Raw genomic sequence first — 57,671 nt, forward strand, 5'->3', positions numbered from 1 at the left:
CACCGCAGGAACTCACCGACTACAGCGGCGACGTCGTCTGGTCGGCGAAATACAGCGCGTATGGAAAGGTGACTGAACTGACCCATGGCGGCGGTGAACAACTCGAACAACCGCTGAGGTTTCAGGGCCAATACTTCGATGCCGAGAGCGGCCTGCATTACAACCGGCATCGCTACTATGATCCTGAAGTTGGGCGGTATCTGACACCGGACCCGGTGAAGCTGGCGGGTGGGCTTAACCAGTATCAATACACGCCGAATCCGACGGGGTGGGTTGATCCGTTGGGGTTGAATGCCAACTGTCCGCCCCCGAATAAGCCTGGGTGTAAAGTGCCTGGTGGGGTGGGTGATTCGGTTGTAGATGAGGGTGAGCCATCTCTGCCGAAGATGACGGCGCAACAGCGCAGGGCGAGGATTGATGAATTGGCGGAGGGGAATGCCAAGCGTCGGGTGGTTGAGATGGAGGAAAAATACAATATGCACACCGTCGCCAAGCACAATCCGGAAATACCAGACGAAGCACTTAAGCAGCGATCGATAGATGGCAGTCATCCAACAATAATAGGTGAAAGGGGGCCGATAAGACCTAGCTCTCAATTCAAAACGTGGCGACTACAGCTAAATGCGCTAACTGATGCGGTGAGTAGAATGGCTAGGAAAAACCCTATGCCGACTGGGTATACGAGGGATGGCGATCCCGTTATCAGGAAAGAGATGCCTAAGGGCGGCAGAGGTTATAAGCCAAACAGAAGAGATCACGCTAACCCCAAATTCATCGAAGAACTAAATTATTCAGAGGTCAGATTTGATCAGGTCAGCGGTATGCCGTATACGGCGTTTCCAGACTAGGAGCTAAATATGTTGCGGTGGCCGAAGTTTAATACTCCATTTGAACCTACCCTGTCCTATTGGTTGGGTGGAATCTCCGTTTTCGATCGTGAGGAAACATTAGGTGCTGCATTATGGGTGTACGATCCAAACGACTCAGATGATAGGGAGAAAATCATATGTGGCTTTATCTTGAGTCGATTCAATTCTCTGAGCTATAGGCATAAATTTAAGTTAGTTGAAATATTAGAGGATGCTCTGTCGTTGCAGCATTTTGATTTCTCACTACTGTTTAAGTCTGACGACGACGCCTATGAATTTTTAGCATGGGACGAAACAGAAATTCACGATCCTCGCGGTTTTTTTCAAGATGTTTACAAGCTGGCAAGCATCACTTGGGCTTCTGATTTATATAAGGCTGGTTTGGAAGATCAATCAATATGGTAACTTTGTTGTTGGCTTTACGGTATTGCCTGGAAGGCCACTTGGTAAGTATCAAAAGTTGTGAGCTTTTGATGTTAACGGTGACCCGAGGCAAGGGCGTCGTGAGCAGGAAATACGCTCAAGCTATCAATCACGTGCACGCTGTAACCGGCAATGTTCTTGGCATGATGCTTGGCCTGTGAAGCCATTTCCGCCAGTTGGCTTGCGTCCAGTTCCGCACAAGCTTCGGGATGCAAGTGCACCACGCCGATGGACAGTGACAGCAGCGCAAACTCTTGCCGTACACCCTGGCGGTTGGGGGCGATGAAGCAACCGGCATCGAGGTGTTCGGGGCGGTAGAAGCGGCGGCATTGGTTCTGGAAGTCGTCGAGCAGTTGGTTGAGGCGTTTGCGCCAGTCGTCCGGGCCGAGGACGAGGAGGAAGTCGTCGCCACCGATGTGGCCGACGAAGTCGCGAGAGGGGTCGACGCGTTCGTTCAGGCATTGCGCGAGGCAGAGCAGCACTTCGTCGCCCCGGCCGTAGCCGTAGATGTCGTTGAAGGGTTTGAAGCTGTCGATGTCGACGTAGCAGATCACGGATTCGCGGCCCTGTTGCAGCAGGCGGGTCAGGCATTGCTGGATCGGTACGTTGCCGGGCAGCAAGGTCAGCGGGTTGGCGTAGCGGGCCTGCTGAATTTTCAGTTCGGTAATTAGTTTGAGCACGTCGATGACTCGACCGAGCCCAAGGTATCCGCCGTTGAGGGTGATGATGAAGTCTTCTTCGATGCGTTGGCGGGCGCGGCTGGTGATGAGGCGGCTGACTTGTTGCAGCGACTGGCTCATCTCCACGGCGAGGAAGTCATCGTTCATCAAGCGGCTGATCGGTTTGCGGGCGAACAGGTCGGTGGCGAAGGGTTTGAGTAGCGCGTCGGATAATGAATGGCGATGGACAATACCGCAGGGCTGGCCCTGTTCGTCGAGCACCGCCAGAGAGTTGAGGTTGGCCTGGCGGCGAAAGGCTTCCAGTACGGTGGCAGTCGGGGTGTCGCGCGGCACGGCCGGTTGTTCATTAAGCAACGCACTGAGGTCGCTGCCTTCGTCGTTCAGCGACACGGCGGTGTTGTCCGGCTTGGGCATGAGAACCCGGGCGTCGCGGGGCGGGCTTTCGTGAGGCCTCCCCAGCAGATAGCCCTGTACCAGATCAATGCCCATTTCCGTCAACACAGCCAGCTCTTCCGGCAGTTCGATGCCCTCGGCAATGACTTGTGCGCGAGAGGCTTTGGCAATTTGCAGGATCGAGCCGACAAACTCGCGTTTCAACGCGTCCTGATGGATGCCGTCGATAAAATGCCTATCAATCTTCACGTAATCCGGGCGCAGCTCCGACCATAACCGCAGGCTCGAATAGCCCGCGCCCAAGTCATCCAGCGCGATGGAAAAGCCCATGGCGCGATAGTGATGCAATGCAGTTTGTAGCAGCTGGACGTCATCGATCGGGGTTTGCTCGGTGAGTTCAATCACTACCTGGCTCGGCGGAATGCCGAAGTCCTGCAACAACTGCAACGTGCGGCCCGGCTGATGGGCCGCTTCGAGCAGAGACTCTGGCGAAACATTGAGGAAGAGCTTGCCCGGCAACTGTTGTTCGTTGAAGCGCCGGCAAGCGCTCTGACGGCAGGCGATTTCCAGCTCACTCAGGCGACCCGCCTGGCGGGCGATGGCAAACAAGGCAACGGGCGAATGCAGTGGGCTGTTTGAAGGGCCACGGGTGAGGGCTTCATAACCGAGCACCCGACGCTCGGAGAGGCAGATGATCGGCTGGAACAGGCTGTGCAATCCGCTTTGAGTCAGGATTGAGCTCAAGGCGCTCAGCTGTTCGGTCGTGGTCATGGCAATCTCTGGCGATAAAAAAAGGACTGGGCGCCTATAGCGCCCAGTCCCTTATTTCACGACAGCATGATGACTGTTTGATGACGCTCCAGCGAGTGCCACCATTAAATTGCCATCAGTGCTTCGCGACTGCCGTGTTCAACTTCAGGTAGTCCAGCAGAATCCGCCCGGTTTCGCTCAGGTAGGCATCATCTTCCGGCTTGGTCTTGTCCGGCTCGGCGGCCAGCGCGTCTTCGTCTTCTTTCTTCAGCTCTTTGAGCGGCTCTTCGCCTTTGGCTTTGCGACGGATGTTCTCCATCAACAGTTGCTTGGCGTCGATGTCGGCGTGCTGGGCACGACGGTCGGCTTCATTGAGGCTGACGGTTTTCTCTTCCATCAGTTTTTGCGCCAGGGCCAGCTTGTCGCGGATGAACACGAACTCGGCATCCTTGGAGGAGCGGGTGTCATGTTCCGACTTGAGCTGTGCAAGGTACGGTTTGAACGGGTCGGCCGCCGGTTTGATCGCCGCGCGGATGGTGTCCCACGGCATGGCTTCCGGTAGCGCGCTCTCGCCGATTTCCTTGGTGTCGATCAGCGACGGATAGTCGATGTCCGGCAGTACGCCCTGGTGCTGGGTACTCTGGCCGGAAACCCGGTAGAACTTGGCCAGGGTCAGTTTCAGTTCGCCGTGGTTCAGCGGCTGAATGGTCTGCACGGTGCCTTTGCCGAAGGTCTGGCCACCGATGATCAGCGCACGGTGATAGTCCTGCATGGCGCCAGCGAAAATTTCCGAAGCCGAAGCGGACAAGCGGTTGACCAGCAGCGCCATCGGGCCTTTGTAGAACGCACCCGGGTTTTCGTCCTCAAGCACATCGACACGGCCATCGGCATTACGCACGAGCACGGTAGGGCCTTTGTCGATGAACAGGCTGGTCAGCTCGGTCGCTTCCTGCAGGGAACCGCCGCCGTTGTTGCGCAGGTCGATAACCACGCCGTCGACTTTCTCTTTCTGCAGTTCGGTCAGCAGCTTCTTGACGTCGCGGGTGGTGCTCTTGTAATCCGGATCACCGGCACGGAATGCCTTGAAGTCGAGATAGAAGGCTGGAATCTCGATCACGCCGAGTTTGTAATCCTTGCCGTCCTGTTTCAGGCTCAGGATGGATTTCTTCACGGCCTGATCTTCAAGCTTCACCGCTTCACGGGTGATCGGCACGATCTTGGTGGTCTGGTCGTTTGGCGCATTGCTCGCCGGAATCACTTCCAGACGCACGATGGTGCCTTTCGGGCCACGGATCAGCTTGACCACTTCGTCCAGACGCCAGCCGACCACGTCGACCATCTCTTTGTTGCCCTGGGCAACGCCGATGATCTTGTCGGCCGGAGCCACCTGCTTGGTCTTGTCGGCCGGGCCAGCCGGCACCAGGCGCACGACCTTCACTTGGTCATTGTCGCTCTGCAACACGGCGCCGATGCCCTCGAGGGACAGGCTCATGTTGATGTCGAAGTTTTCCGCGTTATCCGGCGACAGATAGTTGGTGTGCGGGTCGTAGGACATTGCGAAGGTGTTGATGTACGCCTGGAAGATATCTTCGGCGCGGGTCTGATCCAGACGCGCTAACTGATTCTTGTAGCGCTTGGTGAGAGTTTCCTGGATCTGCTTCGGCTCTTTGCCGGCGATCTTCATCCGCAGCACTTCGTCCTTGACGCGTTTGCGCCACAGGTCATCCAGTTCGGCGGTGGACTTGAGCCAAGGGGCGTCCTTGCGATCGATCAGCAAGGTTTCCTTGTTGCTGAAGTCTATCTTGTCGACGCCTTTGTTCAGCTCGGCGAGGGCGAAGTCCAGGCGTGCCTTGACGCGATCCAGGTAACGCTTATAGATGGTGAAACCGGCGTTGAGGTCGCCGCTTTTGAGGAAGTCGTCGAACTGTGACTTCCACTTGTCAAATTCAGTGATGTCGCTGGCCATGAAGTAGCTGCGTGACGGATCCAGCAGCTTGATGTAGCTGTCGTAGATGATCACCGAGCGTGCGTCATCGAGCGGCGGCTTGCTGTAATGGTGGCGCTTGAGCAACTCGACGACGTTCAGGCTGGCGATTACTTCATCGCGATCCGGCTGCAACTTGTCCCAGCTATTGGCTGCGAATGTATTGCTCGACATCGGCAACAGACCGATACCGATGAAAAGAGCGAGGGCGGTGCTGGGGAGCAAATGCTTCATGCTGATTCGACGCGGGGACAATTGATAACGCATATTAGGCCGTCTTTGAAGTCGCCGGTACCGCAACGCTCTGTACGAAAACTGCCTGTGAGCTTTCGTCCAGACCCCAGGGCCGGTCGCATAATGCAAAAAGCCCGGTGCTACTGCGCCGGGCTCAGTCCAGACTCACTATGGAGGCACTGTGAAGGCATTGCAAGGCGTGGAAGGTCAAGTGGCATGGGTTGATGGGCCGAGTCTTACGTGCGATGTAGGACAAGTCCGAATTCGAGTGGCGGCAGCGGGCCTTAATCGAGCCGATTTATTACAGAAAGCCGGGTTATATCCACCACCACCCGGCGCCAGTCAGGTGCTGGGTCTTGAGTGCTCGGGGGTGATCAGCGAAGTGGGTGCCGGGTCATCGTGGCAGGTGGGAGATCGCGTCTGCGCCTTGCTGGCCGGCGGTGGGATGGCTGAAGAAGTGCTCGTCGACGGGCGGCATGTGCTGCCAGTGCCCGAAGGTGTTTCACTAATCGAAGCTGCGGCACTTCCTGAGGTGTACGCGACCGTTTGGCTGAATGTGTTTCAACTGGCTGCGCTCAAACCGGGTGAGAAAGTTCTCCTGCACGCCGGGGCAAGTGGAATCGGTTCAGCCGCCATTCAGCTGTGCAAGGCATTTGGCAACCCGTGTTGGGTGAGTGTGGGTTCAGTCGAGCGCTTGGCCTACTGCGAGGCATTGGGGGCTCAGGGCGGGGTGGTGCGCACCGGTGACCTGGAAAGCCTGCGCGATCTGGGGCCGTTTGATGTGATTCTCGATCCAGTGGGCGGCAACTATTCAGCACTGAATCTAAAGCTGATCGCTCAGGACGGGCGTTGGGTGCTGATTGGTTTGATGGGCGGTCGGGAGGCGAAACTCGATCTGGCGCAGGTGCTGGCCAAACGCGTGCAATTACTGGGTTCGACGCTGCGCAGTCGCAGCGATCAGTTCAAGGCCGATCTATTGAGCGATCTGGGCCAGCATGTGTGGCCGCTGTTTGCCGAGGGGCGCTTGAGCCCGCAATTGGCCAAGGCATTCCCGATCAAGGATGCCGAAGCGGCGTTTGCCGAGTTGGCGAGTAACACCGTGGCAGGGAAACTGGTGTTGGTGATCGACGAAAGTCTGACCTGAAAACACGGAACCCTGTGGGAGTGAGCCTGCTCGCGAAGACGGTTTTTCATTCAACGATAATGTTGACTGATACACCGCCATCGCGAGCAAGCGCTCTCCTACATTAAATCTTTGTCATTTCCAGAGATGGATCGGCCAATTGGCCTTTTCGGCGTGCTCAAGCAGCACCGGATCCGGATTCACCACGTGCGGGTAATCGACCTTCAGCAGCAGCGGCAGGTCATTACGCGAATCTGAATAGAAACTCGCGCCTTCAAGGTTTTCCTCTTCGGCATCCAGCCATTCCAGCAACCGGGTGATCTTGCCTTCGCGATAAGTCAGGGTGCCAACGGTCTTGCCGGTGTACGCGCCGTGATCCACTTCAAGTTCGATGGCGAGAATTTCGTCGATGCCCAGACGATCAGCGATCGGTCTGACCAGGTGCGTGCCTGAAGCGGATATCACCAGAATCCGGTCACCCGCCTTGCGGTGAGCAGCGATGGTTTTGGTGGCGTCGCTGAAGATGATCGGTTCGATGAAGTCTTCCACCCACGGCCCGACCAGATGATCGACTTCTTCCGGCGTGCGGCCGATCAGCGGTTCAAGGCTGAACGCCATGTACTCTTCCATCAGCAATTTGCCGTGGCTGTAGGCATCCATCAGCGAATTGTTCTTGAGCATGAACGACTCGGGATCGACCCAGCCCAGCCGCCCCATCTGTTCGCTCCAAAGCGTGGCGCAGTCGCCGTGGATGAGGGTTTCGTCCAGATCAAAAATAGCCAAGGCCATTGGTACGGTTCTCTGCGAGAACAGCTTCGAGCGATGAGCTTCAAGCTGCAAGAGTGAATTTATGGTCGGCAGTCTACAACTTGAAGCGCACAGCTTGCAGCTTGAAGCTCAAAGCTTGTAGCTGCTCCTATGCCACCTCACACAGAGCCGTCGGGTCGATGGACAGTGCCAGGCGTTGCCCGTCGGGATGCAGATCCGCCGCCGAGCGGTTGAGTACGTCCACTACCAGTTCAACACCGCGCGCTTCGATCCGGTAACGGATGACGTTGCCCAGCAGACTGTGGCTGCGCACCTGGGCATCGAGTTCGCCGTTCAGGCTCAGCTCGATGGCTTCCGGGCGGATGGCGATGCGGTGGCTGATCGGTCGTTGCAACAGTTTCGAGGCGTTCTGCGCATCGAGCAGGTTGTAGTTGCCAATAAAACCGGCTGCGAATACATCGACGGGCGCGGTGTAGAGGGTTTCCGCGTCGCCGCTTTGTACGATTTTTCCCTGATTCATCAGGAAAATCCGGTCAGACATGGTCAGGGCTTCTTCCTGATCGTGTGTGACGAAAATCGTGGTCAGGCCGAGTTCGCGCTGGATCTGACGGATCTGTTCGCGCAGGTGCTTGCGGATCCGGGCATCAAGGGCCGACAGCGGTTCGTCGAGCAGCAACAGGCGCGGTCGTGTGACCAATGAGCGGGCGAGGGCAACCCGCTGGCATTGGCCACCGGAAAGTTGATGCGGATAACGGCTGGCGAAATCGTTCAGCTCGACCAATTTCAATACTTCGCCAACACGCTTGTGGCTCTCATCGGCGTTGACCTTCTGCATGCGCAAGCCAAACGCGACGTTCTGCTCCACGGTCATGTTCGGGAACAGCGCGTAGCTCTGGAACACCATGCCGATTCCGCGCTTTTGCGGACTGACGGGCACAATATCGACGCCATCGAGCAGGATTTTGCCGCCATCCACCGGTGTCAGGCCGGCGATGCAGCGCAGCAGGGTGGATTTGCCGCAACCGGACGGGCCGAGCAGGGTGACGAACTCGCCTTTCTGGATTTCGCAGTCGATGTCGCTGAACACCGTGGTGCCTGCGTAGCTTTTCTGAAGGTGTTGGACGCTGACATAGCTCATTCGCTTTTGTCCTTGTTCAAGATGTTGGCGACCCAGGTCAGGACCAGCACGAAGAGGAAATAGGAAATCACCAGTGCACTGGTGAAGTGGCCGCTGCTGTTACGCATGTTGTTCAGATACACCTGCAAGGTTTCATAGCGCGTGCCCACGAGGATGTTGGCGAACACGAACTCGCCGAACAGAAACGAGAACGACAGCAGCAACGCCACCATCAGGCCTTTGCGCAGATTCGGCAGCACGACCAGAATCGCCGCCTGGAAGGTGCTGGCGCCGAGCAATTGAGCGGCGTCCATCAGGTCGCGCAGGTTGATCGCTTGCAGGTTGTTGGTGATCGCCCGGTACATGAACGGCAGCGCCACGGTGAAGTAGCAACCGATCAGGATCCACGGCGTGCCGACCATCGCCATCGGCCCTGAACCATAGAGCTGCAACAGCCCAACCGACGACACCACCGGCGGCACCGCGAAGGGCAGCAGGATCAGGATGTTCATCAGCGCATCGAGTTTCGGGAAGTGGTAATGCACCACGAACAGCAGCGGCAGAATCAGCACCACCGAAAGGATCAAAGCACCGACGCACACCAGCAGCGACTGGCCGAAGGCGTGCAGAAAGCGCGGATCGCTCCACAGCTGGATGTACCACTTGAACGTGAAACCGCTGGGCAGAATGGTCGCCGACCAACTGCTGGCAATCGAATAGACCAGCGTGCCGGCCAGTGGCAGCAAGAGGATGGTGAAGAGCAGGTAGACCACGACGCGGTGGTAGACACCGGCCGGGCCGGATTCAGCGCGAGACATGGTAGCTCCTCTTCAATAGCAACTGATGCACGACGGTGACGATGGTCATCAACGCCACCAGCACCACGGCAAGGGCACTGGCCATGTTCGGATCGAGGGAAATGTCACCAGAGACCATCGCCGCGATGCGAATCGGCAGCACGTTGAAATTTCCGGTGGTCAGCGCGTAGACCGTGGCATAGGCGCCGAGGGCGTTGGCCAGCAGGATCACGAAGGTGCCGAGCAGCGCCGGGGTCAGCACCGGCAAGCCGATGTGCCGCCAAAACTGCCAGCCGTTGGCGCCGAGCAACGCGGCGGACTCGCGCCAGTCCTCGCGCAGTGCGTCAAAGGCTGGATAAAGCAGCAGCACGCCGAGCGGAATCTGGAAGTAGGTGTAGAGAATGATCAGGCCGGTTTTCGAGTACAGGTTGAAGTCCTGAATGATCCCGGCCTGCTTGAGCATGATGGTGAAGCTGCCGTTGAACCCCAGCAAAATGATGAACGCGAAGGCAAGGGGCACGCCGGCAAAGTTGCTGGTCATGTTGGCGAAGGCATTGACGAAATTGCGCAGTTTCGAATCGACCCGGCGCAGGGAATAGGCACCGAGTACGGCGATGATGATGCCGAACACGCTGGACCAGAAACTGATCTCAAGGCTGTACTGGATCGCCTGCAAATAGAACTTCGAACTGAAGATTTTGCTGAAATTGGCAATGCCCCATCCGAATTCTTCTGATTCAAGGCTATTGATCATCACCCAAAGCAGCGGGGCGATTTCGAACACGATGAAGAACAGCGTGAAGGGCACCAGGCACAGGGCCGCCAGCCATTTGCCGCGAGTCATTGAGTTCACTTGAGCAGCTCCCGGCATACAGCTTTGTCGTGGGGCACGCCGAGCAACTCGCACACGGTGCCGCAGATTTCCGTCTGCCTGGGCGCAGCGTCGGCGCTCAGGCTGAAGGCGTCGCCAAGGACAAACAGCGGCACCTGACGTTCTTCCGGGAGCAGGCCGTTGTGCGAGCGGTCGTTGTTCATGCCATGGTCGGCGGTCACCAGCACTTGGTAGCCAGCGTCGAGCCAGGTTTGCAGGTAGTCGGCGAGGATAATATCCGCCGAACGCGCGCTGTTGCGGTATTGCGGGGTGTCGAGGCCGTGCTTGTGCCCGGCGTCGTCGATGTTCATCGGATGGATCAGCAGGAAGTTCGGTCCGTGGCGCAGACGCAGGCTTTCGGCATCGGCGAACAGGTGCGAGTCCGGGTAGTGATCGTTCCAGTAGAAGTGGCCGTGCTGAATCGGCAGATCCGGATCATCGGTATGGCGATCCCTGGCCGACACGAACGGTGAGCGGTTATACAGCTCGCTGACCCAGTGATAGGCCGCCGCTGCGGTTTTCAGGCCGGCATCGCGGGCGTAGTGATAGATGCTGCGCTGGTTGGACAGGCGCGAAACGTTGTTATGAACGATGCCACTGTCGATGGGCGGCACGCCGGTGAGGATGCATTCGTAAAGCGGTCGGGACAGGGCGGGCAGTTCGCACTCCAGTTGGTAGAGTGCGGCGCGTCCTGCGCCGACATAAGCCTGCAGATGCCCCATGGCGTGACGCGCGACCTCGTGGTTGAGGCCGTCGAGCACGACAAGGATGACGTTGTGCTTCATAGGGCAAGAACTCCGCAAAATTCAAATATTGCGAATCAACTCAGATCCTGTGGGAGCGGGCTTGCTCGCGAATGCGTTAGATCATTCAACAATGTTGTTGGCTGACCTGGTGCCTTCGCGAGCAAGCCCGCTCCCACATTTGGATCTCCAGCGAATTCCAAAGTGGGGTTACGCCGTTATTTCATCTCTACGATGACTTCTTCGTTCCACTTCTGCGGCAGGGCCTTGGAGGTTTTTTCCCAGGCGTCGGCGTCCTTGATCGGCGTGACATTTTTGTACTGCTCGTTCGGCAGCAGCTTGGCTTGCACGTCGGCCGGCAGTTGCAGGTGGTCGGCGCGGATCGGACGGGCGTTGCCGCGAGCGAGGTTGGTCTGGCCGGCGTCGCTGAAGATGTATTCGCGGGTCAGCTTGGCGGCGTTCGGGTTCTTCGCGTATTTGTTGATGATGGTGGTGTAGCCGGAAATCACCGAGCCGTCGGACGGAATCAGCACCACGTAGTCATCGGGGTTGGCCATCTTGGCCTTGTAGCTCAAGCCGTTGAAGTCCCAGACGACGCCGACTTCGATCTCGCCTTTTTCCATGGTGGCGATAGTCGGGTTGGCCATCGAGAGGCGACCTTGCTTGGCGATGTCAGCAAACAGCAGCAGGGCCGGTTGCAGGTTTTTCTCGTCGCCACCGTTGGCCAGTGCAGCCGCCAGTACGCCGTTGGCGGCTTGCGCGGCGGTGCTCACGTCACCGATTGACACCTTGTATTTGCCGCCCTTGAGGTCAGCCCATTTGGTCGGTACGTCGGAGCCGTGCAGCAACTTTTTGTTGACGATGAAAGCGATGGTGCCGGTATACGCCAGCGCCCAGTTGCCGTCCTTGTCCTTGGCCCAGTCCGGGATCTGATCCCACGTGGTGGGTTTGTAGGGTTGCACCACGCCTTGCTTGACCGCAATCGGGCCGAAGGCTGCGCCGACGTCGCCGATGTCGGCACTGGCGTTGTCCTTTTCAGCAGCGAACTTGGCGATTTCCTGTGCCGAGCTCATGTCGGTGTCGATGTGTTTCAGGCCATAGTTTTTGGCCAGGTCTTCCCAAGTGCCTTTCCAGTTGGCCCAGTCATCGGGCATGCCGACGCTGTTAACTGCGCCTTCCGCTTTCGCAGCGGCTTCGAGGGTTTTCAAATCATCAGCAGCCATGGCGACGGTGCACATGGCGATGGTCGAGCCTAACAGTGATGCCAGGAAAAACTGTTTCATTCCGAAGCTCCTTGGGTCGTGTTCAACGCTGCGATTGCGGTGGTGTTGGTCTAGGTCAGCAATACCCGAGCCAATTTAAGGGGGCTGGATGACACTTTGATGTCGGTGTGCGTCCGGCAGACGTTTTATGTGCCCGCAACAGGCGGTTGCTCGCTAAGCGTAGACCATGGTTCAAGCACCGAAGAACAAGGCACTTGGCCGATGTATTGCAAGATTTTCAATAGAAGAGGGCGTGACCGTTCGGCAGCTTTGTCATCTCTCAGTCATCTACGCTGCCTAGGCTTGTAACCGTCCAGGAAGCGACATGGACAGTGTGGTTTTGCCCCGAAACAGTGCTGGTCTAGTCCAGATAGGTAACGTTGATGCGTGATGAAGCAACCAAAGCGGTGACGGCGATTGGTCAGGTGTTGCAGGAGCAACTGGATCATGGCCTGTTGGCGGCGGGCAGCAAGTTGCCGGCCGAGCGCAAGCTCAGTGAGTTGTTTGGCACGACGCGAATCACGGTGCGTGAGGCTTTATTGCAGCTTGAGGCCCAAGGCCAGATTTATCGCGAGGAGCGCCGGGGCTGGTTCGTTTCGCCGCCGCGTCTGGCTTATAACCTGATGCAGCGCAGTCACTTTCACGCGATGGTCAGTGCGCAGGGGCGAGTGCCGTCGACCGAGATGATCTCGGCGCGCTTGCAGCCGGCCTCGGCGGCGGTGTGCGCCTGGTTGCAGCTGCCGGCGTTGTCGAGCGTGATTCAGATCTGTCGGTCGCGGCGGATCGATGGGCGGTTGGTGTTGTATGTGGAGCACTATTTGAATCCACAGTTCTTCCCGGGGATTCTTGAGTTTGATTTGAATCAGTCGATTACCGAGTTGTATGCGCGGCATTACGATTTGCACTATGGGCGGGTGCGGTTTGAGATTGTGCCGACGTCGCTGTCGGCGGATGCGGCCGCGGCTTTACGGGTATCGGTGGGGAGCCCGGGGTTGCGGATTGCTCGGGTCAATTATGACCAGCTTGGCCGGTTGATTGATTGCGATCTGGAGTTTTGGCGGCATGATGCGATTCATGTGGGGGTCGATGTTGTTTGAGTTAACGCTCATCCTGTTGAGTGGTTAGAAGCAAAAGCGCGTGGGTTGCTGTGCTTTTCTGTAGGAGCGAGCCTGCTCGCGAAGGCGGCCTGACAGCCGACCCGTTTCTTCCGGTCGTACGGGCCCGTGCAGGCGCAGCCTCGTTGCACTCGTCAGCTCCTAAAGGCTAGTCATCGTCTATTTGGCTGCGGCATACAGATAATCCGTCGCCAGCGAAGCCAATGTCCGCACTCCGACCACCAGCGCCGATTCATCCACGAAGAATCCCGGATTGTGATTCGGCGCAGCTTTGCTCATCTCCTGATCCTTCGGCGTCACGCCCAGAAACACAAACAGCCCCGGCGTCTCTTTGGCAAAAAACGAAAAGTCTTCCGCGCCGCCCACCAATGGCCCTTGCACAACATCATCCTTGGCTGCCCAGCGCAGGGTCGGCAGCATTTTCTCTGTCAGGGCCGGGTTGTTGATGGTCGGGTCGTATTTTTCAATGATGGTCACGTCAGCCTTCGCGCCACCGCTTTCGGCGATTTTCTCGACGGTCTGGCGCACGTCCGCGTGGAGTTTCTGGCGGATGCCGTAGTCGTAGGAGCGGATGGTGCCGGTCATGTCCACGGATTCGGGGATGATGTTGTAGCGGGTGCCGCCGTTGATGGTGCCGATGCTGACGACCGATGGATAGGACGAAATGTCGGTGCGGCGACTGACCACGGTTTGCAGGCCGACAATGGTTTGGGCGCCAACGGTGATCGGGTCGATACCGTCCCACGGGCGGCCGGCGTGGGTTTGTTTGCCGAGGATTTTGATGCGCAGGTCGTCGGAGCTGGCAAGAGTCGGACCGGGACGGTAGGCGATCTGGCCAGCGGGGACGCCCGCCCAGACGTGCAGGCCGAAGACGGCATCGGGTTTGGGTGATTTCATCACGCCTTCCTGCACCATCATTTTCGCGCCCCAAGTGTTTTTGCCGTCGGGGATGAAGTCGCTCGGACCTTCTTCGGCGGGCTGGAAGTAAAACACTACGGTGCCGGGCAGGGTATCGCGCATGCCTGTCAGAATTTTCGCCGTGCTGAGCAGGATGGCGGTGTGGGCGTCATGGCCGCAGGCATGCATTACATCGACTTCTTTGTCGAGGTAGGTGCCTTTGGCTTTCGAGGCGAAGGGCAGGTCAGAGACTTCTTTCACCGGCAGCGCGTCCATGTCGGCGCGAAGAGCAACAGTCGGGCCGGGCAGGCCGCCCTTGAGCACAGCCACCACGCCGGTGCGGGCGACGCCGGTTTTGACGTCCAGGCCCAAGGCTTTGAGCTGTTTGGCGACGAGCTCGGCGGTGCGTTTTTCGGTGTTGCCCAACTCCGGGTGCGCGTGGATGTCGCGGCGGGTTTCCAGCAGTTCCGGTTCGAGTGCCTTGGCTTGGTCGGCGATTTGCGTGCGGGTGCTTTCCATCGTCGCAGCGCCGGCCTGGCCAGCGAGGAAGGTGAGCAAAACAGTCTGGGCAATGCGTGTCAGCTGCATCGGTTTTCTCCTTGTTTATTGTTGTCGGGCTTCCTTGCCTGTGACCGGTGCGTCGCGCCTAAGTGCTATTCCTTCGGCTGGCCACCGCCGGCGGTGATCACTTGCACGCTCATGCGCGGCGTCGCCAGATCCAGGCCCGCTTCGTCGAGATGTCGTTTCAGGGAAAGGTTAAAGGCCCGGGAAACCTCCCACTGCTTGATCGGCGCGGTCTTGAAGCGCGCGCGAAGAATCGCACTGCCGGATTCGAAACTCTCTACACCCTGAATCTCCAGCGGCGACCAGATGTTGCGGCGTTGCAGCGGATCGGTGCGAATCTTCTGGCCGACGTCGCGCATCAGTTTGATCGCGTCGTCGATTTCCATGTTGTACGGCACTGCCACCCGGAAGATCGCATAGCCGAATTCCCGCGAGTAGTTCTTGATGCTTTTGATTTCGCTGAACGGGATGGTGTGGACGATGCCGTCGATGTCGCGCAGGCGAACAGTACGAATCGTCAGGCCTTCGACCGTGCCGAGGTGGCCGCCGACGTCCACATAGTCGTCGATGGCCAGGGAGTCTTCGATGATGATGAACAGGCCGGTGATCAAGTCCGCCACCAATGACTGTGCACCGAAACCGATCGCCAGACCGATCACGCCGGCACCGGCCAGCAGTGGCGTGACGTTCATGCCCATGTTCGCCAGCGCGACAATCAGCGCGACGATGAAGATCGCCACAAACAGCACGTTGCGGATCAGCGGCATCATCGTTTGCGCACGGGCGTTGGCCAAGCCTTTGCGCGAGCGGGTGAGCGCGTGGTGCACGGCGGTATCGGAGAGAATCCAGATCAGCCAGGCGAAAATCAGCGTGCCGCCGAGGCTGAACAGTTTGACGCTGACTTCGTGGCCTTCGCCTTCGGTGAAGCGGATCAGCGACATGCCCCAGACCCGCAGGCCCAGTTCAATGAAGACCAGCCACACCAGCATATGCGCGAGGGTATAAAAGAAGCTTTTCAGACGTTCGGAATACAGCGCATGTCGCTTCGGCCCACGTTGCGGTTTGAGTGAGTGACGACGCACGAGGCCGTTGATCACCATGCACAACACCAACAGCACGGTGCAGATCAGCGACTGGCGTAACGCGGTGCTGGTGTCGCCGGCGGAAACGAACGTGGCGAAAAGCGAGATCATGACCAGCACCAGTGCTGGCACATACCAGAAGGTGCCGAGGATATCGATGGTGTCGCTGAGGGCGCGGCGGGTCAGGCGGCGCGACAATGGCTGGTTGCGGATCAAATGCGCGATGGGCCGCCGGAAGCGCAGGATGAACAGTCCGGTGGACAGCGCGGCCATCACATTGGCGACGGTGGCGGCGCTGTGGGCGAGATGCGCGCCGAGGCTTTGCACCAGTCGCGGATCGCTCAGCGCTTCGCCAAACGCAGCGAAGCTGCCGATCAGCCACAGCGGCCGGAAAGCCTGATGACGCAGAATGTACAGCGCGCGGTGACGGTGCGGGCCATCGAGCACTGAGAACGCAATCACGCAGATCGCCGAGAAACAGGTGCCGACCACCAGCGCATAGGCCAGCACCATCGCCAGGCTTTTGCCCAGCGACGACGGCAGCGCATAGCTCATGTAAACCGTCATGGCCAACGCGATCATCCACGGCCCCAGCTTGCGCAAGGCGAAACGCAGCATGTCGAGGGCGCTGGGGTGTTGTGGCAGTTCTTCAGTGAGGCCGAACCGCATGCGTACGCGGTGGCCGAGCCAGATCAGCGCGGCGGCGAGCAGGCTCCAGATCATCAGGATCATGGCGAAGCCGAAAATGATCGGCAGCCATTCGCTGGCCGGCAGCATCAAAGCCGACAGCTCATCGCTGGCCAGTTCAAATTCGTTGATCCAACGGTTGATCGGGCTGTCGGCGCCGGTGAACTGCTTTTCAAACGTCGTCAGCGTGCCGCCGATCAGGCCCAGTACACCTTCTTCGGGGGTAGCCTGGGCTTTTTGCGTGGCGTCGCGCAGTTTTTTCAGGTCGGTCAGCAACTGGGCGCGCTGCTGGTCGTTTTCCAGTGACTTGATGACTTCGTCGAGGGACTGGCCCAAGGGTTCCTGGGCTTCTGGCTGGGCCTTGCCTGAGCTGTTGAGAATCCCCGGCAGACCGACCGCGTGGGCAGGCGCCAGCGGTAGCAACGTCATCAGGCAGACAAGAAAAAGGCAGGGCAGGGCAAACAAACGAGCAAACACTGGGCGGTCAACCTCGAAACGGGTGGATCGAGCGAGTGTACGAGCCCGCTAAAACCAATGCGAGCCGGGCGCGGATTATTCGTTCAGTTTGGTGAGGATCTTGTAAAGCACGGTGCCCAGAATCAGCAGCATGCCAATCCACATGGAGAACACACCGAGGTTCTTGTCACGGAAATTGAAACCGGTGGCGAGCAGGATCATTCCGCACAGGATCGGAATGAGCATGGCATGGAAGGAGGACATCGAGATCATGGTGACTGCCTTGTCAAAGGGATATTGAAAGTGTAGGAGCTGCCGCAGGCTGCGATCCTTTGATCTTAAAAAAAACATCGAAAAATCGCAGCCTGCGGCAGCTCCTGCAATGGCCGGGGTTACGGCAATTCGCGGCAGGCGTAGAACGCGCCCAGCACTTTGACCAGATGCGCCAGGTCGTGGCTGCCGCACAGTTCGCGGATCGAGTGCATGGCGAATGTCGGCAGGCCGATATCGACGGTGCGCACACCCAAGTGGCTGGCGGTGATCGGGCCGATAGTCGAGCCGCAGCCCATGTCGCTGCGCACCACGAAGCTCTGTACCGGCACTTCTTCGGCCATGCACAAATGACGGAAGAACCCGGCGGTTTCGCTGTTGGTGGCGTAGCGCTGGTTGCTGTTGACCTTGATCACCGGGCCGGCGTTGAGTTTCGGGCCGTGGTTGGCGTCGTGCTTCTCAGCGTAGTTCGGGTGCACGCCGTGGGCGTTGTCCGCCGAGACCAGCAGGGATTTCTGGATGGTGCGGACGAATTCGTCACCTTCCGGCAGGACGCGACGCAGGGTTTGTTCAAGCATCGGGCCGTCGGCGCCGCACGCCGAGCAAGAGCCGACTTCTTCGTGGTCGTTGGCGACGAGCACGCAGGTTTCTTCGGTGTCGGCGGTGAGCAGGGCTTGCAGGCCGGCGTAGCAGGACAGCAGGTTGTCCAGGCGCGCGCCGGCGATGAAGTCGCCGTTCAAACCGATGACCGCCGCGCTTTGCGTGTCGTAGAAGCTCAGCTCGTAGTCGAGCACCACGTCGGCGTTGAGGCCGTGTTCGCGGGCCAGTTGATCGGTGAGCACGGCGCGGAAATCGACGCGCTCGTCACCGGCAAACTGCGCGAGGATCGGCGGCAGTTCGGTCTGGGCATTAATCGGCCAGCCCTGATTGGCTTCACGATTGAGGTGAATGGCCAGGTTGGGAATGATCGCGATCGGCGCCTTGAAGTCGATCAACTGGCTTTCGACCTTGCCGTCACGACGGAAGGTGACACGGCCAGCCAGTGACAAATCTCGGTCGAACCACGGCGCGAGCAGCGCCCCGCCGTAGACTTCGACGCCCAGTTGCCAGAAGCCCTGACGTTGCAGTTCCGGTTGCGGTTTGACTCGCAGGCAGGGGCTGTCGGTGTGGGCGCCAACGAGGCGGATGCCGCTGAGCAGCGGTGAGTGGCGGCCCATTTTGATGGCGACGATCGAAGAATCGTTACGGGTGACGTAATAGCGGCCGTTGGCCTCGATGTTCCACGGCTCGCGCTCGTCGAGGCGCATGAAACCGGCAGCCTCCAGACGTTGAACAAGGCTGGCGGTGGCATGAAACGGGGTAGGGGAGGCCTTGAGGAAGTCGATCAGGCCTTGGTTCAACTCTTCGCGCATAAGTAACTCCAGACAGCAATGGGCGGGAGTTTAACGCATCGGCTGACGGGATTGGACATGTCATACGCTCTGCTCTGACTGAGCGCGAAACCTGTGGGAACGAGCCTGCTCGCGATGAGGGCGCTACGCTCAACATTAATCTCGGCTGAGCTGACGCTATCGCGAGCAGGCTCGCTCCCACAGGGTATTGGGTTGCTTCAACGTCATTGCATGGATCAGCGGGCCGCGTTCACGCGTTTTTTCAGGTAATTCATGATGATTTTTTCGTCTTCGGGTTTGCCCGGGCGCGGCAGTTGCTTGGGCCAGCGGCTCTGGTCGAGGAGCTTTTTCTGACGGCTTTCGTCCCAGCGCAGAATCTCCCGTGAGGCGCATTCCCACCATTCATGGCGACAAACACTGTAGTACGGATCTTCAGGCGCAGCGCTGCCGTACAGCAGGTCTCGGCCCACCTTGCGCATCACACCGCTTTGGTTGCGCAGTTTCCATTTGATTTTCAACCGCTGCCAAGCCGAGGGAAAGGGTTTGACCCGAGGCACGTCGTGGCACAGATCGACCAGACGCTGGCTGAACGTTTCGCCGTGGCGGGAGAAGAAATAAGCTTGCATCGCGTGGAAAAAACGCTTCTCGGCAAAGAAGTGATAAACGTGCTTCCTCGCTTCGAACACCCGGCGCTCGCGCATGGCGAATGACAGGGCGATCTGTTCGATGGTGTGGATGTCGAAGCCGTCCACGGTGCATTCGTCGATCAAGCGGATCGACTCGTCAAACAACGCCGAATCCTTGTCGGTCACGCCACACAAGCCACTGTTGTAAAGCTTGAAGCCATTGGTCGGGGTCACGCCGTGAACGCTGAGGTCGCGGCCCAGTTTCAAATATTCGGGGCGCTGGTAAACATCGCTCCACTGATATTCGAAGCGATCCATCACCGACTGACCCGGGCTGATGTGCTTGAACAACGTGTCTGGATCGCTGGTGAACAGAGTGTCGGTGTCGACAAACAAGGTCTTTTCGGCCAGTTGCAGTCCGGCGGCAATCGCGCAGGCCTTGCGGCGGTGATGGTAGCCGTGGACGCCCTGCCAGCGAATCAGCGTCGCGTCATCCAGCAGCACGGTTTCCACCGGCCAGCCAGCGTAATCCTGTGGGCGATCGGTGAGGATCCGGATCACCGGCCGCTCGCCGGTTTTGGCCTGGGACAATGCCGTCAGGATGCTGAACTTGGCTTCGCGCCGGTACACATCCTGATTGCCGTAAATCAGGTAAAGCAGTTGATGACGGGCTTTTTTGACGGGGGTAGCCAGGGAATCAATACAACTCATCCGAAATCCTTCAAACGGGGCGACTGCCGCTCAGGCAGTGCTTAAAACGGTGCCGGGCATTCGAAGCGCAAGCGTTCGCCGGACTGGGGATGGGTGAAGCTGAGCATGCTTGCGTGCAGGCACAGGCGCGGCCATGCGGCGAGGGCTTGTTCGTGGGCGTAGAGACCGTCACCCAACAGCGGATGGCCGATGGAAAGCATGTGCACGCGCAATTGATGCGAACGGCCGGTGATCGGCGTCAGCTCGACGCGGCACCAGTCGCCGCAGCGTTCCAGTACGCGCCAGAAAGTCAGGGCATGCTTGCCGAATTCGTGATCGACGACGTGGCGCGGCTTGGTCGGTGGATCGTAGCGCAGCGGCAAATCGATGCTGCCGCTGTCCAGTTCCGGCTGTCCCCAGGCGAGGGCCGTGTAGGCTTTTTCGGTTTCGCGGTCGTGAAACTGTCGCGACAGTTCGCGATGGGTGTCGGGGTCGCGGGCAAGCAGAATGATGCCGGAGGTTTCCCAGTCCAGACGATGGACGATTCGCGCTTCCGGGTAGCCGTTTTCCTGCAAACGGGTAATCAGGCAATCCTTGTTGTCGTCGGCCCGACCGGGAACGGAGAGCAACAAGGTCGGTTTATCCACCACCAGTACGGCGGCGTCCTGATGAATGATGCGGATGTTGGACAACGGCATTAAAACAGCCTCATAACAAATGCCAACGGCGGCTCAAGACGGCTGACAACCCCCTGTAGGAGCTTCAGCCGTTTGAGCCGCCGTTGTGCCTGCCGGATCGACTCAGCGGTCTGGCAGGGTGATATTGAGTTCCAGAATCGAGCAACTGCCCTGGCTTTCCAGTGCAACGTGTACGTCGTCGTTGCCGATGTTGACGTACTTGCGGATCACGTCCACCAGTTCCTTCTGCAAGGCTGGCAGGTAATCCGGTGTGCTGCGCTGGCCGCGCTCATGCGCCACGATGATCTGTAGACGCTCTTTCGCTACCGAGGCGGTACTTGGCTTTTTGTTGGCACGAAAGAAGTCAAAAAGGTTCATTACCTACCTCCAAACAGGCGCTCGAAGAATCCCTTCTTCTCGACATCGAGGAAACGGTGCGCTTTGTCTTTGCCCAACAGGCGGTCGACAGTATCGCTGTAAGCCTGACCGGCATCGCTCTGGTCGTCGAGAATCACCGGGACGCCCTGGTTGGATGCCTTGAGCACCGCCTGGGATTCCGGGATCACGCCGAGCAGGGTTACCGAGAGGATTTCCTTGACGTCTTCGACACCGAGCATTTCGCCCTTTTCGACACGCTCAGGGTGGTAACGGGTAATCAGCAGGTGTTCCTTGATCGGGTCTTCGCCGCGTTCGGCGCGACGGGACTTGCTGGCCAACAGGCCGAGCATGCGATCGGAGTCACGTACCGAGGACACTTCCGGGTTGGTCACGACGATCGCTTCGTCAGCGAAGTACATGGCCAGGTGGGCGCCTTTCTCGATGCCTGCCGGGGAGTCGCAGACCACGAACTCAAAGTCTTCCTTGAGCTGCATCAGGACTTTTTCCACGCCTTCGACGGTCAGCGCGTCTTTGTCGCGGGTCTGGCTGGCGGCCAGTACGTAGAGGTTTTCCAGGCGCTTGTCTTTGATCAGCGCCTGCTGCAGGTTGGCTTCGCCGTTGACCACGTTGACGAAGTCATACACCACGCGGCGCTCGCAACCCATGATCAGATCAAGGTTACGCAAGCCCACGTCGAAGTCGACGATCACTGTTTTGTGGCCGCGCAGTGCGAGGCCGGTACCGATAGCGGCGCTGGTGGTGGTCTTACCCACACCACCCTTGCCGGATGTAACCACGAGAATCTTGGCCAAGGTGTTTCACCCCTAAGGAAGAAGGACTTTTTAGCCCTTGAAAAACATCTCTTGAAAACTACTGCAGTCGGACAGCCTTGGCTGGAATTCGGCTTTTGGCCTTTTTCCTACTTCGTTTGAGCCGTTTTCGCTACGTTTTAGAGATGCTTGGAAAATGCGGCAGTATCCGTTAAAGCCGAATGATGTTCAACACGTCGCCCGACAGGCTGACCTGTACGCCCGCGCCCCATAGCGGGTCACGGCGCAAGTCTTCGGAAACCTTGTAATGGCCGGCGATGGAGAGTAGTTCAGCGCTCAATTGCTGACAGAAAATCCGTGCCTTGGTATTACCCTTGACGCCGGCCAGCGCCCGACCACGCATCGGGCCGTATACATGGATGTTGCCATCGGCGAGAAGTTCCGCCCCCGGACTGACCGATGAGACCACGACCAGATCGCCACCCTGGGCATATATCTGTTGGCCACCACGTACTGGCGAAGTGATCACGCGGGTCGCTTTGACGGTCGGCTCGGGCGGCTTTTCCTGTTTTTTCGCGACGACCGGGTCAGGCAGATCCAGCGATCGCTCACGGGCGCCGGACGGCGGCAGCACGGGAATATCGATGGCAATGGCAGCGGCAATGTCTTCAATGCGGCTGGCGCGGATCGCCAGGGTACGCAGGCCATGCTGGCGGCACACGCGCATCAGGCCCGGCAGGTCGACCGAGCCTTCGCCCGGCGGCAGTTTGTCCAGCGCCAGAACCAGCGGCGCATTGCTGAAAAAGTTCGGCGCCTGGGCGACTTTGGCGGCCAACTGCCGATCGAGGCTGTCGAGGTCGTTGCGGGCCAATTCCAGCACGGTAATGGCGAGCATGCTGCCCTTCAACTGGAACACGGGATCTTGGTCTAGCGGTTCGGTCTGGCTCATGTCGGCATACAACGGCTTGTCACTAAAAGTGCCGAGACTTATAACGAGAACGCCCGTCAGCCGCAACCCGGGTCGAACGATGTAGAATGCGCGGCCACTGTATTTACGGAAGCTTTAATGGAACGCCCGCGTTTTCGAACAGCATTTCTTTCTCCACGCTTCTGGCCGCTTTGGTGCGGTCTGGGGCTGTTATGGCTGATCGTGCAGCTGCCGTATCCGGCGTTGTTGACCATCGGTCGAGTTTTGGGCGCGCTGATGTATCGCTTCGCCGGCGACCGACGGCGCATCGCCAAGCGCAACCTCGAATTGTGCTTTCCCGAAAAATCACCCGCTGAGCGCAAGCGTCTGCTCAAGGAAAATTTCGCGTCCACTGGCATCGCGTTCTTTGAAATGGCGATGAGCTGGTGGTGGTCGCGTCAGCGCCTGGCGAAACTGGCCCACGTCGAAGGTCTGGAGCACCTGCAAAAGGCCCGTCGCGAAAAAACTGGCGTGATCCTCATGGCGGTGCATTTCACCACCCTGGAAATCGGCGCGGCATTGCTCGGTCAGCAGCACACCATCGACGGCATGTACCGCGAACACAAGAATCCGTTGTTCGACTTCATCCAGCGTCGCGGCCGCGAGCGGCACAATCTGGATTCGCTGGCGGTGGAGCGCGACGATGTGCGCGGCATGCTCAAATTGCTGCGCAGCGGCCGGGCGATCTGGTACGCACCGGATCAGGACTACGGCGCCAAGCAAAGCATCTTCGTGCCGCTGTTCGGCATTCAAGCGGCGACAGTGACGGCCACCAGCAAATTCGCGCGACTGGGCAAGGCGTTGGTGGTGCCGTTCACCCAGGAGCGGCTGGCCGACGGCAGCGGTTACCGGTTGGTGATCCATCCGCCGCTGGAAGGTTTTCCGGGCGAGAGCGAAGAGGCCGACTGCATCCGCATCAATCAGTGGGTCGAAGGCGTGCTGCGCGAATGCCCCGAGCAATATCTATGGGCGCATCGCCGCTTCAAGAGCCGTCCACCGGGCGAGCCGAAGCTGTACGCCAAACGCGGTTGATTCACCTATCCTTCTAAGCACCCTGGAGTGTTGCGATGAGCCGAGCGGAACCGGTCACAGGTTTGATTCTTTCCGGCGGCGGGGCTCGGGCGGCGTATCAGGTGGGGGTGTTGGCGGCGATTGCCGAGTTGCTGCCGCCGGGCGCGGACAATCCGTTTCCGGTGATCGTCGGCACGTCGGCCGGGGCGATCAATGCGGTCAGCCTCGCCAGCGGCGCCACGGATTTTCGCGCCGCCATCGAACGCTTGACGTTGTTCTGGCAGGGCTTTCGCAGCCACCTCGTGTTGCGCAGCGACTGGCCGGGGGTGATTCGTCAGGCCAGCCGTTTTGTCAGCCACAGTCTGTTAGGGCTTGGTGCGCAACTGCCGGTAGCGCTGCTCAACAGTTCACCGCTGCGTGATCTGCTGAATGAAAAACTGCACATGGCCGGTATTGCCGAGTCGATTGCGCGCAAGCAATTGCACGCGGTTGCAGTGACGGCGTTTGGTTACGAGTCGGGGCAAGCCGTCACGTTCTATCAGGGCGGCGGCACCATCGACGCGTGGTTGCGTCATCGGCGGATTGGCATGCCGACGCAATTGACCGTTGAGCACTTGCTCGCCAGTTCAGCGATTCCGCTGTTGTTCGCGCCGGTGAAACTCGGTGAGGAATATTTCGGCGACGGCGCGGTGCGGCAATCGGCACCGATCAGCCCGGCGCTGCACCTTGGTGCGACTCGGGTGCTGGTGGTGGGCGTGAGCGGCAATCCGCGCGGCGTCAATCCGCAGCAGCCGCTGACGCGCGCTTACACCGGTCAACAGCCGACCTTGGCGCAGATCGGTGGACACATGCTCAACAGCACGTTCATCGACAGCCTGGAGGGCGATATCGAGTTGCTCCAGCGTCTGAACCAGTTCAGCCATCTCATGCCGACCGGTACGCCGACCCGTGCGTTGGGCGTGGCACCGGTGGACGTGCTGGTGATTGCACCGAGTCAGCCGATTGATGAAATTGCGGCGCGGCATCGGCATGAATTGCCGGCGGCGCTGCGGTTGTTCCTGCGCGGGCCGGGTGCGACGAAGACGAGCGGGGCGGGGGTGTTGAGTTATCTGCTGTTCGAGGCGGGTTATTGCAGCGAGTTGATCGAGTTGGGGCGACTTGATGCGCTGGCCAAGCGTGAAGAACTGTGCCGGTTCCTCGGGATATCCGAAGCGGTGGTTCCGGCTTGAGATTTGTGGTGCGGCAAATCGCTGGCAAGCCAGCTCCCACAGGTTGCTGGGTGAACACAATAATTGTGTGCGACACAAAACGCTGTCGGAGTTGGCTTGCCAGCGGTGGCGTCCTCGCAGACGCCACTTACACCAGGATCAGAAGTGGAACTTCACCAGGAAGCTGGTCACGTTCTGATTGGTGGTGAAGGCACGGGTGTCGTCGATGCCGTACTTGTCTTTCCAGTAGTCGTACTCAACACCTACGTACAACTGCTTCTCGCCGAAATGCAGCGCCTTACCCAGGTCGTATTTGATCTGCGGGTTGAAGTGCAGGTTGGCGTGGTAGTCGCCATGGGCGTTGGAGTCGTTATCGACGACCCAGTCCATGTAACCGTCGATCAGCACGTTCGAATTACCCAGCGGAAGGGTGTATGACCAGACTGGCGTGATCTGCCAGACGTTGTCACCGGCGCGTGGGCCTTCGGTGTGACGCTGGTAGAAGTTCAGCTGGAAGTAGTCGAAGCCCGGGATCGCCAGGTCGAAACCTGGACCGATCAGGTAGGACTCCGAATCCCCTTCGCCAAACTCGTAGGTCATCGCCAGCAGCACGTCCTTGATCGGGCCGAATTCGATCTTCTGGTCAAGCACTTTGCCCAGCGAGATGCGTGGCTGGAACTCGCCGTAGTAGGTGTTTGGGCCGTTGGTGAAGTCTTTGTCGCCGTTGTAGAAGATCTTGTCGATGAAGAAGAAGTTGTCCCCATACTTCCATCCATCGGCGTGCTCGAAGGTGACGGTCTGCTGGATGGCAGGGTTGACCTTGAAGTCCTTGCCGTAAAGGTACGTCAGGCTGTTGTCCTGCCATTGCAGAAGGCCGTCGGCCATGGCCTGGCCGCCGGCCAGCAAGGATCCTGCGAGCATCAGGCTGGTGCACGTGCGTTTCATTCGGTTGCTCCCAAAAGTAGGTTGTTCCACGTTTATTTTTTTTAATATCGGCGCTCTGGTGTGGCGCCTTTTTCTATTGCAAAAGTCATCCAATCGGTCAGCTTCTATGCTGTTTGCAAAAGCTGAGCCAAGGCTTTGGAGAAACCAAAAAACGCCCGTTCGACTGCTGAAAAACAGTCGAATGAGCGTTTTTTCGGGATGCCTTGATTCTGAACGGTGCCGGGATAAGTTGGCCAGCCGGTCAGGAATTAAATCCGGGCTTTTTTTTAAAGCGGATTTCGACGGCCGCGGAGAATACTGACTCCTCGGCCGGCCCTCAAGTGCCCCGCAACAGAGCACCGACGACAGGTATGGGGCACGGTTGCGGGTCATCTTAGAAGTGCACCTTCACCAGCAGGCTGGCGGTGTTCTGATGGGTATCGAGGGTGTGGCTGTTTTCGATGCCGTATTTGTTTTTCCAGTAGCTGTATTCGGCGCCGACATACAGTTGTTTCTGACGCCATCCGACGGCTTTGCCCAGGTCATATTTGATCTGTGGATTGATGTGCAGATTGGCGTGGTAAGTGCCGCGCGAGTTCTCGTCGTTATCCACCACCCAGTCCAGGTAGCCGTCGATCAGCAGGTCGGAATTGCCCACCGGAATGCTGTAGGACCAAGCCGGCGTGAACTGCCAGACGCCGTCGCCCGGGCGCGGGCCTTCGGTCTGGCGGCGGAAGATATTCAGGGTGACGTAATTGAAGCCTGGCACTTTGAGGTCGAAGCCGGGACCGATCAGGTAGGCCTCGCTTTCGCCTTCGCCATACTCGTAGGTCATGGCCAGCAGCACATCCTTGATCGGGCCGAATTCGATTTTCTGGTCGAAGATCTTGCCGAACGAGAAGCGCGGGGTGAATTCACCGTAGAAGGTGTGCGGACCTTTGTTGCGGTCTTCCTGGCCGTTGTAGAAGATTTTGTCGACGAACAGAAAGTTGTCGCCGTATTTCCACTTGTCGGCGTGTTCGAACGTCACCGTCTGCTGGATCGACGGGTTGATTGCGAAGTTCTTGCCATACAGGTAGCTGAGGCTGTTGGTCTGCCACAGCAGTAAATCGCCGGCCATGGCTTGGCTCGCGACGAGCAGGCCGCCGCTCAACAGCAGGTTTGTCTGTGTCCGAATCATCTGTTGCTCCCTCTTGTTTTTATTGTTTGAGGCGCAAAGCTGTTCTCACTGTGGGAGCGGGCCTGCTCGCGAAAGCGGTGGGTCATTCAATATTGACGGTGACTGACACGGCCTCTTCGCGAGCAAGCCCGCTCCCACAGGGGGATGGGTTTTCAGTTAGTGCTGGTGCGCCTGGCAGTCGTTGATGGCCGCGCGTTCTGCGCCGCCGAGAATGTTGAACAGCAGGTTCAGCAGCAATGCGCTGAGGGTCGCCATGGCGATGCCGCTGTGGGTAATCGGGCTCATCCACAACGGCAAGTGCGCGAAAAACTCCGGACGCACCACGGGAATCAGGCCCATGCCGATGCTCACCGCCACCAGCAATTGATTGCGACGGTCGCCGATGTCGGCTTCCTGCAGGATCTTGATGCCGGTCGCGGCAACCATGCCGAACATCGCAATGGCTGCACCACCGAGAACCGCTGGCGGAATCGACGCCACCAGGAACGCCGCTTTCGGCAGCAGGCTCAACACGATCAGCAGGCCGCCGGCAACGATGGTCACTGACCGGCAACGCACGCCCGTCATCTGCACCAGACCGATGTTCTGCGCGAAGGAGGAATGGGTGAAGGTGTTGAAGAACCCGGCAAAAAACGACGCGCCGGCATCGCATAGCAAGCCGCGACGCAGCATGCGCGGGCAGACTTCCTGACCGGTGATTTTGCCCAGAGCGATGAACATGCCGGTGGACTCGACAAAAATGATCACCACCACCAGGCACATCGACAGGATCGGCGCGAGTTCGAACTTCGGCATGCCGAAATGCAGCGGGGTGACAAATTGCAGCCAGGGCGCGCTGGCCATGCCGCTCAGATCGACCATGCCAAGCAGGCCGCACAGCACGTAGCCCAGGCACATGCCGATCAGCACGGAAATATTCACCCAGAACCCGCGCATGAAGCGGTGGATGAGCAGGATGGTGGCCAACACCAGTGCGGCGATGGCTAGATAGACAGGTGAACCAAACTGGGCGGCATCAGCGCCTCCACCGGCCCAGTTCACGGCCACGGGGAACAGCGATAAACCGATCGAGGTGATGACCGTGCCGGTCACCAGCGGCGGGAAGAAACGCACAACCTTGGACATGAACGGCGCGATGATCATGCCGAAGAAACCGGCGGCGATGGTCGCGCCGAAGATCCCTTGCAGACCGATGCCCGGCATCCCGGCCATGGCGACCATGCTGCCGACAGCGGCAAAACTGGCGCCCATCATCACCGGCATGCGAATGCCCATCGGGCCGATGCCCATGGACTGCACGATCGTGGCGATGCCGGCGACCAGCAGGTCGGCGTTGATCAAAAAGGCGATTTCTTCACGACTCAGGCCAGCGGCCTGTCCGATGATCAACGGCACCGCAATGGCGCCACCGTACATCAGCAGAACATGTTGCAAACCGACCAGAATCAGTTGCAAAAGGGGCAAACGCTGAATGGCGGGTGCGTCGGGGATGCGCGCTTTGGAGAGCTCGGACATGCAACACCTCGGATCTTTTTTATTCTTGTGATTAACAGCTGCCGGGTTGCTGGCAGCTGTTTCTTTGCATCAGGTAAACCGCGTCGCGGCCAATCGCTGGCAAGCCAGCTCCCACACAGGCAGTGCAAAACCCTGTGGGAGCTGGCTTGCCAGCGATGTTTTTAACGATTAATTGGTCTGGGCTCCCTGCACAATCCAGGCACCGATCAGGTCACGTTCCTGCTGGGTCATCTGTGTGATGTTGCCCAGTGGCATGATCTGCGAAGTGACCGCTTGTGCCTGAATCCGCGCCGCGTTCTGGCGGATCTGCTCAGGGGTGTCGAACATCACACCGCCCGGTGCAGCGCTGAACAACGGACTGGTCGGTTTGGCCGAATGGCAGACCGCGCAGCGTTCCTGAATGACCGAGTGCACTTTGTCGAAACCGGGGCCGGCGTTGGACGCCTGGGCCGGCGCCTCGGCAGGTGCGGCAGGTTGTGCGGCTTCAGCGGGTTTCTTGTCGCCACCCAGTGCCGTTTCCGGCAGTGGCTGGTACTCGATTTTTGCTGGCGCCTTGGCCACTTCAGGTGCCATCGACATCGGCGTCGGGCCGGTCACGTAAGCCAGGCTGATCATCCCGACCGCTGCAACAGGCAGTGTCCAGGCGAACTTGTGGCTGTCATGACGGGTGTTGAAGTAGTGACGCACCAACACCGCCAGCACCGCGATCCCGGCCAGGATCAGCCAGTTGTATTGGCTGCCGTAAGTGCTCGGGAAGTGGTTACTGATCATGATGAACAGCACCGGCAAGGTGAAGTAGTTGTTGTGACGCGAACGCAGCAGGCCTTTGGCCGGCAGGGCCGGATCGGGCGTGCGGTTCTCGGCAATCGCCGCAACCAGTGCACGTTGCGCCGGCATGATGATGCGGAACACGTTACCGACCATGATGGTGCCGATGACTGCACCGACGTGCAGGTAAGCACCACGGCCGCTGAACACTTTGCTGAAGCCATACGCCGCGGCAATGATCAGCACGAACAGGATGCCGCCGAGCAGGGCAGGGCGTTTGCCCAGCGCCGAGTCGCACAGGAAGGAATAGATGAACCAGCCGATGAACAGCGAGCCGATACCGATGGCCACGCCTTCAGGACCGCTCAACGAGCTGCCCGGCGCCAGCAGATACAGCGTCGGATTGGAGTAGAACACCACGCACAGCAGCGCAACGCCCGACATCCAGGTGAAGTAGGCTTCCCACTTGAACCAGTGCAGGTTGTCCGGCATCGATGGCGGGGCCAGTTTGTATTTTTCCAGATGGTAAATACCGCCGCCGTGGATCGCCCACAGGTCACCGGCCAGGCCGGTTTTCGGGTTGATGCGGTTGAGGTTGTTCTCCAGCCAGACGAAATAGAACGACGCGCCGATCCAGGCCACGCCAGTAATCATGTGAACCCAGCGCACGCTCAGGTTCAGCCATTCCAACAGATGTGCTTCCACAGTCTTTACCTCTCGCCTGTCACTCTGTGATCGAGTGATCAGACCTTCTCTTATTGGTGGGGGGCGAGGATCAGACGCTCATCCTCTTTGAAAAAATGCTCATCGCAGTTATTGCCTGTGCCACTGCGATCAACCACCAGGAAGTCATCCCGCTTTTCGATCGTCAGCACCGGATGGTGCCAAACGCCGCGATGGTAATTAATGCCCTGCCTGCCGTTGGTGACGAAGGCGCGGACCAAGCCTGATACAGGTTCATCGCCAACCGGCGCGACCACGATCAGAAAGGGGTTGCCGAGCAGCGGAATGAAGGCCTGGCTGCCCAGCGGATGGCGTTCCAGCATGCTGACGGTCAGCGGCATGTCCTGCGCGTCGGCGCGGAAAATGCTGATGATCGCGTTGTCCTCAGGCTGGGCGGTTTCGACCGTCGCCAGTTTGTGGAAGCGCATGGTCGAACCGTTGTTGATCATGAAGTGATCGCTGCCGTCGGTTTCGATGACATCACCGAAAGGGGCGAAGGCTTCTTTTGTCAGCGGTTCAATCGTCAATGTGCGCATGCTGTTCTTCTTATCCGAATTCTGTGTTGTTAGAACTATCGCCATCGCGGGCAAGCCCGCTCCCACAGTGGACTGTGGCGTTCACAAAACCTGTGGGAGCTGGCTTGCCAGCGATTGGGTTCAACCTTATTTAGCGACCTTGCCCAAAACGCGCAGGCGGCTTACACCACCATCCGGGAACACGTTCAGACGGATATGAGTGATCGGGCCGAGTGCCTTGATCTGCTCGACGAAGGTGTGTTCGGCGTGCATTTCCAGTTTCTGGCTTGGCAGCAGTTCGCGCCAGAACAGCGACTGGGTTTCGATCTGGCTGTCGGTGCCGCCCTTGACGAACGCGCCCTGGATCGAGCAAGTGTCCGGGTAGTTACCCTTGAAGTGCAGGGTGTCGACGACGATTTTTTCGATCTCGCCCGGGTGGCCCAGCGCGACGATGACCCAGTCATTGCCCGGGGTACGGCGACGTGCGGTTTCCCAGCCGTCGCCCATGTTGATGCCACGGCCCGGGTTGAGGATGTTGCTCATGCGACCGAAGTGTTCGTCGGAGCAGGCGAGGGCGCGGCCACCGTTCAGGGCTGCTGCCAGGTCGACTTGCTCGTTGTCGCCGACAGCCGACCAGTCGCGATGCGGAACGCCGTATACGCGCAGACGGGCAACACCGCCGTCCGGGTAGATGTTGAAACGCAGGTGACTGAACGCTTTGTCGTTGCTGATTTCGTGGTAGTGATGGCTGTTGCCCTGCAACTCGACGGCCGACAGCACTTCAGTCCACTGGGTGTTGTCGTCCGGCTCGCCCGACGCCAGGAAGCACGCTTCCAGAGAGGCGGATGGCGGGAAGTTGCCGGTGAAGAATGAAGTGTCGATGTCCACGCCTTTGATCGAACCCGGTACGCCCAGACGGATGACCGCGCTGTCGTAGCCTTCGAAGCGTTTGCGGCGGGACTCCCAGCCGTCCATCCACTTGCCGTTGTCATCGAACACGCCCTCCTTCCATACAGCCGGAGTCGGTTGGAACAGACGGTTGGCGTCTGCGAACCAGTCATCGGTGACCGAGATGATTTTGGTGCCCAGACGGGCATCGGCCAGGTTGACGAATTTTTCGAAAGGTACGGCGTAAGCTTTCATTCTTCTTGTCTGCCTTTAAATAAGTGGCTGGGGATGCTTGCCAGGCCCTGGGCGCTCTCCGCGTCTGATGCGCTCGGGCGAGGTTTGCTAAAGGGTCAGTAAACGGAACAGGGCAATCTTGTTGATCTCCGCCAGCGCGCACTTGAACTCGGTTTCTTGCGAATTGTTGATGCGCGTTTCGAACGCCGCGAGGATCTGATGCCGGTTGCTGCCTTTTACCGCCATGATGAAGGGAAACTTGAACTTGGCCTTGTAGGCGTCGTTCAGCTCGGTGAAGCGCTGGAACTCTTCGGCCGTGCATTGGTGAATACCGGCGCCAGCCTGTTCATTGGTGCTGGCTTCGGTCAGTTGGCCCTGGACGGCAGCTTTGCCGGCCAGGTCCGGGTGAGCGTTGATCAGTGCCAGTTGGCTGGCGTGATCGGCGCTCAACAGGATGTCGCTCATGCGCTGGTGCAGGGTTTCGATCTCGTCGATCGAAGCGTCTGCGCCCAGGTCGTAGGCCTTCTCGGCCACCCATGGCGAATGCTCGTAAATATCGGCGAAGGCTTTGACGAAGGCGTCGCGGCTCAGGGTCGACGGTTTCAGCGTTTGAAAGGTGCTCATTTGGCGGCCTCTGGGTACGGGTGGGTTTCTTGCCAGTGGCGCGCGATGTCGACGCGACGGCTGAACCACACCTGTTCATGACTTTTGGCGTATTCGATGAAGCGCTTGAGCGAAGCGATGCGACCCGGGCGGCCGATCAGGCGGCAGTGCAGACCAATCGACAGCATCTTCGGCGCTTCGGCACCTTCGGCGTAGAGCACGTCGAAGGCGTCTTTGAGGTATTCGAAGAAATCGTCACCCTTGTTGAAACCCTGCACCTGAGTGAAGCGCATGTCGTTGGTGTCCAGGGTGTACGGGATCACCAGGTGCGGCTTGCCGGTCGGGTTGTTCGGTTCCCAGTAGGGCAGGTCGTCGTCGTAGGTGTCGCAGTCATAGAGAAAACCGCCTTCTTCCATCACCAGTTTACGGGTGAACGGGCCGGTGCGGCCGGTGTACCAGCCCAGCGGACGTTCGCCGGTGATTTCGGTGAGGATACGGATCGCTTCGAGCATGTGCTCGCGTTCCTGGGCTTCATCCATGTACTGGTAGTCGATCCAGCGGTAACCGTGGCTGCAGATCTCGTGACCGGCGGCGACCATTTCACGGATCACGTCCGGATGACGCTGGGCGGCCATGGCCACGGCGAAGATCGTCAGCGGAATGTCGAATTCCTTGAACAGTTTCAGAATCCGCCACACGCCGGCACGGCTGCCATACTCGTAAAGGGATTCCATGCTCATGTTGCGCGCGCCTTGCAGAGGCTGGGCCGCGACCATCTCCGAAAGGAAGGCTTCCGATTCCTTGTCGCCGTGCAGAATGTTGCGCTCGCCGCCTTCTTCGTAATTGAGTACGAACGACAGGGCGATCCGCGCATTGCCCGGCCAGTGTGGGTGAGGAGGGTTACTGCCGTAACCGATCAGGTCGCGTGGGTAGTCAGCACTCACTGCAGTCTTCCTTCTTATTCATGACGACGTGTTCAAGGTCAGGTGTAGGTGACGTCTGGCGTCACAGTGATGGGCTGATTGTATACAACTTTATAATCAATTTGTAAGCCTGAATTTTTGCATTTTTCACCGGCTGTCATCTTTTCCGTTCACTGGCGTGAGCCTGCAAGAAACCTGCCTGACCAGTCAGCTAATGGTTCAAGGGTGCAATCGGTGCAAGGTTTGGAGGTAGATCGCGGCGAAATCCCCGAATGGCGGGGGTGACGTTAAAAATGTCGTTTTTATTGTGTACAATTTTTTTGAAAAGTGTCTTAATCAGTCGCTCGCCGCAGCGTTTCGTGCTCCGAATCGGTGCGGTCTCCTTTTCAACTGACTTCGGGAGGCGCGAAGTCTGACTGCTCCACGCAGGCAGGCGCGCAGAATCAATGGGACGTTTGACTACACACGTTTTGGACGCTGCACACGGTTGCCCGGGCAGTTCGATCAAGGTCGAGCTGTACCGCGTTGAAGGTTCGCACCTGGAATTGGTCGCCAGTGCGACAACCAACAGCGATGGCCGGGTCGATACGCCGCTGCTGCAAGGCGATGACTACCGTACCGGGGTTTATCAGGTTCAGTTTCACGCGGGCGATTACTACCGCGCCCGTGGCGTTCAGTTGCCGGAGCCGGCGTTTCTGGATGTGGTGGTGCTGCGGTTCGGCATTTCTGCAGAGCAGGATCACTACCACGTGCCATTGCTGATTTCGCCTTACAGCTATTCCACGTATCGGGGCAGCTGATCCCCCAAGCAGCTGCCTCACCCTGGAAGCGACTGCGCATATAGCTTCTTTGGTCTTTCGCCCGCTCACACTGCGGGCTTTTTTTCGTCTGTCGACCGCGAAGCATCAAGGCCCAAACCGATACGATCCGGGCCCTGAAACAATCAGCGTTCGCGGATAATGAACAGGCTGTACCGGTCAGGCGAGAGCTGTTGAACCCCGCCGACCAGGAAAATGACTTGATTGTTACGCAGGTGCGCGTTCAATCGAACCCGGTCTGCCTCATTCAGCCTCATCTGAAACACGGAACTGCTGATTTCCGTACCGGGAAGGGTGTAGCGCGCGATGGTGTTCCCGGCGACATGAGGAAACTTCAACACGAATACCGCGTCGATGCCGTCACGATGAAACAGCAGGGCGTCTTCGCTGAGTCTGCGAGTCGAGGCATTGACGTTGTATCCCATGTCCTCAAGCAAGGTATGAAACAGTGCGCGCAATTGAGCCTTGTCGGGTGCAGCCTCATAGGCCGTCCACTGCCGGGGAAATTTTTGCGGATCTAAATCCACATGTTGAAATGCAACGTCGGAAGGCAAGGGCAGTTCGAGCACGCCGCCGAGTATGTCGCTTTCGAAGCGGTTGCTGCGAACGGGCAACATCATCAAGGGATCGGCCAAATCCCGACGCGGAGTAGGGGCGTCTGGCGCACGGCTCCAGAATCGCATCGTCTGGGTCAGCAGGGAGATCCCCGGACCGTCGATGACCCCGGCGTGAGCGGCTTTGTTAAATGCCGTGCGGGCGGTCGCCTCGACCGAGAGATCTGAAAGGTATTTGAATTGACCGGCCGTGTACTGAGTCAGGGAACGTTCGAAAGGCAGGCGCGCCTCGAAAACCTCCCATTGCCCCTCCACTTTTCGCGCCCACCGGGGTTGCAGCGATGGCTCATCGCGCAACATCTGATCGAACGCGTCGTATCGCGCGGGCGAAAAGCCTGGGTGCTCCAGATAGACGATATCGACCTGGCTACCTTGCGGCACGATCCGGTAGTGCAGCTGATTGATTTCAACCGATTCGCCCGATTCCGGCCGGGTGTTCTTTCCCCAGTTGCGCCATAGATTCTGGGAAAGGTCCAGCGGATCCGGGGTTCGCGATTCAGGTGTTGGCGTGGCCCGACGGGTTTCGCTCGAATCACCGGTCTGTCGATCGAGCCGTGGGCGCTTACTGGGGCCGGCCTCTTCCTGTTGGGGCTGCTCGCGACGTTGCCAGAATTTGGTGTTGGGTACTGGCTCGAATATCGGTCCGGAAGCGACCAGTTCGCTGGCCGACTTTTGCTGATATGTGCCATCCGGACGACGCTGAACCATGACCGTCCCCTGCGCCGTATCTATATAAATTCGTTTGTGCTTGTCATAGCGCAAGCCTTCCACGGAATCGTGCGCCTGGGTAAGCCTGGAGGCCAGGTTGTCCGGAATGAAGGCGATGGCCGTTGCACTGCTTGGTCCGGCAATCGGGGCCGGGGGCGAAGGTGTCCCTTCCTGTAAATACCAGGCGGGCCGCTCTACGCGCCACAGTGGCTGGCCATCGACTCTGGTCAAAAAAGGGCCCTCTACGTTTGGCGCGAACGGCAACGGAACCTGCACACCGTCGGGCTTGATTTCGACCCAGTAATAGCCTTCCCCGGAGACGTGTGCATAGGTCTTGTCGTCCGGGCCGAGAAACAGTGCCGTGTCGTTGCCGAGAGGGCGCAGCTGATCGATTTGATTGGCGGGCAACGAGATCGACTCCAGATAGGAGGCGTGCAACCTGGCGCGAGCATCAGGGAGTTCTGTGACCGTTACGCCTGACGTATCGACAGCGCGAGGCGTGCTGGAGCCGGGAGCGTCCGGGTTTGCGTCCGTGCGTTGAGTGACATGTCCGGTATGGATGCGCTCGCTGGTCGCCGAGGTGTTTTCCGGTAGGTTTCGAGGCGGCGCGGGAGGGGTGTCCGGGGCAGAAGTGCCGGGCAGTTTTCTAGGAGGTTTGGCCATTTAGGGCTCCGATGACGAACAGGATTGATGGGGGTAGCGGCCGTCAACAAGCGGCAATAGACGCCGGACGCGACGCTGAACCCAGGAACCCGGATGTTCGTCGAGAAGGCTCGACCCAGTGCGGTACATATATCTATCGGTGAAAAAAAACCAAGGCGTTGGCCGCCTTGGTCGACATCCAGGTCAGTTCACGGACTTGCGTTTATTGGATCGGGACTTTGTTCAGCGCATCGATGACGGCCTGCTCCCGAGCGATGCGTTCATGGGCGCAGCGATTGTTTGTCCGGATTTCATCGAGTTCGATAAGCCGCGATGAGTCGGTATCGAGCAGCCACGAGCGTTGCTCAAAGTTGTACGAGAGGTTGCCCGGCGTACCGTCAGCCATCTGCGCGTTCAACACCGTCAGGGTCTTGGTCGCCAGCGATGCCAGCGATGCCAGCGCTGTGGGCAGCGCTTTTGCGGGGTCGGGGACTGGCGTGAAGTAACGCGCATCAAGCGAATCGATGTAGATGGCTTCGAAGAGAAGATCGACGGTATGGACAACCCCATTCACCGTGATAACGCGGACTTGATCAATCAGATCCTCCGGATCTTCACAGACGGGGAGGTGAATAACGTTGCTGCCGATGTGCAATTGGTTGTTCAAAAGTTTGATTTCAACTTCGCCAAGAGACGTCGCGTCAAACTCCCATGTCGATGCCCGGGGCAGACGCAAGTAAGCGTTGGCCAGCGCGCCGGGCGTCGAAATGCGCAATGTTGTTTGCGGATTCAGGTGAATCAGATAGGTCGAGCCTTGGCCCAACAAGTTTTCGATCGCCGTGTGCTCCGCAAGGACGCGGATCTTGACGCACTTGGCCCAAGTCCCCAGCGAATGGGGCGGGTTATCGCGGGGCAGGCGATAAAACAATGTTCCGTTTCTGGGCTTTAGCGGTAGCGCGACGTCTATCTTCCATATCCGCTCGATGCCTGTGTTGGCCGGGTTTACCAACCCATTGGCACGAATCTGTTCACGATTGACCTTGTAGGAGACATCGTCATTCATGATCAGAATGAAGTGGTGATTGTCCGTCAATCTGGCAAGTCGCGACGCAAGATCCGAACCGCTGTAGGCACTGGCGAGATTATGCAGGGTCAGTCGATGGCCGCCGAAATGCAAAATCTGGTCGTACCGCAAGGATGATGTTTCGCCGGCGGTATAAACGCTCTCGACACGGGTCAACTCATGACTGGCGTAATCAACATGGAGGGTAGTAATTGCCTGTTTGCTGAATTTTTCGACCTTGAACGTCGTGTGCTCAGTTGATCGGGAAACATGGTAGTGAGTATCGATGTTGGCGGGAACACTGCATTCGGGTGTGTAGAGGATGGCCGGGTATTGAAGGGTGCCTTGACGTGTGATGGTTGCTTCCACCGGTGTTGCGTCCGGCGTTTCGATGATGTCGGGAAGTTCAGGCACCAGATAAAAGCCATCCTTGGTAATGAAGGTCAGCTTGCTGTTCTTTAAATGACGCTGGCTGTTGATTTTTTTATAGACTTTTTCAATCCGCAAGATTCTTTTACCGCTGTCTTCCAGATCGAACGTGGATGTGATGATCAAGTCCTGCTGTTCTATCTTCCAGCTTTCGATCAACTCCATCCGCCAATCCAGCATGATGAAACTTTCATCGACACCGTCCTCGACGATTGAAACATGACCCTGCTTGTGGGCGACGGCAAAAGTGTCCCGTCCGGCACCGCCCGTCACCCAGCCATTGCCGTTGAGCAAATACACCTGGTCATCTCCGCCCCCCGCATCGATGGCGTCGTCGCCACGGGATTTGATGATGTTGGCGCCGTCCGTTGCCTTGACAACGTTCAAGCCACCGGCAAGTGTTTGCACGTTCTCGAATCCGCTCAAAAGAGCATGGTCGACCTTCTTCTTGCCATTATCGGAAGTACTGTCTTTGGCGATGACCGACATCTTCCCGGCCTTCAGATCGACGTGGTAGCCCCAACCTTTATCGGTTCTGGTAGAAAGATCGCCATCGAAAATCAGCGTGTCATTGCCAGCCCCGGCGTTTAGTGCGCTGAGTCGGGAATCCTGCTGTCCTTCGGCGAGCAAGTCAGTGGCGCCCTGGAAGACAAACACATCATCTTTTTCACCGCCGACCAGGTCTTTTAATCCCGACGCATAGTGAAATTCATTGGGTTTTTTCGTTACGCCGGCGACGGTGTCATTGCCGCCGCCGATGAGCCAGAGAACGCCTTTGTGTTCGGCAGCGGAGCCAAACACGGCCCCCGGCGTATCAGGATTCACGCCATTGCGAGCATCGATAGTGTCATCGCCATCATTGGTGGTCGGGCGATCCTGTATCTCGATCGTCTCGCTGCCTGTCCACCAGCTGTAGGTTCTGACCGGTACTTGTTTCAGCCCGACATCAACGTGGCCGCTGACGATGACTTCAGTGGTGTCTTTCAGTGGGCCGTCGAGAAGTTTTCGAGCCGCCGCCAAGAGCATTTTCGAATGTTCGGCCGAAGCTTTGGCAATGGCGTGGCGATCCACGATGTACTTGTCAGGGCTGATGCCCCAGACGGTGAACCAGCCGGTACGCAGGCGCTCAAGCGCCGTCAGTTCGATGTAGTCGTCGATCTCGTCGACCGCGCGAATCGCCCCCCAGATCTGTGAGCCGGCAATCAGAATAAGACCGGCCACGATGCCGACCGGCCCTGCGAACGAGAAACCTGCCAGCGCAGCGGTACCGAGGATGACCGTCATGGCGGCGCTGGTGACACTCAGGCCTGCGGAAACGTAATGATCAACGGCTTCTTTATCAGACGCGGACGCCGCCGCATTGAAAGCGTTGACGGCGCTGATGATATCGAAGGGCAGCGTCAGTGCGCCGGCGATCAAACCGCCGGCGCGCCCCAGTCTTACGGCAAAACGGGTTTTGCCGAAATCCTTATACGCGTGCTGTCCCGCATTGATCATTTGCGTGGCTTTTCTGGTCACGGCCACTTCGACACCGATGGAGCCGACTTCCGTGGCAATGCTTGCGCCGTTGAACACTGTTTCATAGGCATTTTTGTTGCGAAGGGCGTCTTGCAATCCACGCAGTCCGCTGAAGATGCCGAAGGCTTGAAGCCCGACGCCGACACTGGCCATGCTGCCGCTTTTGACGCGGTCGACCCAGCGCGGTGTTTTTGGCGGCAGCTGTGCGTCACGCAGATCCAGTTTTTGTGCCGAACCCAGCAGTTGCTGAAGTTTGGCGCTATAGCCGTGAGCAGCAGCCGGGGCGGCGGGGCTTTCTCGCAGCATTGGTGCAAACGTCAGGGGGCGGCGACTGGCGATCTCGAAAAGCAGGGTCGGCAACAGATAGTCGTCTGCACTGCCAAACGTCTTCAAATAGTGTTCAACGCGCTGCGCACTGAACTGCAAACCATTGATGAAGGCGGGTTTGGGCGTGCGGAAGAATGTGTTCTGGCCATCCAGCGGCTGACCGTTGAGGGTGGCACCCAGGGTATTCAGTGCCGTGCGGGTGACGGAAACGGGGCCGATCTGAAAGGGCCCGAATAAAGCGTCCGCCGCTTTCAGTTGTGATGTCGTGTGCCTGGCTGACGGGTTGTTGTCACTGATGTCGCTGCCGTCCATGTCGAGGGTGGACGTTGTGCGTTTGTTCGCCCTGGGTTCCATGTCCGTTAGTTCTACGGCATCGTCATGGGGTAACGAAGCCGGCTCAATCAATGTAGCCATCATGAACATCCTTGTTCTGGCGGTTGGGTTTAGGTTGTCGGATGATCTTAAGAAGGTTTTAAAAGTGTTGTATATCAATGGGTTGTTGCGGTCTGTTGCGAACGGCGGGCACGGAAAAACGCCAACGAATATATAAATACTACCCGTTGGACAAAGGTGGGAAGCGGTTGGGTTTCGGCCATCCTTTAGCTGCTCGCAAGCAGATCGGGATGGCCATTGGAACGTTAAAGCAGAAGGTTATGGATACAACTCAGTGGCTGCTCAGGAGGGATGCGGCACCGGCGCCGCCGAACAGTCCGGCGCTGATTCGATTGAACCAGCTCTGACCCTTGCCACTGCGCAAATAACGCGCCGCGCCGTGAGCGCCCAGGCCATAAGTCAATTTGCACAGCAGGTCGAGCACCGTCCAGGTGGCGATCATCACCAGCAACTGCGGCAGAAATGGCTGCTCGGCACTGAGAAACTGCGGCAGAAACGCGGCGAAGAACAGAATGTCTTTCGGATTGCTGGCGCCCAGTACAAAGGCTCGGCCGAACAGTGCACGGAAACGCGGAACCGGCGCGGCTTGCGGCACGACGGCGCCCACCGATGGCTGGCGCGATTGCTGCCAGCTCTGCCACGCGAGATAGAACAGATACAGCGCACCCACGATTTTCAACGCGCTGAAGAGTTCTTCCGACGCCAGTAACAGGGCGCCGAGCCCCAGCGCCGAAGCACTGAGCAAGCAGATCGAAGCAATCACACCGCCGAGAAAGGCCGGGTATGACCGGCGCAGACCGTAATTCAGACTGTTGCTGATCATCAGCAACGACAGTGGCCCCGGAATAAGGATAACCACCAGCGCAGCGCCGCTGAACAGCAGCCAGGTTTCCAGACTCATCACTTTCTCCTTTTTATTGATATCAAGAATGCGCAAAAGCCCCACCCGATCGGGTGAGGCCGTTTTGCAACGCGTACTGCGTGATGCTTACAGGAAGATGAACTTGGCGATGAAGATCGCGCAGAGCACCCACAGGCTCACGGAAATTTCCTTGTACTTGCCAGTACCGGCCTTCAGCGCCACGTAGGTGATGAAGCCCAGTGCGATGCCATCGGCGACCGAAAAGGTCAGAGGCATCATGATTGCGGTGACGATTGCCGGAATGCTATCGGTCGCTTCGTCCCATTCGATGTGGGCCATACCGCCCATCATCAACATCGCTACGTAGATCAGTGCACCGGCGGTGGCGTAGGCGGGAATCATGCCGGCCAGCGGTGCGAAAAACATCGCCGCTATAAATAGCACACCTACGGTGACAGCGGTAAGACCAGTCCGACCACCTGCGGCCACGCCGGCAGCACTTTCCACGTAGCTGGTGACCGGTGGAACACCGACCACGGCACCGAATACGCTCGACGCACTGTCGGCTTTCATGGCGCGGGAAAGGTTTTCGATGCGACCGTCAGGATTCACCAGGTTAGCGCGCTGGGCAACGCCCATCAGGGTGCCGGCGGTGTCGAACATGTGCACGAAGAGGAAGGCGAGCACGACGCTGATCATGCTGACGTTGAACACGCCGGCAATGTTCATGGCCATCCAGGTCGGCGCAAGGCTCGGCGGGGCGGACATGATTCCTTGGTAATGCACCAGGCCCAGGCCCCAGCCCGCGAGGGTGACGGCGATGATGCTGATCAGGATCGCGCCGAACACGCGGTGGTAGCTGAGGATAGCGATCATCAAAAAGCAAATGGCCGCGAGCAGCGGACCAGGCTCGCGCAGGGAGCCGAGCTTGATCAGGGTAGCCGGGCTATCGACGACGATGCCGGCGGTTTTCAGACCGATCAGGCCGAGGAACAGGCCGACCCCGGCGCCCATGGCATAGCGCAGGCTGACCGGGATGCTATTGAGCAACCATTCGCGGATCCGCGAAAACGTCAGGATCATGAACAACACACCGGACAAGAACACCGCGCCGAGGGCGGTTTCCCAGTTGTAGCCCATGGTGCCGACCACGGTGTAGGTGAAGAAAGCGTTCAGGCCCATGCCCGGCGCCAGACCGACCGGCCAGTTGGCGTACAGGCCCATCAGCAGGCAACCCAATGCAGCTGCGATGCAGGTGGCGACAAACGCCGCGCCATGATCGATGCCGGCGTCGGCCATGATGTTCGGGTTGACGAAGATGATGTAAGCCATGGTGATGAAGGTTGTCAGACCGGCAATCAGCTCGGTCTTCACCGTGGTGCCGTGCAAAGTGAGTTTAAAGAGGCGCTCCAGCAAGCCATTGCGTAATGGCGGCGAGAGATCCAGCGTCGAGGCTTCGGATTTGCGGCTTTCCACAGCGAGTACTCCTCAAGAGTTTTATTTTTATTTCCAGGGCCGGACCCATGAGGGGTGGCAGCAGCCCTTTGAGGCAGACGCGAATTTGTTGACCGTGTGGTCAGGAACTCGCACGCAGTGGATTATGCTTTTGTGTACAAATAAAGCAAATATTGTTTTCTGTTTTGTCGACGAAAGTTTCGTTGATCCGGATATATCGCCTGGGGGACTGCTTTCGCTGGCAAGCCAGCTCCCACAGGTTTTGTGATGGCCATGGATTCTGTGGGAGCTGGCTTGCCAGCGATGGGGTCTTTAGGTTCACTCGAGATGCGCTTGACTGTTCCCCAACGCCATATTCACCGCCAACCACCCGTTCACCGCCGCTTCCCCAGCCTCGGCAAACACCCGTTCGAGCAATTTCACCTGCTCACGCCGCAGCGCTTGCTCGAATTTCGCGCCTTCCATGGTCAATTCCAGCAGCCGCTTACGCTTGTCCGTCTCGGACGCAACGCTGTCCACCAGGTGCATTTCCTGCAATTGGCGCAACGGCATGTTCAGCGCCTGCTTGCTCACGCCGAGCAGCGCCAACAGTTCTTTCACACTCAAATTCGGATAACGGGCAATGAAAAACACGATGCGCTGATGAACACGGCTCAGACCTCGGCGCTCGAGCATTTCGTCAGCCTTGGCGGTAAAAGCCTGGTAACCGAAGAAGAACGCTTCCATGGCCTGCTGCTGACTGTTTGAGTTTTTAAGGTCAATCATGTTGACGTTTCCGTTGCGATTGTCGTAATTTCAGTCAATAAGTTTGACTCATTTTTCATACGCCTCGCTACCGGTGACTTCCATGGCTTTTTCCGAACGTGTCTCGCGCCTTAAAAGTTCTTTGATCCGAGAAATCCTTGCCGCCGCCCAGCGTCCGGAAGTGATGTCGTTCGCCGGAGGCCTGCCGGCCGAAGCCATGTTGCCGAAGGTCGATTGGGCCGACATGCCGCTGTCCATCGGTCAGTACGGCATGAGCGAGGGTGAGCCGGCATTGCGTGAAGCCCTGGCGGCGCAGGCGAGGGCGTTGGGCCTGGCCTGTGAGGCGAATCAGGTGTTGGTGGTCAGCGGTTCGCAGCAAACCCTTGATCTGGCGGCCAAGCTCTATATCGACCAAGGCACGGAGATTCTGCTCGAAGCGCCGACCTATCTGGCGGCGTTGCAGATTTTCCAACTGTTCGGCGCCGATTGCCTGACCGTGCCGCTGGAGGCTGACGGCCCGGATCTGACGCAATTGCGCACTCGTCTGGCGCAGCATCGACCCGCTTTCATCTACCTGATCCCGACATTTCAAAACCCGTCGGCGGTGCGCTACAGCGAAGCCAAGCGCGAAGCGGTCGCGGCCCTGCTGGACGAATTCGGCGTGACCTTGATCGAAGATGAACCGTACCGAGAGCTGACGTTCGACGGCGGCAGTGCCAAGCCGATTGCCGGGCGTTTGCACAAATCCAGCTGGATCTACACCGGCACCGTCTCGAAAACCTTGCTGCCCGGCTTGCGCGTTGGCTATCTGATTGCCAGCCCGGATCTGTTTCCGCACCTGCTCAAACTCAAGCAATCGGCGGATCTGCACACCAACCGCATCGGCCAATGGCAGGCGTTGCAGTGGATCGGCACTGAGCACTATCAGCAGCACTTAAGCGAACTGCGTGGTTTCTATCGCCAGCGCCGTGACGCGTTCCAGTCAGCACTGGAGACGCATTTTTCTGATTTGGCAGACTGGAACGTACCGCAAGGCGGGTTGTTTTTCTGGCTGACCTTGAAGCAACCGCTCGACACGCGAACTTTGCTCAACGAGGCGCTGACCAATGACGTGGCGTTCATGCCCGGCGAGCCGTTCTTCCCGGATCCGGATAATCATCCGGGGCATTTGCGCTTGAATTTCAGCCATATTGATCCGGCGCGACTGGACGAAGGGCTCAAGCGATTGGCGGCGGTGTTTCGACGAGCACTGGTGGCGCAATCAGCATAAAAAAACCGGCACATTTGGCCGATTTTTTAGTCTTTGTTCTCTGGTGGCTGTGCGGGCCCTATCGCTGGCAAGCCAGCTCCCACAGGATTTGTGGGCGCCACAGTTTACTGTGGGGGCTGGCTTGCCAGCGATAGGGCCGTCAGCCCTGACACATATCGATCAGGCTGCGGCAAACCGCTTGTCCAGATAATCAATAATCACCTTGGATTCATACATCCATGTGGTCTGGCCGTTTTCTTCGATACGCAGGCACGGCACTTTGATTTTGCCGCCCTGATCCAGCAAGGTTTGGCGATCCTGCTCGTTGTTTTTTGCGTCTTTAAGCGCCACGGGAACGTTCAGGCGACGCAACGTACGGCGGGTTTTCACGCAGAACGGGCAGGCATGAAACTGATACAGCGTCAGATCCTTCGCCGCCGAATTCACCTGAGCCTGAGCGGCGGCGGGGCGCTTTTTCTTTCCCGGGCGGGTGAGAAAGTCGATGAAGATAACCAGTTGGCCGAGGCCGACACGAAGCGCTTTGACGAACACGGTACAAGCCTCACAGGGACAATGAAGAAGGCGCGCAGCTTACCCGATTTTTCACGGGCACAAAAAAACCGGCGATCAACGCCGGTTTTTTCTGTCGCGAATTACTTGATCAGGCTGAGGAACTCAGTACGGGTCGAAGCATTTTCGCGGAACTCGCCGAGCATCACCGAGGTGATCATCGAGGAATTCTGTTTCTCGACACCGCGCATCATCATGCACATGTGCTTGGCCTCGATCACCACCGCCACGCCCAGCGCGCCGGTCACTTGCTGCACGGCATCGGCGATCTGGCGGCTGAGGTTTTCCTGAATCTGCAGGCGACGGGCGTACATGTCGACGATTCGCGCAACCTTCGACAGGCCGAGCACTTTGCCGCTCGGAATATAAGCGACGTGCGCCTTGCCGATGAACGGCAGTAGATGGTGTTCGCACAACGAATACAGCTCGATGTCCTTCACCAGCACCATTTCGCTGTTATCGGAGCTGAACAAGGCACCATTGGTGACCTCTTCGAGCGTCTGCTCATAGCCGCGGCAAAGGTACTGCATGGCTTTGGCGGCACGCTTGGGCGTATCACGCAGGCCCTCGCGGGAAACGTCCTCGCCCAATTGGCCGAGGATCGCGGTGTAATTCTGTTCCAGGGACATGAAACTACCTGTGGGGATTTTCGCAAAGGGCAAGGGTACGGTGGCGGACACAACCCTGCAAGTTCGGTGTGACGGCTTTATTCGTCGCGGCCTTCCATCATGGTGCGTTTGAGCATCACGTACACCGCGCCGGCGCCGCCGTGTTTGGCCTGGCACGAGGTAAACCCGAGCACTTTCGGGTGCTGGCGCAGCCAGGTGTTGACGTGGCTTTTGATCATCGGTCGCTTGCCGTCCAGCCGCACAGCCTTGCCATGGGTGACGCGCACGCAGCGGATTTCGAATTGGGTGGCCTCGGCCAGGAACGCCCAGAGGGTTTCCCGGGCTTTTTCGACGGTCATGCCATGCAGATCGAGACTGCCCTCGAACGGTATCTGGCCGACCTTGAGCTTGCGCATCTGACTTTCCTGAACCCCGTCGCGGGCCCACATCAACTCGTCTTCAGGGCCGACGTCGATTACGAACTGATCGGACAGACCGTCAACGGTGGTGGTTTGCGTGCGCACGGTCGCGGACTGGCGCAGCTTGGCGATCTGCGCGCGGTCAGTCTTGGGTTTGCCGGTGTCGGCGCGATCGTGCTTGATCGGCTTGACGCCTTGGATCGCACTTTTGAACAGGGAAAAATCGTCGTCTTGCATGTCAGCCTCCGCGAAGGGCGGCCAGTTTACCCAAACAAGCGCAAAACGGCCCGGCTAAACGCCAGGCCATTGCTTCAATCGTGCTTTTTCATCAAGTGTGGTGACATGTTCAGCTCGCGCGATTGTCGGGCGCGACGACGGCAACGGCGCCACAGTGCCACGCCGAAATACAGGAACAACAGACCCACCGCCAGAATGATTGCCGAACCGAGCGGTGTGGCATTCAAGTCGCCGAGCGCCGGCGGGCGTCCCAGCAGGCTGGCGGCCCCGGCCATCGCGAGCAGCACGCCGAACGTCGCCAGGATGGCGGCAATCGCAGCACCGAATCGAAAGCGCCAGTTGCTTTGGCCTTTGGGCCGCAAGCGGCGTGCGTCAAATCCATCGGATAACTTCATTCCGACCTTCCTCAATGGGTATCGGCCCTTCGACCGGGAGTTGACCGGGTTGTTCCTGAGGCTATGGCATTTACAGCAAATGAGAGGCTTTTGCGGATGAGCGGTGTTTCGTACCGCCCAACCTGATGAATCAGATCAAATCCTGAGTCAGCGCGAGGGTGGCAAAGTTGTCCGCCATGATCGCCATTTCTGCTTCCTGCACCTGTTCGGCCGGGAGGATACGTCCCTTGAACGGCAGGTCGCGGGTGGCACAGGCGTCTTCGACGAGTGTGCAGCGGAAACCCAGGTTTTTTGCCGCGCGCACCGTAGTGCTGACGCTGGAATGACTCATGAAGCCGCAGACGATCAGATCCAGCGAGCCGAGCACTTGCAGGCGATCATAAAGTTCAGTGCCGTGAAACGCGCTCGGCAGCAGTTTGCCGATGACGGTCTCGTCGCCTTGGGGTTCCAGGCCGGGAATGAACTCGCCTCGTTCGCCCTGCGGGTCGAACAGGCCGCCGACGGTGCCGAGGTGGCGCACATGCACGATCGGCCGACCGGCGGCACGGGCCGCAGCAACCACTTGCTTGATGTTCGCGACCGCCGCGTCCATGCCGCTCAGGGCCAAGGGGCCGCTGAGGTATTCTTTCTGGGCATCGATGATGACCACGGTGGCATGACTCAACGTGGCTGCTGCATAACCGCGGCCACTGAGTTGAAACATCGTTTTTGGAACGGACATTCTGGGGCTCCTTGGGGTGGGGCTTTTGCGACATTCTCCTCTGGCTGAGCGATTCTGTGAATCGCTACCATCGTAGGCGCCGTCGTTCGCGGCTTGCAGGGTTGTCAAGTTACACGTTTCGTTCAATAGGCGAGGGTAAATTCGGAAAGGTCCTACCGTCGGCCGGGTGTTTTTCCTGCGTCGTCGTGCCGCGTTTTGGCTGTTAGAATCGCCAGTCGTTTTTTTTGGAGTTTTGCGCCGTGATCACTTCCCGCCTTCGCACCCTGCGTGACCATATCCGTTGGGCCGTCAGTCGCTTCCATGGGGAGGATCTGTTTTTCGGCCATGGGACGGACAACGCCTGGGACGAAGCCCGCCAATTGGTGCTCGGTGCTTTGCACCTGCCTTGGGAAATCGCCGACAGCTATCTCGACTGCAATCTGGAAGACGATGAGTTGGTCAATCTGCAGCGTTTGCTCAAGCGCCGCATCGAAGATCGCATTCCCACCGCGTACCTGTTGGGCGAAGCCTGGTTCTGCGGTATGTCGTTCATCGTCGATCAGCGCGTATTGATCCCGCGTTCGCCGATTGGCGAGCTGATTGAAAACCGTTTTGCGCCGTGGATCGGCACGGAGCCTGCGCGGATTCTCGATTTGTGCACCGGTTCCGGTTGCATCGGCATCGCCTGCGCCTACGAATTTCAGAATGCCGAAGTGGTACTGGCGGATCTGTCATTCGAGGCGCTGGAAGTCGCCAATCAAAACATCGAGCGCCACGGCGTCGATGAGCGCGTGTACACGGTGCAGGGCGATGGTTTCGATGGTCTGCCAGGTCAGCGTTTTGACCTGATTGTGTCTAACCCGCCTTACGTCGATGCGGAAGATTTCGCCGACATGCCGGACGAATATCAGCACGAACCGGAGCTGGGCCTGGCCTGCGGCGACGATGGTCTGAATCTGGTACGGCGCATGCTCGCCGAAGCGGCGGACCATCTGACCGAGAAGGGTTTGATGATTGTCGAAGTGGGCAACAGCCAGGTGCACGTCGAGGCGCTGTACCCGGAAGTCGATTTCGCCTGGCTTGAGTTCGCGCGTGGCGGGCATGGCGTGTTCATGTTGACGGCAGAGCAGTGCCGCAACCATCAGGCACTGTTCGCGTCCCGCGTTTAACTGCTAAACGCTTCGCGGGCTTGCCCGCGAAGCTGGCACCTCGGTCTGAAATCGTTACCGGTGTGTGGCGATCCAGATCAACAGCCCGGCCTGAAACACCGCAAACGCCACCAGGCACGTAATGGTGAAACGCAATCCGGCGTCCTCACGCTTGAACTTGCTGACCTTTTCCTCCTGTTTCTTCAGCTTCACTTCTTGCTCGGCCAGATTCTGCTCGGCCTGTTGCAGCATCTGCGCGGCTTCGAGAATCTCGACGATCTGCAGTTTTTCGCTGTTCCAGTCGCCAATCAAATCACCGACCTGGGCTTCCTTGACGCTGCCTTTCAAATGCTGGGCATCGGCGTAAACCACTTCGAATCCATGCACTTTCAGAAAGTGGTCGCGACGCAGACGAGTGTCCTCGTTCAGCGCGTCTTTGTTGTTCAGGGCCGTGCCGTCGACGACGTAGGCGGGCCAGCGCTTCTTAGCCCACGCGATGCCTTGTGCCGCCATGAAGCGGCCGATACCGCGATTCAACGGTTCGATCTGTAAGCCGCTGTCCGGGCCGAAGTGCACGCGCTTGGTGCCGTGATCGACCCACACGTCGAGGTGATTCTGCTCTTTACGCACCCGTTGGCTGGGCAGCTTGATTGCCATGCGCATCAGGCTTTTTTCTTTGCTGTTGCGCTCGGAATAGCCGAACTCGACGAAACGCAAAGGACGTCCGCCGGTATTGCGATCGGTCTGCAGCGGGGCCAAACGGAGCATCTTGTGGTGCTCGACGTGGACGTCCGCCCACGGCAGCTCGACCGCTGGCGGTGCGTCTTTTTCAGCGGTGGTGTCGGGTGAAGTCTGAGTATCAGTCATAACGGCGAGATCCTGTCCAAGCCCTGCTTGCCGCCAGCCAGTGCGCTAGCGACAAAGGCTTATCGGCCGTTTTTTGCAGGACTGGAGGACAAACAGCGCTTAACGGGTGCGAAGTCCGTCAATAAATCCGAGGATGGCGCTGCCCAGTTCTGCCGCCAGAGGTAACTGCGGGTCTTTGTATGAGGCCAATTGCCGCTTCACATCGTTGGGAACGATGCGCATGACGTGGTTCATACCTTCGATCACCGCCAGTTCGGCGTCCGGTTTAGCTTGCTTCAGCAGTTTTGCATCGTCCACGCCGACCTGAATATCGTTGCTGCCCTGAATGATCAGCGCCGGCATTTTCAGCCGCGCAAACGCGCCTGCGGGATCCTGACGGAATAGCGAAATCAGATACGGCTGAACGCTCGGGCGGAAAATCACCTGCAACGGCGCTGGCACGTTGTCGTCCGTGCGCCCGGCCTTGAGGCTGTCGAGCAGTTCATTGCTGCGCAGCATCAGCGCTGGCGGCAGGCTGCGCGCCAGTTGCTGGCGCAGCACCACGTCGATCGGACGGGCGCTGCCGGACAGGGAAATCACTGCCGCAGCGTCCACCGCAGGCGCCGCGAGGCTGGCAATCAATGCACCCTCGCTGTGCCCGAGCAGGATCAGCGAACCGAAACGCGGATCAGCCTTGAGCTTGCGACCCCAGGCTTCGGCGTCGGCCACATAAGCTTCCACCGACAGATTGCGCTCGTCCGGCGTCGCCGCCAGGCTCGCAGCCACGCCGCGCTTGTCGTAGCGCACGCTCGCGATGTTGTGTTTGGCCAACACCCATGCCAGGCGTTTGAGGCTGTCGTTGCGCCCGCCGTCGGGGTTGTTTCCGTCACGATCCGTAGGGCCGGAGCCGGAAATGATCAGGACAACCGGCACAGGCTTGTCGGATTTTGGCAGCAGCAGCGAGCCGAAAAGTTCGCCGCTGCCGGTCTCCAAAGTTACCGGGCGTTGCAGGACGGTCGCCTGGGCAAAGCCAGAGAGGAGGGTAAGACTCAAGATCAAAACTCGCAGCATCATCACGCCATCATTTGCCAAGGTGCCGGTTGGACTCGCCAACACCGCCAAGGTTCGAGGATGAACTACTCGGTGAGCCTGCGTATACTGGCGCGCATCAAGAATTGGGTTCGATTTCACGGAGCGTCCTGCATGTCCGGCAATACCTACGGCAAGCTGTTCACTGTCACCACCGCGGGCGAAAGCCATGGTCCGGCGTTGGTCGCCATTGTCGACGGGTGCCCGCCAGGCCTGGAGATTTCCCTGGAAGACTTGCAGCGCGACCTCGACCGCCGCAAGCCCGGCACCAGCCGCCATACGACCCAGCGCCAGGAAGCCGACGAAGTCGAAATCCTCTCCGGCGTATTCGAAGGTCGCACCACCGGTTGCGCCATCGGCCTGCTGATCCGCAACACCGACCAGAAGTCGAAGGACTACTCGGCAATCAAGGATCTGTTCCGTCCGGCCCACGCCGACTACACCTATCACCATAAATACGGCGAGCGAGATTATCGCGGCGGCGGCCGCAGTTCGGCCCGTGAAACCGCCATGCGCGTCGCGGCCGGTGCCATCGCCAAGAAATATCTGGCGAGCCAGGGCATCGTCATTCGCGGCTACATGAGCCAGCTCGGCCCGATTGAAATCCCCTTCAAGACCTGGGATTCGGTTGAAGAAAATGCCTTCTTCAGCCCCGATCCGGACAAAGTCCCGGAGCTGGAGGCCTACATGGATCAACTGCGCCGCGATCAGGACTCGGTCGGGGCGAAAATCACCGTGGTTGCCGAAGGCGTGATGCCGGGTCTGGGCGAGCCGATCTTCGACCGTCTCGACGCCGAACTGGCCCACGCGCTGATGAGCATCAACGCCGTGAAAGGCGTGGAAATCGGCGCCGGTTTCGCCTGTGTCGCCCAGCGTGGCACCGAGCACCGTGATGAACTGACCCCGCAAGGTTTCCTCAGCAATAATGCCGGCGGCATTCTCGGTGGCATTTCGTCCGGTCAGCCGATCGTTGCGCACCTGGCGTTGAAGCCGACGTCGAGTATCACCACGCCGGGCCGTTCAATCGACGTCAACGGCAACCCGGTCGACGTCATTACCAAGGGCCGTCACGACCCCTGCGTCGGCATCCGCGCCACGCCCATTGCGGAAGCGATGATGGCCATCGTGCTGATGGATCACCTGCTGCGTCACCGTGGGCAAAATGCCGATGTGCGCGTGAGCACCCCGGTGCTGGGTCAGCTTTGATGGTTGACCTTCAAACCGTCGCGGTCTGACCGTGGCGGCGCTCCCATACTGGCGGCTGTCCAGTTTCTATCTGTTCTATTTCGCCTTGCTCGGTTCGACGGCGCCGTTTCTGGCGCTGTACTTCGATCACCTCGGCTTCAGCGCCGCGCGCATTGGCGAACTGGTGGCAATCCCGATGCTGATGCGCTGCGTGGCGCCGAACATCTGGGGCTGGCTCGGCGACTACACCGGCAGACGCCTGGCCATCGTGCGCTTCGGCGCGGTCTGCACGTTACTGACCTTTTCCCTGATCTTTGTCAGCAAGAGCTACGCCTGGCTGGCAATGGTCATGGCGTTGCACGCGTTCTTCTGGCACGCGGTGCTACCGCAATTCGAAGTCATCACCCTCGCGCATTTGCAGGGGCAAACGTCGCGCTACAGCCAGATTCGCTTATGGGGTTCCATCGGTTTCATCATCACCGTTGTAGCGCTGGGGCGGTTGTTCGAGTGGCTCAGCCTCGACATTTACCCGGCGGCGCTGGTGCTGATCATGGCCGGCATCGTCCTCAGCAGCCTGTGGGTGCCGAATGCCCAACCGGTGCAGGGCGACCGGCCGGCGGGAGAGGGCTTTCTCAAGCAACTGCGCCGTCCGGGTGTGCTGGCGTTCTACGGATGCGTCGCGTTGATGCAAGTGAGCCACGGGCCGTATTACACATTTTTGACCCTGCACCTTGAGCGACTCGGTTACAGCCGTGGCGTGATCGGCATGCTTTGGGCGGTCGGTGTGGTCGCCGAAGTGCTGATGTTTCTGGCCATGAGCCGGATTCTGGCGCGCTTTTCCGTGCGCCGGGTGCTCATGGCGAGTTTCCTGCTGGCGGCGCTGCGTTGGTTGCTGCTCGGTTCATTCGCCGAATTTCTCTGGGTGCTGCTGTTCGCGCAGGTCTTGCACGCTGCCACGTTCGGCAGCTTTCATGCGGCGGCCATCCAATTCGTGCAACGTAGTTTCGGAGCGCGCCAGCAAGGGCAGGGCCAGGCGCTGTATGCCGCGCTGGCCGGCACCGGTGGCGCGCTGGGCGCGTTGTATTCGGGTTACAGCTGGAACAGCCTCGGCGCGACATTCACTTTTAGTGTCGCCAGTCTCGCAGCGCTCGCCGCTGCCGTTATCATTGCCATTCGCATGCAAGAGGACAGGCCATGAGCCTTACCCGTGAACAACTCGCCCAGGAAATCATCGATGCCGGGCGTTTCCTCTATGGTCGCGGCTGGTCGCCGGCCACCAGCAGCAATTACTCGACGCGTCTTTCGCCGAGCGAAGCGCTGTTGACCGTGTCTGGCAAACACAAGGGCCAGTTGGGTCTGGACGATGTGCTCGCCACCGATCTGTCCGGCAACAGCCTTGAGCCTGGCAAAAAGCCGTCCGCCGAAACCCTGCTGCATACCCAGCTCTACAGCTGGCGCCCAGAGATCGGTGCGGTGTTGCATACCCATTCGGTGAATGCCACGGTGCTGTCGCGCCTGACTCCGGAAGATTTCATCGAGTTCGAAGACTACGAATTGCAAAAAGCCTTCAGTGGCGTCTCGACCCACGAGTCCCTCGTGCGCGTGCCGATCTTCGACAACGATCAAGACATTGCGCGCCTCGCCGCGAAGGTGCAGCCTTGGCTCGACGCCCACCCCGATTGCGTCGGTTATCTGATCCGCGGTCATGGCCTCTATACCTGGGGCGCGCGCATGAGCGATGCGTTGCGGCAGATCGAGGCGTTTGAATTCTTGTTTGAATGTGAGTTGAAGACCCGCAGCGTACTCAACCGTTAACGGCAGACTTATCCACAAGTCGCCTATTGCCTGATGCAGCCCTGCGCCCGACCGGTGTCGACAAACCGGACGGCGCGGCCGATACCGAGGAATTGCCCCATGAGCAGCCTGTCCGTCTATCACGTCTCCAGCCCTGAAATTCCCAACAAGGTGCTGACCCATTTCGAAGACATTGCCTCGACGCTGGCCGAGCAGGGCGTGCGTTTCGACCGCTGGCAAGCGGCGGCAAAGATCCAGCCCGGCGCCAGCCAGGAAGAAGTGATCAGCGCTTATCAGGAGCAGATCGACAAACTGATGACCGAACGCGGTTACATCACCGTGGACGTCATCAGCCTGAACAGCGACCACCCGCAAAAAGCCGAGCTGCGCGCCAAGTTCCTTGAAGAACATCGCCACGGTGAAGACGAGGTACGATTTTTCGTCGCGGGACGTGGCCTGTTTACCCTGCACATCGACGATTACGTCTACGCGGTGCTCTGCGAAAAGAACGATCTGATTTCGGTACCGGCCGGCACCAAGCATTGGTTCGACATGGGCGAGCACCCTCACTTTGTGGCAATTCGTCTGTTCAACAATCCCGAAGGCTGGGTCGCCAACTTCACCGGCGATGACATCGCCGGCCAGTTTCCGCGCCTGGAGGACTGAGTCGATGTCGATCAAAGTCATTCTTACCGACATCGAAGGCACCACCAGCGCGGTGAGTTTCGTGTTCGACGTGTTGTTTCCCTACGCTGCCAGGCACCTGCCGGACTTTATTCGCCAGAACGCCGACCGTGCCGACGTCGCCGAGCAACTGGAAGCTGTGCGCCGCGACAGCAATGAGCCGCAGGCCGATGTGGAACGCGTCGTCGAGATTCTGCTGAGCTGGATCGCCGAAGACCGCAAAGCCACGCCGCTCAAGGCGTTGCAGGGGATGGTCTGGGAGCAGGGATATCAGGCGGGGCAGTTGAAGGGCCACGTTTATCCGGATGCTGTTGAGGCGCTGAAGCGCTGGCATCAGACAGGCTATCAACTGTTTGTTTATTCGTCGGGGTCGATCCAGGCGCAGAAGCTGATTTTCGGCTGCTCCGAGGCCGGCGACCTGACGCCGCTGTTCAGCGGCTATTTCGACACCACATCGGGGCCCAAGCGTGAAGCGCAGTCGTACAGCAATATTCAACAGGCCATCGGTGTCGAGCCGACGCAGATTCTGTTTCTTTCGGACATCGTCGAGGAGCTGGACGCCGCCCGGGCGGCCGGTCTGCAAACCTGCGGACTCGCCCGAGAAGGTGGGGAGCTGGTCGATCATGTAACGGTCGACAGTTTTACCGGGATCGAACCGGAAGCCTTCTAACGTCGTGACCCACAAGTTTTGAATTCAGGCACAAAAAACAGGCCGTGAAGCGCTCGCTTCACGGCCTGTTGTGCTTTATGCGTTTAAATCAGAGCGAATGGTAGGTCGGCAAAGCAAAGCGCTGCTGGCTTTGCAGCATGCCGATCTGCGGCAGCTCGCTGGCCTGCTCCGCCAAATCGCGGCGAATGGCACTGATCGCCCAGGACAGTTGGTCACCGGCATGCAGCTGCTGATAAGTGAGTGCGCGTTTAAACACTTTGCCGTCGCTGCTACGCAATGTCAGCAGAATCCCGCCATCGGGACGTGGGGCAGTGTTGACTTCGAAGTTGGAGAAGAGGGAGGTAAATTTTTCTTGGATCAGGCTCATGTCTTTCAGCTCCGTATGCACTTGAATGGCAAGCATGCAGAGAGAGTTGCAGCGATTATGCCAGTATTCTTCTTTTGATTAATCCTTATAAATCAATGACTTGAAGAGGAGCGATATTTTAGTTGTCGTGCAATCTGCATGAATGGCCATCGTGCATCCTGCATTTTGCGGGATTGTTATCGTCTCCATGGAACCAAATGCAATAACCGCAATCTCTGGCCGCTTCGCCTGATCCATGGATACAAAACATTGCAAAAACTGCGTGTACAGCCCGAGAAGCGCTGACGTACTTTCAGTTTCGAACCGCGCCTCGCGTGCCGGTTGCCTCACCTGCTTGCCCGACAATAAAAAACCGACCTGCGCGCCAGAGTCGAACGGGGTTTGTCATGCGCCATGCGCCGAGCGACACGATCACCTGGGGCATGATGCTCCGTAAGCTGCCGACTCTTTTTCGAACCATCCCTCGGGTGGTCAAAGGCATGAAGGCCGCCAACGTCACGGATCCGACCCAACCGTGTGGCCTCGGCTGGACGTTCGAGCAAGCAACGCTGCGCAATCCCGGTGGCCCTGCGTTGTTGCAGGACGAGAGGGTGCTCAGTTATGCGCAAGTCAATCAATGGGCCAATCGCATCGCCCATCATTTGTCGGCGCAAGGCATCGTCAAAGGTAATGTGGTGGCGGTGTTCATCGAAAACCGTGCGGAATTGCTGGTGACGATCCTTGCGCTGGCCAAGGTCGGCGCTGTCACCGCGCTGCTCAATACCTCGCAAACCCGCGACACACTTATCCACAGTCTGAATCTGGTGATGCCTGTGGCGATTGTCGTGGGCGAAGAGTTGTTGCCGGTCTATGCCGCCGTGCGCGGACAAGTCGACATTGAGCCGGCCCGCACCTGGTTTATCGCCGATCAGGATACCTTCAGCCATCCGGGCATTGCGCCCGACGGTTACGTCAATCTGATCAGCGCCAGCGCCGATGCGTCCGGTGAAAATCCGGCGAGCAGTCGGCAGATCTTTTTCGACGATCCGTGTTTCTACATCTACACGTCCGGCACCACCGGGTTGCCCAAGGCCGGGGTATTCAAGCACGGGCGCTGGATGCGCAGTTCAGTCAGCTTCGGGTTGATTGCCCTGAACATGCAGCCGGCTGATGTGATTTATTGCCCATTGCCGCTGTATCACGCCACCGGGCTTTGCGTGTGCTGGGGCTCGGCGATCAGTGGCGCTTCGGGATTCGCCATCCGCCGCAAATTCAGCGCCAGCCAGTTCTGGAGCGATGTACGCCGCTATCGCGCAACCACCATCGGTTACGTCGGCGAACTGTGCCGCTATCTGGTGGATCAGCCGCCCAGTGCCGACGACGGCACCCACGGCGTGCGCAAGATGATCGGCAACGGCCTGCGCCCTGGCGCGTGGGTTGAATTCAAGACACGGTTTGCGGTGCGGCACATCTGCGAGCTGTACGCGGCGAGTGACGGCAACATCGGCTTCATTAACATGCTCAATTTCGACAACACCATCGGCTTCTCGCTGATGGCGTGGGAGCTGGTGGCTTACGATCACGACAGCGGACAACCGCTTCGCGAGGTCGATGGATTCATGCGCAAGGTCGCCAAGGGCGAGCCGGGCCTGTTGTTGGCGCGAATCGATGACAAGGCGCCGCTGGACGGCTACACCGATCCGCAGAAAACCGCCAAGGTGGTGCTGGAGGATGTTTTCGAGCCGGGCGATCGTTACTTCAACACCGGTGACCTGCTGCGCAATATCGGTTTCGGCCATGCGCAATTCGTCGATCGACTGGGCGATACCTACCGCTGGAAGGGTGAAAACGTCTCGACCACCGAAGTCGAAAACTTGCTGCTGCAACATCCCAGCATCTGCGAAGCCGTGGCATATGGCGTCGAAGTGCAGAACACCAACGGTCGCGCCGGCATGGCGGCGATCACGCCAACCGAATCCCTCGCCACACTGGATTTCGCCGAACTGCTGGCCTTTGCCCGTCAACGCATGCCGGTTTACGCGGTGCCTTTGTTTCTGCGCGTGAAGGTGAAGATGGAAACCACCGGCACCTTCAAATACCAGAAAACCCGGCTCAAACAGGAAGGCTTCGACCCCGGTCTTGCCGGCGATGACCCAATCTTTGCCTGGCTGCCCGGCAGTCAGACTTATGTGCAGGTGACAGAGCAGATCCTGGCGGATATTCGCGGCGGCAAATACCGCTATTGAATCTGGCTATGAGCATTCTCAAGAAAAAGGGGGTGACAGTTTTCCCCTCGCTCGGGAAACTGTCGGCTTTGCGATTGACCAAAAGTGGAGTTGCCCCATGTCCGACCAAAGCCGCCAGATGACCGAAGACGAAGCCGCCGAATTCACCGAACAGGTGTTCAACAAGGCGCGTGACGGTGACGCGGTGATGCTGGATCGATTGATCGGCGCCGGTCTGCCGGTCAACCTGCGCAACGGCAAGGGCGATACCTTGTTGATGCTCGCCAGCTATTACGGCCATGTCGATGCGGTGCAAGTGCTGCTCAAGCACAAGGCCGATCCGGAATTGCGTAACGGCAATGGCCAGAGCCCGATTGCCGGTGCGGCGTTCAAGGGGGATCTGGCGGTGGTTAAAGCGTTGGTCGAAGGCGGAGCGGAGATTGAGGGTTCGTCTTTCGATGGCCGTACCGCGCTGATGATGGCTGCGATGTTTAACCGTGTTGAAATTGTTGATTACCTGATTGAAAAAGGCGCTGATCCGAAAGCCAAAGATGCCAATGGCATTACTGCGCTGGATGCGGCCCGTACGATGGGCGCCGTTGATACGACGGCGCAGTTGGAAAAGCTGCTCGGCTGAAGGGTTTGATAGATCGCAGCCTGCGGCAGGTGGCTTGTGGGCTGCGATGTGTTGAGTTTCTGCGTTATTCTTCGCGCCCTCAAAATCTCCTTCGCTACAGGATTCACCGCCATGAAAGCCTTACTCGTTGAACTCATCAGCAAAATCAGCTCCGGCTGCATGGGCGAGGACGAGATCCTGAAGGTTGCCGACGAAGCGTCGCAAGCCTACGCCGATGCAG

General features: G+C 58.7%; 55 protein-coding genes (1 of these 55 running past the window's edge). 17 read left to right on the plus strand and 38 right to left on the minus strand.

Translation table 11 applies throughout. The features are described from left to right. Nucleotides 1-848, plus strand: an 848-nt coding sequence (locus GIW69_RS19150) for an RHS repeat-associated core domain-containing protein (RefSeq protein WP_236484347.1), incomplete at its 5' end; no start/stop codon positions are given. 9 nt (nt 849-857) lie between these two features. Then, nucleotides 858-1,274 carry a hypothetical protein gene (locus tag GIW69_RS19155; protein WP_236484348.1) on the plus strand — a complete coding sequence of 139 codons (417 nt, stop codon included), beginning with the start codon at nt 858-860 and terminating at the stop codon, nt 1,272-1,274. 71 nt (nt 1,275-1,345) lie between these two features. On the opposite strand, the gene GIW69_RS19160 is transcribed toward GIW69_RS19155, so the two are convergent. Next, on the minus strand, nt 1,346-3,136 hold the full coding sequence (locus GIW69_RS19160) for a bifunctional diguanylate cyclase/phosphodiesterase (protein WP_236484349.1): 1,791 nt from the start codon (nt 3,134-3,136) through the stop codon (nt 1,346-1,348). Between the two features lie 115 nt (nt 3,137-3,251). Further along, the gene (locus tag GIW69_RS19165) at nt 3,252-5,333 is read right to left on the minus strand and encodes a carboxy terminal-processing peptidase (RefSeq protein WP_236484350.1); all 2,082 of its coding nucleotides are present in this window, start codon (nt 5,331-5,333) and stop codon (nt 3,252-3,254) included. Nucleotides 5,334-5,514: 181 nt separating this feature from the next. On the opposite strand from GIW69_RS19165, the gene GIW69_RS19170 reads away from it, so the two are divergent. Beyond that, on the plus strand, nt 5,515-6,477 hold the full coding sequence (locus GIW69_RS19170) for a zinc-binding dehydrogenase (RefSeq protein WP_236484351.1): 963 nt from the start codon (nt 5,515-5,517) through the stop codon (nt 6,475-6,477). 114 nt (nt 6,478-6,591) lie between these two features. On the opposite strand, the gene GIW69_RS19175 is transcribed toward GIW69_RS19170, so the two are convergent. The 6 genes from GIW69_RS19175 to GIW69_RS19200 form a co-directional block, all read right to left on the minus strand. Beyond that, nucleotides 6,592-7,245, minus strand: coding sequence for an HAD family hydrolase (locus tag GIW69_RS19175; RefSeq protein ID WP_236484352.1), 654 nt, complete (start codon nt 7,243-7,245; stop codon nt 6,592-6,594). Between the two features lie 127 nt (nt 7,246-7,372). Next, nucleotides 7,373-8,362, minus strand: coding sequence for an ABC transporter ATP-binding protein (locus tag GIW69_RS19180; RefSeq protein ID WP_236484353.1), 990 nt, complete (start codon nt 8,360-8,362; stop codon nt 7,373-7,375). After that, nucleotides 8,359-9,159 carry an ABC transporter permease gene (locus GIW69_RS19185; RefSeq protein WP_236484354.1) on the minus strand — a complete coding sequence of 267 codons (801 nt, stop codon included), beginning with the start codon at nt 9,157-9,159 and terminating at the stop codon, nt 8,359-8,361. The genes GIW69_RS19180 and GIW69_RS19185 overlap by 4 nt, the downstream gene beginning before the upstream one ends. Further along, nucleotides 9,146-9,982, minus strand: a complete 837-nt coding sequence (locus tag GIW69_RS19190) for an ABC transporter permease (RefSeq protein WP_236484413.1) — start codon at nt 9,980-9,982, stop codon at nt 9,146-9,148. The genes GIW69_RS19185 and GIW69_RS19190 overlap by 14 nt, the downstream gene beginning before the upstream one ends. 5 nt (nt 9,983-9,987) lie before the next feature. After that, nucleotides 9,988-10,794 carry an alkaline phosphatase family protein gene (locus tag GIW69_RS19195; RefSeq protein WP_236484355.1) on the minus strand — a complete coding sequence of 269 codons (807 nt, stop codon included), beginning with the start codon at nt 10,792-10,794 and terminating at the stop codon, nt 9,988-9,990. Between the two features lie 176 nt (nt 10,795-10,970). Next, nucleotides 10,971-12,035: an ABC transporter substrate-binding protein gene (locus GIW69_RS19200; RefSeq protein WP_236484356.1), complete on the minus strand. Its 1,065-nt coding sequence runs from the start codon at nt 12,033-12,035 to the stop codon at nt 10,971-10,973. A 362-nt stretch (nt 12,036-12,397) separates the two neighbouring features. Between GIW69_RS19200 and GIW69_RS19205 the strand changes: the two genes are divergently transcribed. Then, entirely contained in the window at nt 12,398-13,111 is a 714-nt protein-coding gene (locus GIW69_RS19205; RefSeq protein ID WP_236484357.1) for a UTRA domain-containing protein, read from the plus strand. Between the two features lie 177 nt (nt 13,112-13,288). On the opposite strand, the gene GIW69_RS19210 is transcribed toward GIW69_RS19205, so the two are convergent. The 9 genes from GIW69_RS19210 to minC form a co-directional block, all read right to left on the minus strand. After that, nucleotides 13,289-14,614: an amidohydrolase gene (locus tag GIW69_RS19210; protein ID WP_236484358.1), complete on the minus strand. Its 1,326-nt coding sequence runs from the start codon at nt 14,612-14,614 to the stop codon at nt 13,289-13,291. A gap of 65 nt (nt 14,615-14,679) precedes the next feature. After that, on the minus strand, nt 14,680-16,836 hold the full coding sequence (locus GIW69_RS19215) for a mechanosensitive ion channel domain-containing protein (RefSeq protein WP_236484359.1): 2,157 nt from the start codon (nt 16,834-16,836) through the stop codon (nt 14,680-14,682). 75 nt (nt 16,837-16,911) lie between these two features. Beyond that, on the minus strand, nt 16,912-17,088 hold the full coding sequence (locus tag GIW69_RS19220) for a hypothetical protein (protein ID WP_236484360.1): 177 nt from the start codon (nt 17,086-17,088) through the stop codon (nt 16,912-16,914). Between the two features lie 119 nt (nt 17,089-17,207). Further along, nucleotides 17,208-18,497 (minus strand): M18 family aminopeptidase, encoded by a 1,290-nt coding sequence (locus GIW69_RS19225; protein WP_236484361.1) that lies wholly within the window; start codon nt 18,495-18,497, stop codon nt 17,208-17,210. 215 nt (nt 18,498-18,712) lie between these two features. Then, on the minus strand, nt 18,713-19,813 hold the full coding sequence (locus tag GIW69_RS19230; RefSeq protein ID WP_236484362.1) for a hypothetical protein: 1,101 nt from the start codon (nt 19,811-19,813) through the stop codon (nt 18,713-18,715). 41 nt (nt 19,814-19,854) lie between these two features. Continuing rightward, on the minus strand, nt 19,855-20,490 hold the full coding sequence (locus GIW69_RS19235; RefSeq protein ID WP_236484363.1) for an RluA family pseudouridine synthase: 636 nt from the start codon (nt 20,488-20,490) through the stop codon (nt 19,855-19,857). 102 nt (nt 20,491-20,592) lie between these two features. Continuing rightward, nucleotides 20,593-20,847 carry a cell division topological specificity factor MinE gene (gene minE / locus GIW69_RS19240; RefSeq protein WP_003223146.1) on the minus strand — a complete coding sequence of 85 codons (255 nt, stop codon included), beginning with the start codon at nt 20,845-20,847 and terminating at the stop codon, nt 20,593-20,595. Then, complete coding sequence (gene minD / locus GIW69_RS19245) at nt 20,847-21,659, minus strand: septum site-determining protein MinD (protein WP_236484364.1); 813 nt, start codon at nt 21,657-21,659, stop codon at nt 20,847-20,849. The genes minE and minD overlap by 1 nt, the downstream gene beginning before the upstream one ends. 169 nt (nt 21,660-21,828) lie before the next feature. Further along, nucleotides 21,829-22,566: a septum site-determining protein MinC gene (gene minC / locus GIW69_RS19250; protein ID WP_236484365.1), complete on the minus strand. Its 738-nt coding sequence runs from the start codon at nt 22,564-22,566 to the stop codon at nt 21,829-21,831. A gap of 117 nt (nt 22,567-22,683) precedes the next feature. Between minC and GIW69_RS19255 the strand changes: the two genes are divergently transcribed. After that, the gene (locus GIW69_RS19255) at nt 22,684-23,616 is read left to right on the plus strand and encodes a lipid A biosynthesis lauroyl acyltransferase (protein ID WP_236484366.1); all 933 of its coding nucleotides are present in this window, start codon (nt 22,684-22,686) and stop codon (nt 23,614-23,616) included. Nucleotides 23,617-23,651: 35 nt separating this feature from the next. Beyond that, nucleotides 23,652-24,824: a patatin-like phospholipase family protein gene (locus GIW69_RS19260; protein WP_236484367.1), complete on the plus strand. Its 1,173-nt coding sequence runs from the start codon at nt 23,652-23,654 to the stop codon at nt 24,822-24,824. Between the two features lie 138 nt (nt 24,825-24,962). On the opposite strand, the gene GIW69_RS19265 is transcribed toward GIW69_RS19260, so the two are convergent. From GIW69_RS19265 to puuE, 8 genes are all read right to left on the minus strand, one after another. Continuing rightward, nucleotides 24,963-25,748 carry an outer membrane protein OmpK gene (locus tag GIW69_RS19265; protein WP_236484368.1) on the minus strand — a complete coding sequence of 262 codons (786 nt, stop codon included), beginning with the start codon at nt 25,746-25,748 and terminating at the stop codon, nt 24,963-24,965. Nucleotides 25,749-26,121: 373 nt separating this feature from the next. Continuing rightward, nucleotides 26,122-26,907, minus strand: a complete 786-nt coding sequence (locus tag GIW69_RS19270; protein ID WP_236484369.1) for an outer membrane protein OmpK — start codon at nt 26,905-26,907, stop codon at nt 26,122-26,124. A gap of 156 nt (nt 26,908-27,063) precedes the next feature. Next, nucleotides 27,064-28,422, minus strand: a complete 1,359-nt coding sequence (locus GIW69_RS19275; RefSeq protein WP_236484370.1) for a nucleobase:cation symporter-2 family protein — start codon at nt 28,420-28,422, stop codon at nt 27,064-27,066. 168 nt (nt 28,423-28,590) lie between these two features. Further along, on the minus strand, nt 28,591-29,895 hold the full coding sequence (locus GIW69_RS19280) for a urate hydroxylase PuuD (protein ID WP_236484371.1): 1,305 nt from the start codon (nt 29,893-29,895) through the stop codon (nt 28,591-28,593). Between the two features lie 50 nt (nt 29,896-29,945). Next, a complete protein-coding gene (locus GIW69_RS19285) occupies nt 29,946-30,449 on the minus strand; it encodes an ureidoglycolate lyase (RefSeq protein ID WP_236484414.1) in 504 nt (167 codons plus the stop codon). A gap of 126 nt (nt 30,450-30,575) precedes the next feature. Then, nucleotides 30,576-31,571, minus strand: a complete 996-nt coding sequence (alc, locus tag GIW69_RS19290; protein WP_236484372.1) for an allantoicase — start codon at nt 31,569-31,571, stop codon at nt 30,576-30,578. Nucleotides 31,572-31,658: 87 nt separating this feature from the next. After that, the gene (uraD, locus tag GIW69_RS19295) at nt 31,659-32,174 is read right to left on the minus strand and encodes a 2-oxo-4-hydroxy-4-carboxy-5-ureidoimidazoline decarboxylase (protein WP_236484373.1); all 516 of its coding nucleotides are present in this window, start codon (nt 32,172-32,174) and stop codon (nt 31,659-31,661) included. Beyond that, a complete protein-coding gene (puuE, locus tag GIW69_RS19300; protein WP_236484374.1) occupies nt 32,171-33,097 on the minus strand; it encodes an allantoinase PuuE in 927 nt (308 codons plus the stop codon). The genes uraD and puuE overlap by 4 nt, the downstream gene beginning before the upstream one ends. Before the next feature lie 425 nt (nt 33,098-33,522). Here puuE and uraH point away from each other — a divergent pair, with 425 nt between their 5' ends. After that, nucleotides 33,523-33,876, plus strand: coding sequence for a hydroxyisourate hydrolase (gene uraH, locus GIW69_RS19305; RefSeq protein WP_236484375.1), 354 nt, complete (start codon nt 33,523-33,525; stop codon nt 33,874-33,876). Between the two features lie 143 nt (nt 33,877-34,019). Here uraH and GIW69_RS19310 read toward each other — a convergent pair whose 3' ends face one another. The 5 genes from GIW69_RS19310 to GIW69_RS19330 form a co-directional block, all read right to left on the minus strand. Further along, a complete protein-coding gene (locus GIW69_RS19310) occupies nt 34,020-35,879 on the minus strand; it encodes a hypothetical protein (RefSeq protein WP_236484376.1) in 1,860 nt (619 codons plus the stop codon). Between the two features lie 202 nt (nt 35,880-36,081). Further along, entirely contained in the window at nt 36,082-39,609 is a 3,528-nt protein-coding gene (locus tag GIW69_RS19315) for a calcium-binding protein (protein WP_236484377.1), read from the minus strand. Nucleotides 39,610-39,859: 250 nt separating this feature from the next. Further along, a complete protein-coding gene (locus GIW69_RS19320; protein ID WP_236484378.1) occupies nt 39,860-40,489 on the minus strand; it encodes a LysE family translocator in 630 nt (209 codons plus the stop codon). Nucleotides 40,490-40,576: 87 nt separating this feature from the next. After that, nucleotides 40,577-41,926 (minus strand): NCS2 family permease, encoded by a 1,350-nt coding sequence (locus GIW69_RS19325; protein ID WP_236484379.1) that lies wholly within the window; start codon nt 41,924-41,926, stop codon nt 40,577-40,579. A gap of 297 nt (nt 41,927-42,223) precedes the next feature. Further along, entirely contained in the window at nt 42,224-42,670 is a 447-nt protein-coding gene (locus GIW69_RS19330; RefSeq protein WP_236484380.1) for a MarR family transcriptional regulator, read from the minus strand. Between the two features lie 82 nt (nt 42,671-42,752). On the opposite strand from GIW69_RS19330, the gene GIW69_RS19335 reads away from it, so the two are divergent. Next, nucleotides 42,753-43,919, plus strand: a complete 1,167-nt coding sequence (locus tag GIW69_RS19335; RefSeq protein WP_236484381.1) for an aminotransferase-like domain-containing protein — start codon at nt 42,753-42,755, stop codon at nt 43,917-43,919. Between the two features lie 159 nt (nt 43,920-44,078). On the opposite strand, the gene GIW69_RS19340 is transcribed toward GIW69_RS19335, so the two are convergent. The 5 genes from GIW69_RS19340 to GIW69_RS19360 all read right to left on the minus strand — a co-directional run bounded on the left by GIW69_RS19340 (nt 44,079) and on the right by GIW69_RS19360 (nt 46,848). Next, entirely contained in the window at nt 44,079-44,450 is a 372-nt protein-coding gene (locus GIW69_RS19340; protein WP_236484382.1) for a glutathione S-transferase N-terminal domain-containing protein, read from the minus strand. Nucleotides 44,451-44,551: 101 nt separating this feature from the next. Next, nucleotides 44,552-45,097 (minus strand): GTP cyclohydrolase I FolE, encoded by a 546-nt coding sequence (gene folE, locus GIW69_RS19345; RefSeq protein WP_236484383.1) that lies wholly within the window; start codon nt 45,095-45,097, stop codon nt 44,552-44,554. A 77-nt stretch (nt 45,098-45,174) separates the two neighbouring features. After that, nucleotides 45,175-45,732, minus strand: a complete 558-nt coding sequence (locus GIW69_RS19350; protein WP_236484384.1) for a Smr/MutS family protein — start codon at nt 45,730-45,732, stop codon at nt 45,175-45,177. 74 nt (nt 45,733-45,806) lie between these two features. Then, nucleotides 45,807-46,127, minus strand: a complete 321-nt coding sequence (locus GIW69_RS19355) for a hypothetical protein (RefSeq protein ID WP_007960009.1) — start codon at nt 46,125-46,127, stop codon at nt 45,807-45,809. A 130-nt stretch (nt 46,128-46,257) separates the two neighbouring features. Further along, nucleotides 46,258-46,848 carry a cysteine hydrolase family protein gene (locus GIW69_RS19360; protein ID WP_236484385.1) on the minus strand — a complete coding sequence of 197 codons (591 nt, stop codon included), beginning with the start codon at nt 46,846-46,848 and terminating at the stop codon, nt 46,258-46,260. A 239-nt stretch (nt 46,849-47,087) separates the two neighbouring features. On the opposite strand from GIW69_RS19360, the gene prmB reads away from it, so the two are divergent. After that, nucleotides 47,088-47,996: a 50S ribosomal protein L3 N(5)-glutamine methyltransferase gene (gene prmB / locus GIW69_RS19365; RefSeq protein ID WP_236484386.1), complete on the plus strand. Its 909-nt coding sequence runs from the start codon at nt 47,088-47,090 to the stop codon at nt 47,994-47,996. Between the two features lie 54 nt (nt 47,997-48,050). Here prmB and GIW69_RS19370 read toward each other — a convergent pair whose 3' ends face one another. After that, entirely contained in the window at nt 48,051-48,842 is a 792-nt protein-coding gene (locus tag GIW69_RS19370; RefSeq protein WP_236484387.1) for a hypothetical protein, read from the minus strand. A 99-nt stretch (nt 48,843-48,941) separates the two neighbouring features. Continuing rightward, nucleotides 48,942-49,895: an alpha/beta fold hydrolase gene (locus GIW69_RS19375; RefSeq protein WP_236484388.1), complete on the minus strand. Its 954-nt coding sequence runs from the start codon at nt 49,893-49,895 to the stop codon at nt 48,942-48,944. A 129-nt stretch (nt 49,896-50,024) separates the two neighbouring features. On the opposite strand from GIW69_RS19375, the gene aroC reads away from it, so the two are divergent. The 5 genes from aroC to mtnC all read left to right on the plus strand — a co-directional run bounded on the left by aroC (nt 50,025) and on the right by mtnC (nt 54,243). Further along, the gene (gene aroC, locus GIW69_RS19380) at nt 50,025-51,116 is read left to right on the plus strand and encodes a chorismate synthase (protein WP_236484389.1); all 1,092 of its coding nucleotides are present in this window, start codon (nt 50,025-50,027) and stop codon (nt 51,114-51,116) included. Nucleotides 51,117-51,147: 31 nt separating this feature from the next. Further along, nucleotides 51,148-52,293, plus strand: coding sequence for an MFS transporter (locus GIW69_RS19385; RefSeq protein WP_236484390.1), 1,146 nt, complete (start codon nt 51,148-51,150; stop codon nt 52,291-52,293). Further along, nucleotides 52,290-52,910 (plus strand): methylthioribulose 1-phosphate dehydratase, encoded by a 621-nt coding sequence (locus GIW69_RS19390; protein ID WP_236484391.1) that lies wholly within the window; start codon nt 52,290-52,292, stop codon nt 52,908-52,910. The genes GIW69_RS19385 and GIW69_RS19390 overlap by 4 nt, the downstream gene beginning before the upstream one ends. A gap of 99 nt (nt 52,911-53,009) precedes the next feature. Beyond that, nucleotides 53,010-53,555, plus strand: a complete 546-nt coding sequence (locus tag GIW69_RS19395) for a 1,2-dihydroxy-3-keto-5-methylthiopentene dioxygenase (protein WP_236484392.1) — start codon at nt 53,010-53,012, stop codon at nt 53,553-53,555. Between the two features lie 4 nt (nt 53,556-53,559). Further along, a complete protein-coding gene (gene mtnC / locus GIW69_RS19400; protein WP_236484393.1) occupies nt 53,560-54,243 on the plus strand; it encodes an acireductone synthase in 684 nt (227 codons plus the stop codon). 88 nt (nt 54,244-54,331) lie between these two features. On the opposite strand, the gene GIW69_RS19405 is transcribed toward mtnC, so the two are convergent. Then, entirely contained in the window at nt 54,332-54,610 is a 279-nt protein-coding gene (locus tag GIW69_RS19405) for a DUF3509 domain-containing protein (protein WP_496570937.1), read from the minus strand. Nucleotides 54,611-54,996: 386 nt separating this feature from the next. Here GIW69_RS19405 and GIW69_RS19410 point away from each other — a divergent pair, with 386 nt between their 5' ends. From GIW69_RS19410 to GIW69_RS19420, 3 genes are all read left to right on the plus strand, one after another. Beyond that, nucleotides 54,997-56,835, plus strand: coding sequence for a long-chain-acyl-CoA synthetase (locus tag GIW69_RS19410; protein WP_236484395.1), 1,839 nt, complete (start codon nt 54,997-54,999; stop codon nt 56,833-56,835). A gap of 97 nt (nt 56,836-56,932) precedes the next feature. Further along, nucleotides 56,933-57,451: an ankyrin repeat domain-containing protein gene (locus GIW69_RS19415; protein WP_236484396.1), complete on the plus strand. Its 519-nt coding sequence runs from the start codon at nt 56,933-56,935 to the stop codon at nt 57,449-57,451. Nucleotides 57,452-57,562: 111 nt separating this feature from the next. Then, nucleotides 57,563-57,671, plus strand: the 5' portion of a protein-coding gene (locus tag GIW69_RS19420; protein WP_236484397.1) for a hypothetical protein. The gene runs 422 nt beyond the window's last position; only the first 109 of its 531 coding nucleotides appear in the window; its start codon is at nt 57,563-57,565; its stop codon lies off the right edge, out of view.

It is taken from the genome of Pseudomonas syringae (genome assembly GCF_021605415.1).
Classification (GTDB): domain Bacteria; phylum Pseudomonadota; class Gammaproteobacteria; order Pseudomonadales; family Pseudomonadaceae; genus Aquipseudomonas; species Aquipseudomonas syringae_S.

Coding starts and splice junctions, on each gene's coding strand:
- GIW69_RS19190 (WP_236484413.1), bottom strand. CDS start 9,982: ATGACTCGCGGCAAATGGCTGGCGGCCCTGTGCCTGGTGCCCTTCACG.
- GIW69_RS19270 (WP_236484369.1), bottom strand. CDS start 26,907: ATGATTCGGACACAGACAAACCTGCTGTTGAGCGGCGGCCTGCTCGTC.
- GIW69_RS19175 (WP_236484352.1), bottom strand. CDS start 7,245: ATGGCCTTGGCTATTTTTGATCTGGACGAAACCCTCATCCACGGCGAC.
- GIW69_RS19355 (WP_007960009.1), bottom strand. CDS start 46,127: ATGAAGTTATCCGATGGATTTGACGCACGCCGCTTGCGGCCCAAAGGC.
- GIW69_RS19225 (WP_236484361.1), bottom strand. CDS start 18,497: ATGCGCGAAGAGTTGAACCAAGGCCTGATCGACTTCCTCAAGGCCTCC.
- GIW69_RS19255 (WP_236484366.1), top strand. CDS start 22,684: ATGGAACGCCCGCGTTTTCGAACAGCATTTCTTTCTCCACGCTTCTGG.
- GIW69_RS19195 (WP_236484355.1), bottom strand. CDS start 10,794: ATGAAGCACAACGTCATCCTTGTCGTGCTCGACGGCCTCAACCACGAG.
- GIW69_RS19395 (WP_236484392.1), top strand. CDS start 53,010: ATGAGCAGCCTGTCCGTCTATCACGTCTCCAGCCCTGAAATTCCCAAC.
- GIW69_RS19180 (WP_236484353.1), bottom strand. CDS start 8,362: ATGAGCTATGTCAGCGTCCAACACCTTCAGAAAAGCTACGCAGGCACC.
- GIW69_RS19285 (WP_236484414.1), bottom strand. CDS start 30,449: ATGCGCACATTGACGATTGAACCGCTGACAAAAGAAGCCTTCGCCCCT.
- GIW69_RS19275 (WP_236484370.1), bottom strand. CDS start 28,422: ATGTCCGAGCTCTCCAAAGCGCGCATCCCCGACGCACCCGCCATTCAG.
- GIW69_RS19415 (WP_236484396.1), top strand. CDS start 56,933: ATGTCCGACCAAAGCCGCCAGATGACCGAAGACGAAGCCGCCGAATTC.
- GIW69_RS19320 (WP_236484378.1), bottom strand. CDS start 40,489: ATGAGTCTGGAAACCTGGCTGCTGTTCAGCGGCGCTGCGCTGGTGGTT.
- GIW69_RS19260 (WP_236484367.1), top strand. CDS start 23,652: ATGAGCCGAGCGGAACCGGTCACAGGTTTGATTCTTTCCGGCGGCGGG.
- mtnC (WP_236484393.1), top strand. CDS start 53,560: ATGTCGATCAAAGTCATTCTTACCGACATCGAAGGCACCACCAGCGCG.
- GIW69_RS19330 (WP_236484380.1), bottom strand. CDS start 42,670: ATGATTGACCTTAAAAACTCAAACAGTCAGCAGCAGGCCATGGAAGCG.
- GIW69_RS19315 (WP_236484377.1), bottom strand. CDS start 39,609: ATGGCTACATTGATTGAGCCGGCTTCGTTACCCCATGACGATGCCGTA.
- minC (WP_236484365.1), bottom strand. CDS start 22,566: ATGAGCCAGACCGAACCGCTAGACCAAGATCCCGTGTTCCAGTTGAAG.
- GIW69_RS19350 (WP_236484384.1), bottom strand. CDS start 45,732: ATGCAAGACGACGATTTTTCCCTGTTCAAAAGTGCGATCCAAGGCGTC.
- uraD (WP_236484373.1), bottom strand. CDS start 32,174: ATGAGCACCTTTCAAACGCTGAAACCGTCGACCCTGAGCCGCGACGCC.
- GIW69_RS19165 (WP_236484350.1), bottom strand. CDS start 5,333: ATGAAGCATTTGCTCCCCAGCACCGCCCTCGCTCTTTTCATCGGTATC.
- GIW69_RS19200 (WP_236484356.1), bottom strand. CDS start 12,035: ATGAAACAGTTTTTCCTGGCATCACTGTTAGGCTCGACCATCGCCATG.
- GIW69_RS19370 (WP_236484387.1), bottom strand. CDS start 48,842: ATGACTGATACTCAGACTTCACCCGACACCACCGCTGAAAAAGACGCA.
- GIW69_RS19220 (WP_236484360.1), bottom strand. CDS start 17,088: ATGATCTCGATGTCCTCCTTCCATGCCATGCTCATTCCGATCCTGTGC.
- GIW69_RS19230 (WP_236484362.1), bottom strand. CDS start 19,813: ATGAGTTGTATTGATTCCCTGGCTACCCCCGTCAAAAAAGCCCGTCAT.
- GIW69_RS19160 (WP_236484349.1), bottom strand. CDS start 3,136: ATGACCACGACCGAACAGCTGAGCGCCTTGAGCTCAATCCTGACTCAA.
- alc (WP_236484372.1), bottom strand. CDS start 31,571: ATGAAAGCTTACGCCGTACCTTTCGAAAAATTCGTCAACCTGGCCGAT.
- folE (WP_236484383.1), bottom strand. CDS start 45,097: ATGTCCCTGGAACAGAATTACACCGCGATCCTCGGCCAATTGGGCGAG.
- GIW69_RS19210 (WP_236484358.1), bottom strand. CDS start 14,614: ATGCAGCTGACACGCATTGCCCAGACTGTTTTGCTCACCTTCCTCGCT.
- GIW69_RS19335 (WP_236484381.1), top strand. CDS start 42,753: ATGGCTTTTTCCGAACGTGTCTCGCGCCTTAAAAGTTCTTTGATCCGA.
- GIW69_RS19360 (WP_236484385.1), bottom strand. CDS start 46,848: ATGTCCGTTCCAAAAACGATGTTTCAACTCAGTGGCCGCGGTTATGCA.
- GIW69_RS19235 (WP_236484363.1), bottom strand. CDS start 20,490: ATGCCGTTGTCCAACATCCGCATCATTCATCAGGACGCCGCCGTACTG.
- GIW69_RS19155 (WP_236484348.1), top strand. CDS start 858: ATGTTGCGGTGGCCGAAGTTTAATACTCCATTTGAACCTACCCTGTCC.
- uraH (WP_236484375.1), top strand. CDS start 33,523: ATGGGACGTTTGACTACACACGTTTTGGACGCTGCACACGGTTGCCCG.
- GIW69_RS19265 (WP_236484368.1), bottom strand. CDS start 25,748: ATGAAACGCACGTGCACCAGCCTGATGCTCGCAGGATCCTTGCTGGCC.
- GIW69_RS19405 (WP_496570937.1), bottom strand. CDS start 54,610: ATGAGCCTGATCCAAGAAAAATTTACCTCCCTCTTCTCCAACTTCGAA.
- GIW69_RS19390 (WP_236484391.1), top strand. CDS start 52,290: ATGAGCCTTACCCGTGAACAACTCGCCCAGGAAATCATCGATGCCGGG.
- GIW69_RS19205 (WP_236484357.1), top strand. CDS start 12,398: ATGCGTGATGAAGCAACCAAAGCGGTGACGGCGATTGGTCAGGTGTTG.
- GIW69_RS19375 (WP_236484388.1), bottom strand. CDS start 49,895: ATGATGCTGCGAGTTTTGATCTTGAGTCTTACCCTCCTCTCTGGCTTT.
- GIW69_RS19185 (WP_236484354.1), bottom strand. CDS start 9,159: ATGTCTCGCGCTGAATCCGGCCCGGCCGGTGTCTACCACCGCGTCGTG.
- minE (WP_003223146.1), bottom strand. CDS start 20,847: ATGAACCTTTTTGACTTCTTTCGTGCCAACAAAAAGCCAAGTACCGCC.
- GIW69_RS19310 (WP_236484376.1), bottom strand. CDS start 35,879: ATGGCCAAACCTCCTAGAAAACTGCCCGGCACTTCTGCCCCGGACACC.
- aroC (WP_236484389.1), top strand. CDS start 50,025: ATGTCCGGCAATACCTACGGCAAGCTGTTCACTGTCACCACCGCGGGC.
- GIW69_RS19410 (WP_236484395.1), top strand. CDS start 54,997: ATGCGCCATGCGCCGAGCGACACGATCACCTGGGGCATGATGCTCCGT.